This window comes from Undibacterium sp. Di27W, from assembly GCF_049340345.1.
Taxonomy (GTDB): domain Bacteria; phylum Pseudomonadota; class Gammaproteobacteria; order Burkholderiales; family Burkholderiaceae_D; genus Undibacterium.
This window is the reverse complement of record NZ_JBMPOS010000004.1, coordinates 337,738-395,408: the sequence shown is the minus strand read 5'-3', so window position 1 is coordinate 395,408 and position 57,671 is coordinate 337,738. Positions and strand designations below refer to the sequence as shown.

Below are 57,671 nucleotides of genomic sequence, written 5' to 3'. Positions count from 1 at the left end.
CAACATCAGCCTGGCAAAACTGATTTTTTGCTCATCCAGATATTTATTTCATCACCGCAGGTAAAACGCGCATGTATCAGCAAACCGGGAGAGACATCAAGCGCCATTGTGAAATTACTACTCCCCATACGCATGCAAGCTTCGAGGCCAGACAGCTGGCTTGCCTGAAAGGACGTCGTTCTCTTTTTTCAGGCATCAATATCCAGTTGCACGCAGGTCATGCGCTCCATGTACGAGGCAGCAATGGCAGCGGCAAATCCAGCCTGTTGCGCATACTCTGTGGTCTGGTCAGCCCAGAGCAAGGAGTGGTCTTGTGGTCGGGTAGACCTGTACATGCATTGCGGGAAGAGTTTCACCAGTACCTGTTTTTTCATGGACATGCGACTGGTATCAAGGATGATTTGCTGGCCTGGGAAAACCTTGCCTTCAATGCCAGGCTGGCTGGAGTGCATTGCTCGTATGCGATGGCATGCGAGGCACTGAAGGCGATGGATTTGCTACAGGCGGCACTGTTACCTGCTGGACAATTATCACAAGGCCAACGCAAGCGTCTGGCTCTGGGCAGATTATATTTACCGGATTTGCCGCAGCTATTGATACTGGATGAAGCCTTTAGTGCCCTGGACCAGAATGCGACTGCTATCCTGGCTGCAATACTGGAGGCGCATTTGCAGCAAGGCGGTATGCTGATCTATACCACGCACCAGGACATCCATCTGCAGGCGCCCGCTCATCAGGAATTATGGCTGGGTGAACGTCCGTGCTAAAGTTGTTTATGGCCGTGGCAGGGCGTGATCTGCAACTGGCCTGGCGCCGTCGTTCAGATGTGTTGAATACCATGATTTTTTTTGTGCTTATCGTCAGCCTGTTCCCCCTGGGGATAGGTGCTGATAAGCTTTTGTTGCAAGCAATCGCACCCGGCATCATCTGGGTAGCCGCATTGCTGGCATCCATGCTGGCTGCACCACGCTTGTTTGCCAGTGATTATGCCGATGGCACACTGGAGCAAATGCTCTTGTCTGCAGAGCCTTTGCTGGTCATCGTCAGTGGCAAGATCCTGGCGCATTTTCTGATCTCCGGTTTGCCACTGGTATTGATAAGCCCTTTACTGGCATTGCAATTTGACTTGCCCGCCAATGCAATCGGTGTGCTGGTATTGAGCCTTTTGCTTGGTACGCCCGTGCTGAGCCTGATTGGTGCCATGGGCGCAGCATTGACGCTGGGTGTGCGTGGTAGTGCGGTCTTGTTATCTTTGCTGGTCTTGCCTTTAACCATACCTGTGCTGGTCTTTGGCAGTGGTGCATTGGTGGCCCATGGCGCTGGTATGGATACCACCGCGTACTGGTATGTACTGGCAGGCATGCTCACTGCTCTGGCGGTTGTTTCCCCTGTTGCAAGCAGCTATGGCTTGCGCATCATGCTCGACTGAATGCAGCAGTTTAATTCTCAACATGGCAGATGTTGAACTGCTGTGTTCGCAACATGCGTCTACATATTCTTATCTGAATTAATTCGCATACTTTTTCAAGACAGCGCGGTATATTGAACTCGTCTTACATCTCTAGGGTTCATTTATGCTCGCTTCACGGCGAGCATTTTTTTCAGAATTTTCTACCGAAACTTTAGTTCATCCAGCCAATTCGCCATTAAGCCAATAAGCCATTTAGTAATAGAGCAAACGTATGAACACTCTGAGTCTGGATCAATTTTCAAGCACGACCAAAACCAGTAGCTGGTTTGCGCTGGCGTCGCCACCGGTTTTTTACCGTGTGGCAGGAAAATGCATCCCCTGGCTGTTTGCGCTTGCTGGCGTGCTGACTTTGGCTGGCCTGGCACTGGGCTTCCTGATCGCGCCTACTGATCAACAACAGGGTGATGCCTACCGCATCATCTTCATCCATGTGCCTGCAGCCTGGCTATCCATGCTGATTTATCTGGCCCTGAGTTTCTGGTCGGCGATCAGCCTGATCTTCAATACCCGCCTTGCTGCCTTACTGGCGCGTGCGCTGGCACCTACGGGCGCTTTGTTTACTTTTCTGGCCTTATGGACAGGTGCATTCTGGGGCAGGCCTACCTGGGGTGCCTGGTGGGTCTGGGATGCGCGCCTGACTTCTGAATTGATTTTGCTATTCTTGTATCTGGGTCTGATCGCCTTGCAAGCGGCGATTGACGACAGTCGCCGCGCTGACCGCGCTGGGGCAGTGCTGGCATTGATAGGTGTCGTGAACATCCCCATCATTTACTTCTCCGTCAAGTGGTGGAATACCTTGCACCAGGGCGCATCTGTCAGCCTGACTGCCGCACCCAAGATGGCCAGCATCATGCTCAGTGGCATGCTGCTCATGACGCTGGCATTGTGGGCATATGTCATCGCCATCGTCTTATGGCGTGTACGTCTGTTGATACTGGACAGGGAAAGACATAGCGCCTGGGTGCAGGCTGCGACGAGGGCAGTATCATGATCTGGCAAAGCTGGTCAGACTTTATTGCCATGGGTGGTTATGCCTGGTATGTGTGGGGAGCGGTGCTGGTATTTTTTGCTGCGCTGGTGCTGGAGTTGTTCAGTGTGAGTCTGTCCCAAAAAAATATCTTGCGCCAGCTAAGGCTGGAGCAACAGGTCCGTGATTCCGAAGCTGGCGGGGCGGTATGAAAGCGCGGCACAAGCGGCTCCTGCTGGTGGCAATCAGCCTGTCTCTGCTCGCTCTGGCGACTTTTTTTATCTTGAGCGCCTTTCAAAAAAACCTTGTGTTCTTTTTTACTCCCACACAAATCAGTGCAGGTGAAGCCCCCTTGCAGCATAGCTTTCGTGTCGGCGGCATGGTGGAAAATGGCAGCCTGAAAACGCTGGACGATGGCATTACAGTGCGCTTTCTGGTAACAGACACACGCAATAGTCTGGCGGTGCAATATCGCGGTATCTTGCCGGATCTGTTCAAGGAAGGTAAGGGGGTAGTGGCGCAAGGCAAGCTGGCGCAGGCAGGCGTATTCATTGCCGAGCAAGTGCTGGCCAAGCATGATGAAAACTATATGCCGCCCGATGCGAAATATGCGATAGACCGGGCACAAGCCAGGTCCGGAGTGCCACTACCATGATCATCGAACTTGGTCATTTCGCTCTGATACTGGCACTGGTTTTCTCCGCCTTGCAAACCATAGTCCTCAGTCTTGGCATAGTCAAACAGCAGCCCGCATGGATAGCGCTGGCGCGGCCACTGGCAAGCTCGCAGTTTTTGCTGATCTTGTTTTCATTTGCAGTGTTGATTGCTGGCTTTGTCGACGGTGATTTTTCTGTTGCCTATGTCGCTACTCATTCAAATACCCGTTTGCCGGTGTTTTATAAAATTGCCGCTAGCTGGGGCGGTCATGAAGGTTCGCTTTTGCTATGGGTATTGATACTGGCTGGCTGGGGTGTGGCAGTCGCTTTGCGTAGTCGTGCTTTGACAGCAATTTTCCTGGCCCGGGTACTGGCTTTCATGGGCGCAATCAGTACTGGCTTTATAAGTTTCATTCTGTTCACTTCCAATCCCTTTACCCGCGCTTTTCCTGCAGTGACGGAGGGGCGTGACCTTAATCCCCTGCTGCAAGACCCAGGCATGATTTTTCATCCACCTCTGCTATATATGGGTTATGTGGGGTTTTCCGTGGCATTTGCGTTTGCTTTGGCGGCGCTCATAGAGGGCAAAGTTGAGCGCGACTGGGCACGCCAGGTGCGTCCCTGGACGCTGGCTGCATGGACCTTCCTGACCCTGGGCATTTTTCTGGGCAGTTTTTGGGCTTACTATGAACTGGGCTGGGGTGGCTGGTGGTTTTGGGATGCGGTAGAAAATGCCTCGTTCTTGCCCTGGCTGGTAGGCACGGCTTTGCTGCATACACTGATCGTCAGCGAAAAACGTGATGGCTTTAAAAGCTGGACTATCCTGTTGGCGATACTGGCTTTTTCGCTTTCACTTCTGGGCACTTTCCTGGTGCGCTCTGGTGTGCTGACTTCTGTGCATGCCTTTGCATCCGACCCGAAGCGAGGAGTATTTATCCTGATCTTCCTGGCGCTGGTCAGTGGCGGTGCTTTGGCTTTGTATGCATGGCGTGCCCCGCACATCCGTTCGACTGCAGGGTTTGCACCGGTATCGAAAGAGACCGCCCTGCTATTGAATAATGTCTTGCTGCTGGTAGTGGCCGCCACCGTGCTACTCGGCACCCTGTATCCACTATTCCTGGATGCCTTGCAATTAGGAAAAATCTCGGTAGGTCCGCCTTATTTTGAAGCCACTTTTGTACCCTTGATCTTGCCCGTATTATTCCTGATGGCCCTGGCACCCTATCTCGCGTGGAAGCAGGCAAAATTAAAGAACCTGGACAGCTTCTTATTGATAGCCCTGACACTTGCTGTGTCTGCGGCTGCATTGCTGAGCTATCGCTACAGCTTCATGTTCGGCCTTGGAACGGGTTTAGGTGTATGGATATTACTGGCTACGGCGGGACAAGTCGGTAAGCGAATATACCGGCCTGCGAGTGACACAAACGGGTGGGGGAGCTGGCATGCACCCTCGCTGGGTTTCTGGGGCATGGTCATCGCCCATGCAGGCGTCGCTATCTTCACGATAGGTGTCAGTGCAGTCAAGAGTCTGGAAACCAGTGAAGACTATCACCTGCGACCAGGAGCGCATGTGCAACTAGCAGGCTATGAGGTGTTTTTCAAATCACTGGAAAAAATCGATGGCCCGAATTACGTCGCAGCCAGGGGCTACTTTGTCGTCAGCAAGGCAGATGCTACTGTACAGCTGGAACCAGAACGTCGCATCTATACCGCACAAAACATGCCCATGACCGAGGCCGCGATTGATAGGGGCTGGCTCAGGGATGTCTATATTTCCCTGGGTGAAGCCAGCAAAGACCAGGGCTGGATGCTCAGGGTGCAAATCAAACCTTTCATGAGCTGGATCTGGGCGGGTTGCCTGGCGATAGCTCTGGGTGGCTTGCTGGCTGCACTGGAACGCAGATATAAACCCGCTACTGTGATTGCCGCACAGCAGGTTCACGCTGCTACGTCCGCTGAGAACTTCCAGAATGCGGAGCCAGCATGAAACGCTTTTTGCTGCCCCTATTTGCTTTTGCGATCTTGCTGGCCTTCCTGGCGATGGGTTTGCTGATACGCACAGATGAATTGCCCTCTGCCTTGATAGGCAAACCAGCGCCCGGATTTTCATTGCCGCAAGTTGAACAGCAGGCACATTTCCAATCGTCCAAGCTCAAGGGCAAGGTGTGGCTGTTGAATGTCTGGGCATCATGGTGCGAGTCTTGCCGCCATGAACACCCGGTACTGCTGAAGTTTGCTGGCCAGCTTTCTGCACCTGTCATTGGGCTTGATTACATGGACAAGGCAGCAGATGCCAAACGCTGGCTCAGTGACTTTGGCAATCCCTATCAACTGTCTGTACAGGATGTCGATGGTCGCGCCGCAACTGACTACGGCGTGGTCGGCGTGCCTGAAACCTTTGTCATTGATATTCACGGCCTGGTGCGCTACAAGCATGTAGGCCCGCTGACTGAGCAAGTCGTATTTGGAAAATTGCAACCCTTGATTGATCAACTGCAGCGTGAGCAATGAGATGAACCCATTTTTTAAAAAATCCATACAATGGGCCTTGAGCCTCACTCTTATATTGACTACTGTCTTCAGTCAGGCAGAAACGCTGAGCATAGATCAGCGGGTACAGAAACTATCTGAGGAATTGCGCTGCCTGGTATGCCAGAACCAGACCCTGGCAGATTCACATGCAGAACTGGCGGTCAATTTGAAACAGCAAATCCGCGAAAAATTCCAGCAAGGGCAAAATGAAAAAGAAATAACTGATTTCCTTGTTGCTCGCTATGGTGACTTTGTGCATTATCGCCCGCCATTCAATTATCAAACTGCGCTGCTATGGATAGGCCCCTATCTATTGCTGCTTGCCGCACTGATCTTTTTGTTTGCCAGGGTCAAAGTCATCTCCGGGACTGATGAGGCCGTTGAAACTGCAATCAGCAGGCGACATCTTTCTGATCCCTTGCTTTAAATTTAATTACTGAATCCAGTCATGTTTTCTTTTTACTTGCTATGCTTTTTTTTACTGGCACTTGCCAGTGCTTTTCCCTTGAGGGTATTGCTGGCATACCGTACTCGCAGCGATGTTGCCAGTGCAAACCAGCCTAAAAATTGCTTGTTGCGTCACGCCTTTGGACTTTCTGTCATCCCGCTATTTGCAGGCATTCTGTATGCTTGTCTGGGTAATATCAATGCGATCAAGCAGCCACAATTTGAGAAAGAATTGAAGACCCAGCAAGCAAAGCCGGAAGTAGGCGAGAAGCAGATACTTGCCATGGTCGATGGCCTGGCTGCCCGCTTGCAAAAACAGCCTGACGATGCAGAAGGCTGGCAACGCCTGGCACGCTCCTATGAGACCTTGCGACGCTTCGATCTCGCCGTCAATGCCTACCAGCAATTGCTACGCCTGCGGCCAGATGATGCGGATGTCTTGACTGATTATGCCGTGACCCTGGCAGTCAGCAGGCAACAGAATTTATCTGGCGAACCTGAACAATTGCTGAAAAAGGCATTGACCATTAAACCTGGCCATATACAGGCACTGGCTTTACTGGGTAGTGCTGCCTATGAAAGACAGGACTACCCGGCAGCTGTCCTCTGGTGGAAAAAGATAGTAGAGCAGTTACCAGCAGGCGATGAAATGGCAGTGTCTATCAATGCCAGTATCAGCAAGGCAGAAAAGCTGGCGACACAAAAGAAATAGAAAACCCCTGATATTTGTAAAATACAATCGATTATCAGGGGCTCACTAGTTATTCTTCCTGCACTACTCTTCCTGCAATGCACGATAGCGATCAGCCTGAGCTTTACCATCGACAGCATGTGTCTTGACATCTTTGGTAATGGGTAGCATTTGCGCATTCCAGCTTTCCCAGTCTTGCTTCAGTTTTGCAAATACCTGGGGATGTTTTTGTGACAGATTGGCCCGTTCACGCGGATCACGTGCGACATCGAACAAAAATTCATTGTCAGCGATCTTCAGATATTTCCAGTCACCGGAACGCACTGCCTTTTGTTTATTGGCCTTGTAGCGCCAGTATAGGGTGCGTGGCTGCACCGCCTGTGTACCCAGGATGACCGGTAAAAGATTCTGGCCATCGCTAGGGTAGGCCGGGTCGGGCGCACCACCGGCTGCGGCCAGCAAGCTGGGTAACCAGTCCATACTGATGGCGACCTGGCTGCTAACTTGTCCCGACTTGATCTTGGCTGGCCAGCGCACGATCGCTGGTACGCGTATGCCGCCTTCCAGCAATTCTGTCTTTTGCCCGCTTAATGGCCAGGTCCTGGAGAAACGCTCACCACCATTATCACTGGTGAAAATCACGATGGTATTCTCAGCCAGACCTTGTTCATCGAGACTTTTCAATATCCGGCCTATGGCAGTGTCCAGTGAGACCACCATTTTCCCATAGGTTTCCAGGCTGCCGCCATCGAGATGAAACAGGGAGTTGATTTCGCGTGATACGGCTTCATCATCCGGCGTTTCCCAGGGCCAGTGCGGGGCCGTGAAATGCAGGGACAAGAAGAAAGGCTGAGCTGGGCTTTGCTGTTTCACATAGGCGACCGCCCGATCCGCGATCAAGTCTGTGTAATAACCTATTTTATTGACTGGCACTTCACCCTCAAACAAACCGTCTTTGGCATCTGGCCCTACGCCGGTTTTGTGGGTGAAATAATCAATGGCACCGCCATAATTACCAAAAAACACATCATAACCACTCTTCAAGGGGCTGAATTTGGGCAGGAAACCCAGATGCCATTTGCCAAACAGGGCAGTCTTATATGACTGCTTTTTCAACAGCGAAGGCAGGGTAGGATGTTCAGGCGGCAAACCTATGGTGTCTGAGGCTCCGGCAATGGGTTCTTCCAGACCACCGCGCAAGCGGTATTGATAGCGCCCGGTAATCAGGCCAAAGCGAGTGGCCGAGCAGACAGCAGAATTGGCATAGGCCTGAGTAAAGCGCAAGCCCTGTTTTGCCAGTTGATCCAGTTGCGGCGTCTGGAAATCGGTTTGTCCATAGACGCTGAGATCAGCATAACCGAGGTCATCCGCCAGGATGAAAATGATGTTTGGCTTTTTTGTGCTGGCAGTATTGTCTGCAGCATTACTGGCTTCACTGATCAGTGAACTCAGTGAAAGGGCAGAAAGGCTGCCCAGCATCTGACGACGTTTTTTATTGAAATGGCTCATGTGTATCTCAAATGAAGAATGCTGATATTGTAAATTTGATGGTGCTGACTATGACATTGAAATACAAGAATATCTTTGTATAAGCACATGCAGTTTGGGATTTGCAAATAAAAAGCCGGGAATGCATTTCAGCATTCTCGGCTCTGCAAACAGACCAAGCAGATCAAATAGACCAACAGATTAATTCACACCAATATAGCTCTGCAAATCAGCCAGCTTGACTGCTTTCTGCCCATGCAAACCGGCGATCTGATCGACATCCAGCTTCAGTTTCTTGAGGTTGTCGTACAGATTCACAGAATAAGGATTAGCCGGCACCAGCGCAGCTGCATTGGCTGCCGGTGGGTTATAGGCATCTGCCTCGACCAGGATTTTCTCGGCTGGCAGATATACCAGGGCGAAAGCATCGTTATGGGTATTTCCGGCGATAGGATAAATTTCTATCGCCCGCTTGCCGTCGGTCAGCACATGCCTGGTCTTGAAAGTATCGAAACGCGCCCTGGCTTTTGATGAGGCCAGACGATCAGGGTTCAGGGCGTGCTGGTTGGCCCAGATTTTTTGATAATAAGCGCGGTTTTCCTGGTGAGTGACGATGATGGCATCTTCATCCACATAAGTCCGCAAACCGCCGGAATGGTCAAAATGGGCATGCGTATTGATGAGGTATTTGATAGGTTTGCCAGGGATGATCTCCTTGGCTTTGGCAATCACGGCCAGTGATCTTTCTTCGCTCAATGGTGCTTCAACGATGACGATGTGATCAGCTTGTTCAATCGCCACGCTATTATGTGTGCCACCGGTCAGGTGATAGACGCCCTCGGCCAGTTTGCTTGAGGTGACCGTGATGACAGGTGCAGTTGCATTGGCCACTTCAGCCGGTGCACTGATTTCTACCGGTGCATTGACTTGCAGCTCAGCCACTTGCAGGTCCAGCACAGGATGGCCACCGAGGCTGCGGACTATATGTGCCGGATATTGTTGCCCACCAAAATCCTTGTACTGGCTAAACTTCGTCAGCAACTCGGTATCACCGAGCACAGGATTATCTATCCAGGTTTTCACCTGTTCCAGCTGATTATTCTTGTTGATGAAACCGACATAGTGATACTTGCCATCAGTATTGAAACTGACTTCCACACCACCTTTGCTGGCTTTGGATGTTGCATTGTTAGCCAGTGCAGCCCTGATAAAGCCATGGAGGCTAGACCAGATTTCGGCGCGACGTTCTTCCAGGCTGGCGCGCTGCGCAGTATTGGTGACAGTGCCGTTGGCTGCCACATTGGTGTTCCAGGCCAGGGCACCACTGACATATTGATCCGGTTTTTGCTCGGTAGCAGTGGGGCGGGCGCGTTTCGGGTCCACAGTTTGCAGGCGAGTTATCTGCACTCGCGCTGCTGCTTTATCATAATCTATCGATGCCTTGTAGCTGCTGACATCAAATTCTGGCCAGGCCAGAGTGGGTGCCGGTGCCTGGCCAAACTGGAACCACTTGCCAGTTCCAGTGAGGCTGACAGATTGCGTATTGTTGACTTTCAATGCATCTGCTGCCGCTTGCAGGCTGGCCGCCTGGGATTGCCCGGCCAGCAAGGCGAATGGTAATAGCAGATGGCCTGCCTTGAGTTTTATCGTATTCATAGTGCTTCCCTATTATTTTGTTTATTGCTTTTAGTTTTGACTGACTTTTGCCGGTTGATAAATCTGGTCGAACACACCGCCATCAGCAAAATGGGTCTTCTGGGTCTTGGTCCAGCCGCCAAAGGTATCGTCTATGCCGAACAGTTTGACTTTGGCAAAGGTGTTTGCATATTTCTTGAGGGCTTTATCTGTCGTTGGGCGGTAATAATTCTTGCCTATGATGTCCTGGGCTTCATCGGTATACAGATAATTCAGGTAAGCCTCAGCGACTTTGCGCGTACCATGTTTATCCACCACCTTGTCAACAATGGCTACAGGTGGTTCTGCCAGCACACTGATGGATGGGGTAATGATCTCGAATTTATCCGCGCCAAATTCTTTCAATGCGAGGTGAGCTTCGTTTTCCCAGGACAGCAAGACATCACCTATTCCGCGTTCAGCAAAAGTCACTGTTGAGCCGCGTGCACCGGAATCAAGTACCGGGACGTTTTTGTACACCTTTTGCACATAGTCTTTGGCTGATGCTTCAGAACCACCGGGTTGTTTCAAGGCATAACCCCAGGCTGCCAGATAAGCCCAGCGCGCGCCGCCTGAGGTTTTAGGGTTGGCCGTGATGACAGAGACGCCAGGCTTGGCCACATCTGCCCAATCCTTGATACCTTTGGGATTGCCCTTGCGTACCAGGAAGACGATGGTGGATGTGTAGGGGGATGCATTATGCGGCAAGCGTTTTTGCCAGGCTTTGTCGAGCAAGCCTGCTTCTGCAATCGCATCGGTATCATAGGCCAGAGCCAGGGTGACCACGTCAGCATCCAGGCCGTCAATCACGGTCCTGGCCTGCTTGCCTGAGCCGCCATGCGATTGCTTGAAGTTCAGGGTATCGCCATTCTTGGCTTTCCACTGTTTGGCAAAAGCCTGGTTGATATCCTGGTACAGTTCACGGGTAGGGTCATACGATACATTCAGTATATTGATGTCTGCCGAGTACGCAGCCTGTGTCAGCGTGCCAAGTATCAGGGCAGAGATTGCCAGTTTTTTTAACAGCATGGATAGTCCTTTCGAAAAATATCTAAATAAATGAATAGTGAAAATAATTAGCCGCCAGGCGAGGTCAGGACTGAAAGCTTGCTGACACCTGATTTCTGTATGGTTGCCATGACCTTGGCAACGGAGCGATAAGGCACGCCTTCATCCGCCTGCAGGCTGAGTGCCAGGTCTGGACTGCTGCTGAGCTGCGACTTCAACTCGGCTTCCAGTGCCTCTTGCGCAATTTCATGCTTGTCGATAAACACTTTATTGGCGGCATCTATGCTGACGGTGACTGACTTGCTGGTGTCAGGCGTAGACGTGGCTGCGGTCTTGGGTAAGTTGATACGCACTGCATTATTAAGCAAAGGCGCGGTGATGATGAAGGTCACCAGCAAGACCAGCATGACATCTACCAGCGGAGTGATATTGATTTCGCTGACCACATCACCACGGTCATTTCCAGTTGAGAAGGCCATTATGCGAGTGCTCCTGCGACAGGGATATCGTGAGTAGTGGTGATTTTGCCAGTGTCTGCAGATTTATTGAGAGGTTTGCTGACACGGAAGGCATTCTTTTGTGCCAGGTTCACAAAGTCGGTGGCATAGTTATCCAGCTCTGCAGCTGTGACTTTCAGGCGGCGGATATAAAAGTTATAGGCCAGCACAGCAGGCACAGCAACGGCAATACCGACACCAGTTGCGACCAGCGCCTCACCGATAGGGCCAGCCACTACGTCTATGCTTGCGGAGGCATTTTTACCTATCGCACTGAGGGCGTGGATAATGCCGAATACCGTACCAAACAAACCAACGAAGGGGGCTGTGCTGCCTATCGATGCCAGCACTGCCAGGCCGCTTTCCAGCGACTGATATTCTTTCTGGATTTGCTGGCGCAAATGACGTTCCAGCAATTCTTGCCTGTCCCAGCTATGTTCCAGGTCATGGCCTTCACCATTTTTCTCATTGACATACAGGGCACCAAAGCCTACTTTTGCCAGACGGGATTTGGGGCTGGCATCGCTGGCGATGGCAGTTGCTGCATCGAGGCTGGTGGCACTCCAGAATTTTTTGGCAAATAATTTATCTTGCTTGGACAAGCGCCAGTGTTGCACGGCCTTGGCAAAAATCAGTATCCAGGTGACGACAGAAAACAGCAGCAAAGCATACAGGGACGCCTGGACGATAAGATTGAGGTAGTAGTCATTCATGATGTGATCTCTTTACAGTTTAAAAATAAGGGGAACGTGTACCCAGCCATCGATAGCCGTCTGCCCGCGTTTGGCAGGCTGGAAAACCCAGGATGTCACAGCCTTGATGGCAGCTTCGTCGAGTATTTGATGGCTGCTGGATTTGGCGATCTGGATATTGTCAGGATGACCGCTGGCCAGTACATGTACTTTCAAGGTGACCTGGCCTTCCAGGCCGCGCCGCTGTGCGGCAGGTGGGTAATTGGGCGCGGGGTTTTGCAAATATCCTGCATAGCCCTTGGGTTCTGTCACTGGCTCTGGTGGTGCTGGTGCCGCTACCGGGGCAGGCGGTGCTGGCGGCGCTGCTACGGCCACGGCCACTGTATTTGCGCTCGGAGCGGTGTCAACTGGCGCAGTATTGACCACTGGCAGATTGTCTGGCGTGGCTGCCCTGGCTGGTGCGGCAACAGGCTTGATCTGTGGCTGTAGCCTGGGTTTGATTTCAGGCGGTGGCGGAGGAGGTGGCAACTCTTTTACTGGCGGTGGCGCAATTTCTATACTGAGTGGCACGACTTTGGCTTTCTCTACGGGGCGAACATCCAAAGGCTGATGCAGGCCATACACCAGCGCGACATGCACACCAGCTACTGCCACTATCAGGGTGTTCAGGTTCCAGTTAAGTTTGCCTTTTTTTTCTTGCGCAGGTAAAACCGTGGCCACTTTTACTGGCGGTAATTCCTGTGCAGATTTTTCCTTGGGTACTACGCGATTCGATCTTCTTACTGCGGATTTTCGCAAGAAAAAGTCACTGCTTTCAAATGTCATGCTGGTCATGTTTTTCCTTTTCTATGTACGAAAATTTTCTTGCGATATTCAAAATTTATCCATGAAAAACGCAGGAAAATTTGCTACTGGACTTGCATGGACTATTGCAGGAAACGTGCCAAGAGAATTGCAGGGAAATAGGTGCTATTTGTAAGGATCATGTCTGGAATTCAGCTATGTCGCCTCGTGATGCTGCTGCAATTTCAACAGTCTGATGAGCTTGATGCATGCCGAAATAATCTGACTATTTAAATGCATTTCTCAAATAAAAAAGCTGCCGTCAAGGCAGCTTTCTACAAGGCTGAGGCATGAAAAAATATTTACCATGCGGGCTTGTCCTGCTGCACTTCTGCTACTTTGGCCTGGGAAAAATAAGCACCACTGGCGAAGTAAATAGTGGCAGCGGCAAAAGCCAGAGACAATATCAGCGCGAGCCAGCGCGGTTTGCTTGATGCAGTGGGGGTATCGTCATCCACTTCTTTCCAGCCTGTGATCATAGGTTTGAGCAGGTTTTGTTTTTTAATTTTCAGATACCAGAATATGGCGAGCAGATGCAAGACTATCAATGCCAGCAAGGCATAAATACTGAGCTTGTGGAATGAGGTCAGTGCGGCCGCAATCTTTGCTGTGACCAGGCTGAACAAAGGGCCAGTAAAATCGATATCATTATTGCTGAACAAACCACTACCTGCCTGCGCAGCAACAGCCAGTAATAATGCAAAGACTGAAATGGCACCCAGGGGATTATGGCCAGGCGCTGACCACAATCCCTGAAAGAACAGACGTATCTTTGCTGGTGATGGAAAAAAACTGCTGAAGCGTGCATGGGTGCCGCCGACAAATCCCCAGACCAGGCGGAAGCTGAGCAGGCCCAGGATAGCCAGGCCTGCCTTGCCATGCAAAGTCATCCAGTTACCGCCGACAAAGCCAGTGACAGTTGCGATCGTAATAGCCAGCACCAGCAGCCAGTGAAACAGGCGCAGCGGCAAGTCCCACAATAAAATGCGCTTTTTATTGTTGGCTGCTGTATTGATTATAGTTTCGCTGCTGGTCGAAATAATGGAGGTAGTCATGCTGTCGTCGTTTCTTTTCTTGCCGGTTCTTTACCAGTCTTTCTTTACCTCTGCCGCAGCGGTGGTGACAGTTGCTGCCGCAGCAGTGCGTGGTGGTGGTACGGCTATTTTGGTGATGGTGCCGCCTTGGGATTCATAATCTTCAGATCCGGTTGCTCCGGCAACGGTGTAGCCATTGGCTGCCAGCAAATCGCCTGCTGCTCCCGCACGCACTGCATGATTGGAAACTGTCAGGATGACGCGCTCCTTGGGTATGTATGCCAGGCTTTTTTCCAATTCCTTGTTCTGGATATTCAGGTACACAGGGAAACTGCCTTTGGCCGTCAGCTCATCCGGACGACGCACGTCAATGACGACCAGTTTTTCAGGCCTGGCCAGCAAGGCGTCGACTTCCTTGCGTTCCAGGCGTTTGGTTTTGTATTTCCATACTTGCTCAGTGGTAGCGCCGCTGGCTGGTGTGGCCGCTGGCTGTGCCATTGCACTGGCAGCAGCAACGCTGAGAAAGAGGGCGATGAAGTTTTTGCGTTTGATCATTTTTAGCTTTCAATAATTAGGGTGTAGGAAGATGGTCTGACTTGAGCCTTAGTGCAACTACCATGCCAAGCCGCTATGCATGCTGCATCCCCCTGAATGCCAGGGTGAGGAGCTTGCGCTAGTTGCGTAGCCAACACCCGCTGATGGATAAGCAGCAATGGCTGGTTTTTGTGCTGTCCATGTATCAGCAGCACCTGGAATATGCATATGCGATGGTATGCCTGATATGCAGCAAAAACTTTGCTGTGTCAGCAGCAATTTCTGCACTTCATCCCAGCAGATGAACAAGATTCAACATGCTTGAAGCAGCCAGAGAACTTTTTATTTCATTTGCTGAGGATCAGCTTGCGTGGCACGCTCTTTGCGATAGCAGCAGGAAACACTTCCTTCAAATGCTACTGGAGCACATACGCATGAGTCATCACCACCAATCTGTACGAACGCCATCCTTCTTTTCTCTCCGTCGCGGCCTGGTTCCCTTTCGCCGTTCGCCTATCGCCAGTGTATTGGCAGGCGCTGCCTTGCTGGCATCTGGCAGCCTGCATGCCGCTGATGGCCCCAGTGTCGCTGAGCTACAAGCGGAAATAGCCCGTCTCAAGGAGATTATTGCCAGGCAAGCGATCAGCAATGCACCTGCTACATCAACTACATCAGCTACGTCGGCAACCAGTGGACAAGCGGCTTCAACCGCCAGCCCTGCAACAGCTCAGGCTGGCAAGACTGCCGCACCAGAAGAAGTCGATACTCTGGGTGCCGTGACGGTACGCAGTCGTAACCGTATAGAGCGTTTGCAAGACGTGCCATTGTCTGTTTCCGTCGTTACGGGCAAGGAACTGGACAGGTTGCAGGCCACTGATATAGGGGCGATCGCCCAGCGCGTTTCTAATGTCTCATGGAACCAGGGTAACCAGCGCACCAGCAGCCTGTCCATACGCGGCATAGGCAAGCAAGGCCAGACCGAGGCGCAAGACCCCAGCGTGGGTCTGATCGTCGATGGCGTCAACTATGCCTATAATGCTTTGTCCTCCAGCTATGACTTCACTGATGTCGAGGCAGTGGAAGTCACCCGTGGCCCGCAGGGAACTCTGCTGGGTAAGAATACCAGCGTAGGCGTCATCAATGTCACGACACGTCGTCCTTCGTTTACACCGGATGCCAGTTACTCGCTGACCTTCGGCCAGAACGATACTGTGCAGGGGCGCTTTTCTGCTGGTGGATCCATCATTGATGACTTGCTGGCCTGGCGCGGTACCCTCAGTGTCAGCAAGGGCGCTGGCGATATCACCAATCTGTACAACAAAAATATTACCTATACCAATAAAGACAGGGTTTCTGGCCGCGTACAATTCTTGCTGACACCGACCAAGGACTTCAGTGCCCGTATTGCCTTTGATGCCCAGCCCAGGGCAGGTGAAACCACCAATGGTCGTACTATCAATACGCCAACACCGACAACATTCGCGAATGGCACTGCGAATACCTTGAGCACGGATGCCAGCACGCGCCTGGCGCGCCGCTGGTTCACGCAACTGGGTAGCTATACCTACCAGAATGATTATTTGAATGGCGGCGGGCAAAATGCCGTCAATAATGATTACCAGCGCCCTTTGATCACTGGTAGCAATGGCGCATCGGCAGAATTGAACTGGAACCTGGGCACACATACCCTGACTTCAATTACGGCCTATAAAGACTATCATTTCAATGCCGTCAATGATGAAGGCACACCATTTGATATCTATCGCAATGCAGGCGGTTTCTGGAATGATTATCGCCAGGCCAGCCAGGAATTACGCCTGACTTCACAACCTGGCGGCAAGGTCGATTACCAGACTGGCTTGTTCTTCCTTGATGTCACCAATAGTGCAGATTACCGCCGCCAATGGGCCAACGATGCCGGTGCCTGGTTTGCCAGCGCCAGCCAGTACAGCACCCTGGACAAGGATGGGGCGGGCCGCTACCTGCTGCAAAACTCTCTCGATGGCTTGAACATGTCCTTTAATAGCCCGGCTGGTTTGCAAAAAATCAGGAACAAGAGCGCTGCTGCATTTGCCCAGGCTGACTGGCATTTGAATGATGACTTCACCCTGACGACAGGCTTGCGTTATACCTATGAAAACCGCACGAATACTGCCAGCACGCTATTGAAAGATTATGGCTTTGCGCCTGAACTCAATCCTGTTGCCATCAATGGTGTGCAACTCGGCGGCTTTTCATCAAATAGCGCGGGTGTGCTGAATGCAGGCAATACTGCCAGCCAACTGACGCTGGCCGATCAGACTGCCAATAAATATTTTGGCACGACCATCACCGGCGCTGCTGGCTCTGCCTACAACAGCCTCAGTACCGCCCAAAAAGCCCAGGTGGCAGCCGCCAAGGCCTTGCGCCAGTCACAAATAGGGGTATTGTTCAATCCGGTACAGGCAGAAGCTTTCAAGGGCGGTTTACCTGCTTTTGTCATCAGCCCTTCGTATAAGATCAATGACAACGTCACTGGCTATGCTTCCTGGCAATATGGGGAAAAGGCTGGCATATCCCAGGTCACCAATGGGGTATCCAATCTCGTCAAGGCAGAAAAAACCAGTGCCTTTGAATTTGGTTTGAAATCTGCCTTGCTGGACAATAAGCTGATCTTGAACGCAGCATTGTTTGTCATGGATATCAAGGATTACCAGCAGGCTGTGCGTGTGCTGGATGTCTACACTACCAATCTGAACAATGACGGTACTAATTACTACACTTCAGCGACTGGTAATGTGCCCAAGGTCAGGGCGCAGGGGCTGGAAATTGACGGTGTCTATAGCGGCTTGCCGAATACCCTGGTGCGTTTCTCGGGTGCCTATAATGATGCACGCTACAAGAGTTTCACCAACTCGGCACAGCCATCTGAAAACGGCTATACCGGTGCTGCGCCTTATCGCGATGTCTCTGGCCAGGCTTTACCGGGGGCGGCAAAATACAGTTTCAATGTGGGTATAGATTATCGTATCCCTGTGCTGGGTAACAGGGAATTCCATGCCAGCACGAATACCCTGTATAACAGCAAATATAACTCGGACAATGCCTTGTCCGATTATGGCTGGGTAGCTGCCAAAAGCATTACCGACCTGGCGATAGGCATAGGTAGCCGCAATCAATCCTACGACCTTAGCCTGGTGCTCAAGAATGCCTTCAATGACAACACGCCTTTGCTGAAGACCTGGAATAGTTTTACGCCAGCAGTACCGCGCTGGATAGGTGTCACACTGAGCGGCAAGCTGTAATCATCAGGATACGCGCAAGCGAAAAACCAACCCAGGCTTATGCCTGGGTTTTTTGTTGGTACGTTACAAAACGATACTTTCTGCTGTGCATGAAACAGGCAGTCATGTGGCTTGTTTTTAAATCAGCAGGACACTTTGCAAGTGTTTGAAAAATAAGCAGTCAAGAGAATGCCAGTGCCATTACGAATTTTATAAATTCCTATATTTATCAATGACTTATGATTTATTTTATATGAGTCTCATTGGTGGCGCGATAGTTGCTATTGATAGTGAAAAGCCTAGTTCACCCATTATTACCAGGGAGTATTTCATGATTAAAACCCAGCATCAGCAAGGAGTGCGCGATGTTTAAGCCACTTGCACTCGCCATCACCTTGGCCTTGTCAGGCACTGCCATCAGCCTCAGTGCTGCAGAAGAAACTAAAGCTGTCGCCAAGACCCAGGCCGCAGTTGCCCAGGGCTGGGCTTACCAGCCTCTGAAAAATCCTGAGCTGCCTGCAGTCAAACAAAAAAGCTGGGTACATACGCCAGTTGATAACTTCATCCTGGCACAGCTAGAAGCCAAGAATATCAAGCCCTCGCCAGATACTGACAGGGCCAGCTTCATACGCCGCGCCACGCTCGATACCTGGGGCGTGATACCGACACCAGAAGAAGTGCAGGCTTTCGTCACAGACAAGTCTCCCAAGGCCTATGAAAAGCTGGTGGACAGGCTGCTGGCTTCAAGCCGCTATGGCGAACGCTGGGGTCGTCGCTGGCTGGACCTGACCCGCTACGCTGATAGTGATGGTTTCAATGCGGATGGCACACGGCCGAATGTCTGGCGTTATCGTGACTACGTCATCAAGGCGTTCAACGATGACAAGCCCTACAACCGCTTCGTCCAGGAACAACTGGCCGGTGATGAACTCTTCCCTGGCAATCAGGAGGCATTGATCGCCACTGGTTTCTTGCGCAATTATCCTGATGAAGTCAATGCCCGTGACTTGAATCTAAAGCAGGTGGAAATCGCCACTGATCTGACTGATACGGTAGGTTCGGTCTTCCTCGCCACCACAGTAGGTTGCGCTGCCTGCCACAATCACAAGTTCGACAAGATTTCGCAAAAAGAGTATTACCAGTTGCAATCCTTCTTCGTGAATGCCAGTGCCAGCGATGACATCATCGCCGCGACCGGCAAGCAAAAAGAAGACTATGAATTGAAACAGGCAAAGTGGGAAGCCACTACCAAGGACATCCGTGACAAACAGGAAGCCTTGATACGTCCCATCATCGATAAGGCAGAGGCTGACCGTTTGCTGGGCTTTGTACCAGCCACGCGTGACTCCATCACCAAGCCAGAAAATGAGCGCACTGCCTACGACCGCTGGATTTACCACCGCAACCTGTGGACCATGCAGGGACGTACCCGCAATGCGGTTAATCAACTAAAAACCAAGGACAAGGAAGGCTACGAGAAATACCAGAAACTCGAAGCTGAGCTGAAGAAGTTTGACAACATCAAACCCAGGCATCCTGGCTATATCTCCGCCATGACCGAGCTTGGTCATGCAGAAGCGCCGCCTACCTATGTACTGGCAAATGGCATCTATGACAGGCATCTGGAAGAAGTGCAACCAGGTTTCCTGTCTTTGCTGACCAGTGAAAAACCCAATATCGTGCCGACCGCCACCTCATCTGGTCGTCGCACGGCACTGGCGAACTGGCTGACCAGCGAGAATAATCCTTTGCCTGCCCGTGTGTTTGTGAACCGCGTCTGGGCCCAGTATTTTGGTCGCGGCATTGTTGAGTCAGTCAGTGATTTTGGCAAGATGGGCAACAAGCCCAGCCATCCTGAATTGCTGGATTACCTGGCCAGCAATTTCATCAAGGAAGGCTGGAGCGTCAAGAAGTTGAATCGTCAGATCTTGCTATCGAATGTCTATCGCCAGTCATCTGCTGAACGCGAAGATACCAAAGTAACCGACCCAGGCAACAAGTTGCTGGCATCTTTCCCAAGACAGCGCCTGGATGCAGAACAGATACGTGATTCCTTACTGCTTGCCTCTGGCTTGCTGGAAGAAAAGCTAGGTGGTCCATCCGTCTTGCCACCAGTGCCGAGCAACTTCAATGCTGGCAATGCCTGGGTCACATCGACAGATCCACATGACTATCACCGTCGTAGTGTCTATGTCTTCACCCGCAGGAATATTCCTTACCCGCTACTGGAAACCTTCGATATGGCGAACCCACAACTGGTACACAGCAAACGCGATGTGACTACCACTGCACCGCAGGCTCTGGCGCTGATCAATAGTGACCTGGTATTCCAGTGGTCGCAAGCGCTGGCGGGCCGGGTATTGCGTGAGGCCGGTAATAGTGAGTCGGCACAGATAGATCGTTTGTACCAGATACTGTATGCGCGCTTGCCAGATAAAACCGAAAAGGCGACTTTGCTGGGCTTCCTCGACAACCAGGAAAAAATCACCCAAAAACAGATCGCCGACGGCAAAAAAGTAGGTGTGCCTGAAGGCTTTGGTGAGTCAGTTGAACTCAGAAATAACATCGACAAACTGTATAAGACCGCCTATGGCCGGTCGGCAGACCGTTTCGAAAAAATCGCCTTCCTGGAATTTTTGGAAAAGCAAAAACAGGCCAAACCAAAGTCTGGCCAGGGCGATGATGATGCCGATGCCGGCAATACACCAACTGCCAGGGACGATAGCCAAAAGCTCAACAAGGCCAGGGCTGCAGCCTTCCTCAGCCTGGTGCATGCAGCGGCCAATTCCAATGAATTCAGTTACCGCTTCTGATGCCAGCGCATCAGCTTGAAAATACGAAGATACAAAAATTAATAATCGAGTGAAAAGGGAAATGTCATGACCAATAAATCACGCCGCGACTTTTTGTCACATGCTGGACTGGGCCTGGGTAGCCTGGGGTTGGGGGGATTAACTGCGGGAGGACTTCTGGGCGGCGGCTTGCTGTCGAGTGCTCAGGCAGCGACATTTGATGATCCGTTGGCCTTGAAAGTCGCCCATCATGCTGCAAAAGCCAAGTCGGTCATCTGGCTGCACATGGCCGGTGCGCCAAGTACCCTGGACTTGTTTGACTACAAACCCGATCTCATCAAGCTGGCTGGCCAGCCCATGCCAGACTCATTCTCCAAAAATCTCAAGACTGCGACGGATGGCGGTGTCGGTGCCCTGTATGCGACCAAGCGTACCTGGAAACAGTATGGCGAAAGCGGCGCCTGGTTTTCTGACCTGGTGCCAAATATCGCCAAACAGGCGGACGATATCTGCTTCATCAAAGGTAGCAAGACTGAAGGCAGCACGCACGTGATTTCTTCACTGAAATTGCATACCAGCGCCCTGACACCTGGCCGCCCGGCTTTGGGTGCCTGGATCACTTATGGCCTGGGTAGCGCCAATCCTGACCTGCCCAGCTTCGTCGTCTTGCCAACCGGTTATGACAATAGCGGTGGTGGCCGTGGCCAGACGATATGGAGTTCCGGCTTCTTGCCAGCGACTTACCAGGGTACGGCTTTCCGCCAGGGTGATTCACCCATCCTGCATCTGGACAGGCCAGCCCTGGTCTCATCTGCTGAGCAAAAAAATACCCTGGACCTGATACGCAAATTGAATACCCAGCATGCCTCGCGCTACCCATCTGACAGTGAACTGGAGGCGCGTAACCGTTCTTATGATCTGGCTTACCGCATGGAATCATCTGCACCTGAAGCCGTTGACCTGAACAAGGAGAGCAAAGAGACCAAGACGGCCTATGGCCTTGATGATGAAGCAACCAAGGACTATGGCACCAATCTCTTGCGCGCCCGTCGCCTGGTTGAGCGTGGCGTGCGCTTTATTCATGTCATTTCAGGCTCAAACGACAAAACCTATGGCAGCTGGGATGCCCATAACAATATTGAGAAAAACCATGCTGTCATGGCCAAGTCGGTAGACAAGCCCATCGGAGCCTTGCTGGCTGATCTGAAAGCCCGCGGTTTGCTGGATAGCACCCTGGTGGTATGGACATCAGAATTTGGCCGCACACCTTATGGACAGACTGGTGATGGCCGCGATCACAACCCCTGGGGTTATACGACATGGATAGCGGGCGGCGGTTCCAAGGGCGGCTATACCCACGGTTCTACTGATGCCATAGGCTTGCGCGCAGAAACTGGCCTGGTCGATACTTATGATTTGCAGGCAACCGTCCTGCATCTGTTGGGCTTGAACTACCGTAACCTGACCTATACCCACCAGGGCCGTTCAGAACGCGCCACGACCGTATTTGGCGAAGTCGTCAAGGAACTGATCGCCTGATAGGGGAGTAACAGGATGCAGCAATGAAAAAGAAATTGATAAGGAAATCGATAAAGAGCACGGTACTGCTGCTGAGTTTGCTAGCCGCTATGACGAGTTTGGCGAGTTTGGCCGTAGCAGTAGCCGAAGTGGATATGGACTTGATGCAGAGAATAGAAGAATCCACCAAAAGCGTGGATTCTAATATCTCGTTAAAAGATGGCAAGGCGGCATTGGCAGACGCTCGCGAGATAGAAGAGATGTTCAGCCAGGTTGAGCTATATTACAAACACAAGGGTGATGCTACTGATGCGATTGAATATGCGCGCAAGAGCAAGAATTTTGCTACTGAACTGATACGGCAAGTCAGTGAAAAAGACTTTGACAATGCGTCGGCCACGGTCGGTGCATTGGCGAAGTCGTGCAAGACCTGTCATCAGGTTTATAAGAAAAGTTGAATAAGAGTCTGTTGCAGAAAGAAGGAAAATGAGAAAAAGCGTAATCAAATTCAGTTTATTGCTGGCATTGGCAGCGATGACTTCAGTCACTATGGCAGCCTTGAAGGAAGGTGATGCTGCGCCGGATATCAAGGCGCAAGCATCGCTGTCAGGTAAAAGTTTTACCTATTCACTGAAAGACGCGCTGAAGAAAGGACCAGTGGTGGTGTATTTCTATCCTTCAGCCTTTACTGGCGGTTGCAATATACAGGCACATGGTTTTGCCGTAAATCATGAAAAATTCCAGGAGGCGGGAGCTACGGTAGTCGGCGTGTCTCTGGATAGCATCAGCAGTCTCAATGATTTTTCTGCTGACCCCGATTATTGCGCAGGTAAATTCCCCGTTGCATCTGATATCGATGGCAAGATTGCCAAAAGCTATGACCTGGCAGTGACCGAGACGCCTGCAGGGCGCAAAGATACGCGAGGTAATGAGATTGACCACGGGCGGGCAGAGCGCAGTACTTTCATCGTCACTGCGAGTGGCAAGGTATATGCAGCAATAGGCGGACTGACACCGGAGCAAAATGTGGCTAAGGCGCTGGAAGCAGTACAGAAGCTTGCTGCCAGCAAAACTGCCAAACTATGAAACCAGTTGTCGTTGTGAAACGGTATGGATTACTGCTAGTGTTGTCTATGGTCGTCATGGGACCAACATCGGCGGCCAGCATGCTCGATTTTGATATCTGGATGCGCAAGATAGATAAAAAAATAGTCGATGTACAAAAACGCATATCGCAAAAAGAGGACGAGGCGGCCATACAAAGCGCAGAAGAAATCGAGGATCTGTATTTGAAGATGGAAAACTACTTCATTCAGATCAAGCATCCCGACGAGGCCGTGCAAATGTCCAGGGATGGTAAAGATGCCGCAGCCATCATCAGTGCATCGGTGCGTAATCAGGACTATGATAAAGGAACACTGGCGGCTGTCAGTATCGCCAAGGCCTGTAGTGCCTGCCACGACAATTACCGTCCCTTTAAATAAATTAAAGAACCAGGAGAATAAAATGACACGTCAAACCTCAGATGATTTCAAGCCAGAAGTATTGCAACTGTTTGATCAATATGTCCATGGTCAGATAGATAGACGTGGGTTTTTGCAATCAGCCAGTAAATTTGCAGTTGGTGCGGTGACGGCCGAGGTATTGCTGCAACAACTTAGCCCTAATTTCGCCCAGGCCCAGCAAGTGCCGAAAACGGATGCACGCATACAGGCGCGCTATGTTGACTATCCATCGCCACAAGGCTACGGTACTCTGCGTGGCTATCTCGTCACGCCAGCGGAAGTGAAAGCGAAATTAGCTACCGTACTGGTCGTGCATGAAAACCGCGGCTTGAACCCGCATATAGAAGACATCGCCCGTCGTCTGGCGCTGGACGGCTTTATCGCCTTTGCGCCAGATGCCCTGGCACCACTGGGCGGTTACCCCGGTGATGAAGAAAAAGCCCGCGAACTTTTCCCTAAGCTTGACCAGGCCAAGACCCGCGCTGATTTTCTGGAGGCTGCAACGATCCTGAAAAAACTGCCAGAAGGAAATGGCAAGGTTGGCGTGGTCGGGTTTTGTTATGGCGGTGGTATTTCCAATTTCCTCGCAACCAAAATCCCAGACCTGGCGGGCGCCGTGCCTTTCTATGGCGGTCAACCTGCAGAAGAGGAAGCCGCAAAAATCAAGGCGCCACTACTCATCCATTACGCTGGTGTGGATGAGCGCATTAATGCCGGTTGGCCAAAATATGAAGCTGCGCTGACGAAGGCAGGTGTCAAGTACCAGGCCTTTGTCTATGCTGGTGTTCAGCATGGTTTTAATAATGATACGACGCCACGCTACGATGCAGCGGCTGCCACACTGGCATGGCAGCGCACGATAGAGTTTTTCAAGATAAATTTGCGTGCCTGATAAAACTTGAAACTAGGCTTTTTAACCACCACAGTCCGGGAACATCCATGAAAAAAACTGCATCAAAGATTTTACTAGGCTTAAGCGCAGCCACGGTCCTGATTGCATCGACATCCGTGTTGGCGCAACAGGCACCCAAGCCAGAAACGCTGATCAAATGGCGGCAATCGGCTTACCAGGTCATAGGCTGGAATTCAGGCCGCATCAAGTCTTCGCTGGAAGGACAATACAATAAAGAAGAAGTCATCAAGGCTGCCAATACCATAGCGGTGTTGTCGAATGCCGGTCTGGGGGCTTTGTTCCCGGCTGGTACTGAGCAAGGCAAGGGTTGGCATGATACGGCAGTCAAGCCTGAGTTGTTCAAGGATGGCAAACATGTAGGCGAGCTGGCGGCAAACTTTAGCAAGGAAGCCAATGAACTGGCCAAGCTCGCGCTGGCAGGCGATCCGGTAGCTGTCAAAGATCAATATGGAAAATTGACACGCACCTGCAAGGCTTGCCATGATGATTATAAAGTGTCGAATTAAATATCAAATTAAATGCAGGATTAATTATTGAAATAAATGTGGTGTCGCCAGCACACAACAAGCAAGGGGCAGATATTTTTCATTCTGATATGCGATGCGAAAGATGTCTCGCCCTGCACGCTCATCCTCGCAAATGCACACTGGTCTTGCATTTAATTTTCTATCAGAAATATTTTCAAAAAAGTGGATAAGAAAGTTTGTAAAAATTCGTTTTACTTGAGGAACTCCCACGGTAGTCTGGTGTCGTCGAATGCAGTTATGAGGAAAGAGCGTTTTCTTTCTTAGGTTGCGTTCATTTTACTTTCAGCAGACTCAGCCAGAAAGCATGTCGTGAATAAATTACTGACCTTCCCCGATAATCAAAACATGATCTTGTCCATACGGGCCAAGGCCATGATGTTTAATGATCCACGCTCTGCCACACTATTGCAGCAAGTAGAACGCATAGCCCGCAGCGAAGCCACTGCCCTGATCATAGGTGAAACCGGGACGGGCAAAGAGTTGGTGGCACGCCATATCCATAATCATAGCGGGCGCAAAGGCCCGTTTATTGCAGTCAATTGCGGTGCCTTTAGCGAAACCCTGATTGATGCTGAATTATTTGGTCATGAAAGTGGTGCATTTACCGGTGCCACACAATCGCGTTCTGGCTGGTTCGAGGCAGCCAATGGCGGTACTTTATTTCTTGATGAGATAGGTGATCTGTCACTCGCATTGCAAGTGAAACTGCTGCGGGTATTACAAGAGCGCCAGGTGGTCAGACTGGGTTCACGCAAGCCTATACCGCTGGATGTCAGACTGGTGGCAGCAACCAATGTGGACTTGCACAAGGCCATAGAGGCTGAGCATTTTCGTTCGGATTTATATTACCGCCTCAGTGTTGCCACGATTAATTTACCTCCTTTGTTTGAACGTACTGGTGACATACTGCCACTGGCCCATCATTTTATTGCCACCTATGGCGAAAAAATGAAACTTGATAATGTAAGACTGTCACCAGAAGCAGAAACTGCGCTACTGCAATATGAGTGGCCAGGCAATATACGTGAGCTGGAAAACGTCATTCACTTTGCCTTGATAGTTTGCCGCGATAAAGTGATTTTATCTGAGGATTTGAAACTGGCTGGTGTTGCCCGGCGCAAGAGCACAGCAAACTCGGCTACAGTCACGGTGCAGGGCTTGCCAGCAGAAGTGCAGGTTCATGCCAGCAATACGCTAACAACGCCAGATCAGGAAGCCAGCTTGAAAGAGAGATTGCAGGCACTGATAGTCGAAAGCATAGAAACCGGAGATGCAGGCATATTTGAATTTTATGAACAAACCCTGATTCATACGGCTTTCAATTTTTGCGCACAAAATCAGGTGCAAACTGCCAAGCTGCTGGGTATCTCCAGAAATATTTTACGCACGCATTTGAAGCATCATGGTTTGATAGGTTTTGAAGTGGAAGCCAGGCATCTGATTGATGACAATAGACATTTCGGGTTGCCTGTGCAATGAATGCAGGCACGCTGAGTGCAGCGTAGCAGCGGTAGACACCAGGCTTTGATATCCTTGCTATACTGTTTCATCAGTATAGGAAGTCCGACTTATCCAGTCATGTCTGCCATCAGCCAAAAGATAAAATTTTTCAGGAAACGCATTCCCTCATTTGAGTGCGTGCCCGGTTGCCATGATTGTTGCGGACCAGTGACGACCTCGTCTTTTGAGATTGCTGAGCTGCCCGTAAAGTCGGATGCCCAGCACGAGGCAGCCTTGGCAGAGTTGAGTTGTCCTTATCTGGCTGAAAAAGGTTGCGAAGTCTACGATGACAGGCCCATCATCTGCCGTTTGTTTGGCACCACCCCCAGGCTCTTGTGCCCACATGGCAAACGCCCTGAAGAATTGATTGATGCCGAGCTGGATATGGAAATTCAGGAATTTTTCTTGTCTACCCGTCAGGTGCTGCTCTGATATTTTTAAGGGATTGTTGCAAAATTAAGAAAAGTAAGCGTAACTAGTTCAGACAGTACTAAAGCAAAAGATATCCACGGAAGAAGCCGAGTGACAAGGTCGCATGGCCTGGAAAATGTGTAGGGTGCACCGTGCGCACCGCCTCTTTGTCAGCAATTTCAAAAGAAGCATGTCTTCATGTGCAGAGTAGTGTATGCATGCGTTAAAAATTGGTGCGCATGGCGCACCCTACTGGACGAAAACGAGTTTCAGCTATCCATTGCTTTTATTTGAGCGCCCGTTGCAAAATGAAGATACAGTCCCTAAAAATGGATAGCATAATGCAGCCAGATTTAATACCTGGCTGCATTGCCCAATTTACTTGAACGCCTTGATCAATGCTTCCATTTTTGTGCCAAGGGATTTGTCATGTGCAGTGACTGGTGGTACTTGCTTGTTGACGCCCAATAATTGGTAGACGGCCATTTGTGCCGCGCGAACTGAGTATTCGACAGTAAAGACCACATCGTCTGCGACTTCGACAAACTGGCTAATGAAAGCAAAATTTTTCGTGCCCGGTGGAACTGGCAAAGGCCGGTCACCGATGGAGCGTGGCATGAACATGCTGGTGATATACGGCATCCTGCAAGGTATGCAATTGGCATTGTCAAATACTTCGCTATCAAAGCGTAGATGGCCCAGCAATTCCTGCAAGATCTCGGCGCCGTTGCATTCACTCATGGGCTTGGCGACATAATTGCCGATGCGGTCGGGGAAGAGCGCATAACCCCAGAACACCTGCACATCTGCTGGTTGATTGATAAAGTGTGGCTGATGCGCCAGCACGATAGACATCAGCCAGTTGGAATCCTTGAAAGTGACCAGGCCGCCGGTACCAGCTTCATTGCCACTGAATTTCTGCATCAGGTTAAAGAAACGCGGATCTTTCAAGGTGACCGTGAAAGATGCCCAGTACGACCGCGCGATGCAACTATTGAACGCCGCTGGATTGCCCATGCCTGGGTGTTCGGCTGCCAGCTGTTCCCATAACTGCCAGCCTCCACTATCAAGCTTGTTGCGCTTTTCTGGCGCGCTGCTCATGGAACCCAGGCTGGATGCATCGGTCATCGAGCCATTTTGCAGGAAGACCAGGTCACCTTCATCGACAGTAATGATTTCTTCCACGCCGCCGCGCAGGCAATGCAGGCCAGTGACCATGAATTGCTCATTGCTCAGGGTATGTGTGATTTTTTGTACCTGGCAATCCATGATGAAACGCACGCCATTCTGCTTCAACCAGGTTTGCAGGGGCAAGACCAGTGAGTCGTATTGATTGTAGATGGTACGCTTGACGCCAGCCAGGGTTTCTATGCGCGAGAACTCCATCATGAATCTATGCAGATAACGCTTGAACTCGACGGCACTATGCCAGGGCTGGAAGGCAAAGGTCGTGGCCCACATATACCAGAATTCAGTTTCAAAGAAAGAAGGCGACAGCCATTCAGTAATATTACTATTACCCATCTCTGCTTCATCGGCCTGGCTCAGTTTCAGTAATTCCATGCGATCCTGCATGGAAAAACCCATGGATGATACGGGCACCTTGGCACGGCGCTGGTCAACCAGCCTGGCCTTGGAGTTGGATTGGTGGTGCTCATTGAATTCCACGGTTTCTTCAAATACTGATCTGCCAGGATTATGCAATGAGGGTATGGATTTGAATAAATCCCATGTGCATTCATAATTGTCCGTGGTCAGCATGCGGCCACCGCGTAATGAATAGCCTTGTTCAGGGTTGCCTGCGCCATCCAGGCTGCCGCCTATCAGTGAGCCAGCCTCAAGTATGGAGATATTGTCACCCTTGATTTTCCCGTCGCGTATCATAAAAGCTGCTGCGGCCAGCGAGCCTATGCCAGCGCCTATCAAATAGGCTTTTGTCGTGTTAGTCATGTTTTCCTTAAGTTTAAGATGAATGTAAGCGCTTGTCCCGGCTCATGGCACTAGCCTGGCACATAGGCCATGCCTGTGTTTTGCGCCAGAACAAGGATTTGATGATTTGTGTGATGTTGTAAAGCGAAAAAGATGAGCAAGCCTGGTTGGCGTAAGCAATGTCTGCTGTTCTTGCCTGCAACCAGGCCAGGATTTCTTTACATGGCAGCACAAGTGTCAGCACAAGTACGGCAGGCTTGTGCGCAAGCGCGCATCATGCCATCCGGGTCAGTATGGGCTTCACAGAGGGTGGCGCAAGCTGCGCAGATTTCGGCACATTCTTTGGCCAGATGAGTATGATGTGGTGAACGGCGGCTCATGAAGTCTGCATGTACCAGGCAAATCTGGGCACAGTCGAGCAGGCTGACAAGATGTAATACTTCACTGTGATTGCTGTCACCATGCATAACATGGGCAGCAGTTGCGGTACAAATGCGATGGCATTCCAGGCAATTGGCAAGGCATTGTTCCATGCTCTCATTAAGAGGTTTTAATTTCATTACAGTTCTCCTTGGGTGATGAGTTGGCTATCGTATTGGGCAATACTCCAGTGCACCAAATAAGCTAATACAGAAAGTGCATGAGTAAGAGTCTCTATATATACGGCGTTTTCTGTAAAAGGAATGTGCGCTGACGTACATGAGGAATGAGTTTTTAATAAAATTTCTTGTTGCGGTCGACTTGCCGGTTTTGTTTTTTTTGCCTGTTAGTCCGTGGTATGCACATCCAGGAAATTTGATTCAGATTTTTCGCTCAGTCAAAAAAATTCTAGGTTTTTTCATTTATTTTTTCCACATGTGTCTTAGCGTACAGAAGCCAAATCTTTCCCGGCTTATTCTGTCTGTGCCTGTCCACGGGCTTTTATCAAGGAGAAATGAATGAAACGAATAGCAAATACGATAGGGATCGCTTCATTGCTGTGTTTCGCCGTATTGCCAGTCGCCGGGTTTGCAGCTGACAAGTCAGCACCGCCTGTTGTGACTGAAGGCAAGACAGCATCGAATGTCGATAATTCCAGCATGAATGGCCGTGACAAAAATGCCGCGAATGCCACTGCAGAAGATCAATCCAATTCACCAGCAGATCGTAAGCTTCTGGCTGCTGTGCGACGCTCAGTCGTTCAGGACAAGTCACTTTCTGTGACTGCACATAACATCAAGATACTGGTAGAAGCAGGCACTGTGACTTTACGCGGTCCTGTAAAAACTGCAGATGAAAAAACCAGGATAGAAAAACTCGCTCAAGCTGTTCCAGGCGTGGCTTCTGTCAATAATTCTCTGGATGTGAAATCCAATTGAAGCAGGTGAACAAGAAATTAATGCAAAACTGATTCAAATCATGTAATTCGACTTACTTCAACTTATTTCAACTTATTTCAACTTAATCAAGGAATACATATGAAAAACGCTGTCTATTGCATCGCAAAAAATCGTATCCAGGCCGAAACCATCGTTGAAAACCTGAAAATTGCAGGCCTGCCAAGTCAGGATATTTCTGTCTTGTTCCCGGATCAGACTGGTAGCCGCGATTTCGCGCATGAACAAAATACCAAATTGCCTGAAGGCGCAGCTGCAGGTGGCGTTGCCGGCATGAGTGTCGGTGCTATCCTGGGCTGGTTGACAGGCATCGGTTCCCTGGCGATTCCTGGTGTAGGCCCTTTCATTGCTGCTGGCCCTATCATGGCCGCCTTGGGCGGTGCTGCGCTGGGTACTGCTGCTGGTGGCATCATCGGTGCACTGGTGGGCATGGGCATCCCGGAATATGAAGCGAAATTGTATGACGGGAAAATCCGCGATGGCAATATCCTGATCTCCGTCCATACTGATAATTCTGATCAGGTCCATAAAACAAAAGACATCTACAAAAATGCTGGTGCAGAAGATATCAATTCCACTTCTGAAGCCAGTGTACCGTCTTAAATTTTAACGGACTTTACTGTCTGTTTAATATAGGAATGGCAGCGAATTCTGCCATTATTAAAGCGGATTGCTGTTGCAGTCCGTTTTTTTATTGCCATGTTTAGCACAGCCTCTCCAGTTAACACGATAGAAAAGTATGATGTTGTACGCGTTTGTTGGGGTGCGCCATGCGCACCATTTCCTGTGCTTGCATACGCTACTATGCATATGTCCATTTATAGATTGAGATTTTGACTAGCATGGCAGTGCGCGGGGCGCATCCTGCACGGGTATCCGGCAGTTTAGCTGCACATGTGCCTCAAATATGCTACAGTCTCGCCCATGAGTAAGTCATTTATCCAGCGCCTGGCAGTCATATTGCTCGTCATTTTCATGACGAACCTTGGTGCATGGAACTTGAATTCTTCGCGGATCACGCATGCGCTTGAGCATGATGGCCGCCCTGAAGTGAGTACATCTGCTCCGCAGCATGATGCCAGGAATACCGACAGGGATAATGGGCATAGTGCTATTGAACACCAGATGCTGCATGCGGTGGATCATTTGCAATTATTCCCTGACACTACAGCATTGCTGACTTTTCACGCTCCTCTTGCACCTGATAGCAGTTGGCATTTTACTGCGCAGCTCCTGCCCTTCTCCACCTACGATGCGCCATATCGCCCCCCTTGCGGCGAACCTATACTGGCGTAAATCCATGCTAGGTTTTATTGGATGAATTTGTATTAATTGTCAGCGGAAATCATTCCGCTTGTATGGCAATTTTTACAGTTTTTAATTCTGCTTAATATCCTCTGCAATGAGCCTTGCAAGCACTTGCTTGCCTGCGCACGCCTTCCATATCTATCAATTCTTGCCAACTTTGCCTGTCTTGCTCATGCCATTGTGCACGTGCTTTGCATAGGCATACGCGTTGGTAATTGATCTATCTGATGTGCTTGTCGCAAGCGCATCCCCCTATGCGTCATTTGGGAACTCAATATGAAAAACAGAAATTTCTCCAGACAGCTGTACTGCGCTTTGTTGCTGTCAGCGCTAAGTCAAATGCCATTGCAGGCAGCAGAAAAGCAAGCCAGGTTTGCCGTCACGGCACAGCAAATGCAGGCAATGAATATCCAGGTCAGTGCTTTACAAAAGGATGCCAGGCCGCTGACATTGAGCTTGCCTGCCCAGGTCAGCGTGCCAGCGCATAAAGAACAAATCATCAGCTCGCCGGTGGCTGGACTGGCGGTGCAACTTTATGTACAAGCGAATCAAGAGGTCAGACAGGGCACTCCACTGTTACGTATCAGTAGCCAGGAACTGGGGCCTCTGCAATTGCAATTGTTGCAGGCTGTCAGCCGCCATACCCTGGCACGCCAGGCAGCACAGCGCGAAAAAGCCCTGTTCGACGAGGGTATCATTGCCCAGCGCCGTGTGCAGGAATCACAGGCAGCGCTGGCAGAAAGCGAGGCGGTATTGCGCCAGTCCAGGGCGGCTTTGCGTCTGACTGGTTTGTCGGCCACCAATATCGATCGCATTGTCAGCTCAGGCAAGCTGGAAGACGGCCTGACCCTGCATGCGACGCAGGCAGGCGTTATCACGCAAATGGAAGTCAAACCGGGTCAGCGTCTTGATCCGTCCACAGTCTTGTTGCATGTAGCGCAGACTGGACAGTTGCAACTGGAGATACAGGCAGCGCTGGCGGATGCCGCGGCCTGGCGCATAGGCAGTAAATTGCAGGTACAGGGGCGCAGTGCGACAGGCCGCATCGTCAGCATCAGTCCTCTGGTCGTGGCTGGAAGCCAGACCCTCAGTCTGCGTGCCGAGGTCGATGGCAGCGCAAGTGATTTGCGACCTGGTGAACTGGTAACCGCGCAACTGGCCCTGGCGCCGAATGCAGACAGTTTTGATATACCACTGGCAGCGCTGGCGCATGATGCGGGCCAGGCCGTGGTGTTCGTGCGCACGGTAGATGGTTTTGAGGCGCGCACTGTCAAGGTTGTAAGCAGTGCTGGCCAGCGGGTGAGGGTGCAGGGTGCATTAAAGGCAGATGAAAAAATCGCTGTCAGCGGTGTGATTGCCCTCAAGGGTTCCTGGCTGGGTGAAAAGGGAGCAGGTTGATGCTGGCGCGACTCATACAATTTTCTTTGGCGCAGCGGCTGTTCATGCTGTTGCTGAGTATCTTGCTGCCGGGTGCAGGCTGGCTGGCTTTCAGGCAATTGCCTATAGATGCTTTTCCTGATGTTTCTGGCACCCAGGTCAAGCTCATCATGAAAGCCCCAGGCATGACGCCGGAAGAAGTCGAAACCCGGATTGCCGTCCCCATAGAAGTGGAAATGCTGGGCATACCCAGGACGCGTATCTTGCGTTCTGTAACCAAGTATGGCCTGGTCGATGTCACCATCGATTTTGAGGATGGTGTCGACATTTACTGGGCACGTCAGCAAGTCAGTGAACGCCTCAGCGGCATCACAGAGAATTTGCCTGCCGGGATCAGTGGCGGCATGGCACCTATCACTACTCCACTGGGTGAGATGTTCATGTTCACTGTAGAAGCAGATCAAATGCCCCTGGCAGAGCGGCGGCAATTACTCGATACCGTCATTCGTCCGGCATTGCGCACAGTGACGGGTGTGGCAGATGTCAATTCCCTGGGAGGCGTGGTAAGGGCTTTTGAGGTGATACCCGATCCGGCTGCCATGGCAGCTGCGGGTATCAGTATCGCGCAGTTGAAAGAAGCCATACGCGCCAATAACCGCAACGATGGCGCAGGCAGACTGGGCGAGGGCGATGAAGTCTTGCTGGTGCGCAGCGAGGGGAGTATCAATACCCTCGATGATTTGCGTGCCGTGGTAGTCACGCTCAAGGATACTCATCCTGTAAGGCTGGGCAATCTGGCGGAAGTCAGGATGGGCGAGATGACACGTTATGGCGCCGTCACCAAAAGCGGCAAGGCAGAAGCAGTGGAAGGACTGGTACTCGGCCTGGCCGGTGCCAATGCCCAGCAAGTAGTCACAGGCGTGCGCAAAAAAATCGCTGAACTGGCACCCACCTTGCCCAAGGGCGCGCGTATCGAGGTGTTTTACGACAGGGCATCCCTGGTAGACAAAGCAGTGGGCGCGGTGTCGTCAGCTCTGCTGGAAGCTACCGTGATTGTTGTAATTTTGCTGGTGCTCTTTTTGGGTAATCTGCGTGCTGCGCTGACCGTTGCCACGGTATTGCCACTATCTGCCCTGATTACCTTCATCCTCATGCGCCTGTTTGGAATGTCCGCCAATCTCATGAGTCTGGGCGGTTTGGCGATTGCCATAGGCATGCTGGTGGATGCTGCGGTGGTGGTGGTCGAGAACATCGTACAAAGGCTGGCGCATGATACGACTGCCGGTAAATTGCCGCGCCTGCATATGATTTATCGTGCAGTGCGTGAAGTCAGTCTGCCGGTGACTTCTGGCATGCTCATCATTATCACTGTGTTCCTGCCTTTGCTGACCCTGGAAGGGCTGGAAGGTAAATTCTTTGTGCCGGTGGCATTGACTATCGTCTTTGCACTGGCAGGTTCCTTGCTGTTGTCTTTCACGATAATACCTGTGCTGGCGTCATATCTCTTGCGCGCAGTCAGGCATGAAGAACCCTGGTTGCCGCGCAAGCTGCTGGCCTTGTATGCACCCATGCTGGCCTGGGCCATGCGCCAACAAAAATGGGTGGCGGCGGTTGCCGTTGCTTTACTACTGGTGGCGGCAGGTGTTTACACCCAGGTCGGCAAAACCTTCATGCCTGTCATGGATGAAGGTGACCTGATAGTAGGCATAGAAAAGCTGCCTTCCATCAGCCTGGAACAAAGCGTGGCCCTGGACTTGAAAATCCAGCAAGCCATCATGCAAGCCATACCAGAAGTGACAGGCATCGTGGCAAGGGCAGGTTCCGATGAAATTGGCCTTGACCCCATGGGCTTGAACCAGACAGATAGTTATCTCCTGCTAAAGCCACGCAAGGACTGGAAACTCACAAGCAAGGAAGCACTGGTCGATGAAGTGCGCAAGGTGCTCGATACCCTGCCTGGCATCAAATACAGTTTCACCCAGCCCATAGAATTGCGGGTATCGGAAATGATACTGGGTGTGCGGGGTGATATTGCCGTCAAGATTTTTGGACCTGAACTGGATAAGCTGAATCACTATGCCAGCCAGCTTGAGGCCATCTTGAAAACAGTAGCGGGCAATCAGGATGTGTACACCGTGCAAAACGATGGCGTGCAATATCTGCGCGTAGTGATAGACCGCTTGCAGGCAGGGCGACTGGGTTTGTCAGTAGAAGAAATCCAGGATGCCCTGCGCATGCAGATAGAGGGCCAGCAGGCCGGTACCGTGATAGAGGGGAATCGGCGCAGCCCGATTATCCTGCGGGCTGGTAAATCGGTAGGTTTGTCGCCTGCTGAATTTGCCGCCACCCGCATCACCAGCAAGGATGGCGTCAGTGTGCCCTTATCCAGCGTTGCCAGGCTGGAAAGGGCAGAAGGGCCAGTCAAGATAGACCGTGAAATGGGCAGTCGTTACGCTGTCGTGATTGCCAATGTCAGTGGCCGCGATATGGTCGGTTTTGTGCAAGAGGCGAAGTCAGAAGTCGCCAAAAAACTAGCCTTGCCTAGTGGTTACCACATCAGTTGGGGCGGGCAATTTGAAAATCAGCAAAGGGCAGCCAGCCGTTTGATGGTGGTGGTGCCAGTGGCGCTGGGCCTGATCTTTGTCTTGCTGTTTTCCACTTTTCGCTCGATTCGCCAGGCCTTGCTGATTTTGTCCATCATCCCGTTTGCCCTGGTTGGTGGTGTGCTGGCTTTGTGGCTCACTGGTGAATATCTGTCTGTGCCAGCCTCTGTGGGCTTCATCGCCCTGCTGGGTATTACGGTGTTGAACGGTGTGGTGCTGGTCAGCTATTTCAACCAGTTGCTGGCAACAGGGATGGCTCTGGCGGAAGTGGTCATACAGGGCGCGCACCGGCGCTTGCGCCCCATATTGATGACTGCATCAATTACCGCATTTGGTTTGATACCGCTGCTATTCGCCAGCGGCCCGGGCTCTGAAATCCAGCGTCCTTTGGCCATCGTCGTGATCGGTGGCTTGATCACAGCCACAGCGTTGACCTTGCTGTTATTACCTATTTTGTATGCGCGCTTTGCTTTTGCCAAAGACCAGCGCATGAAGGAAAATTCCCATGTCTGAATTATGTTTTAGTTTGTTATGTCCAGCCAGGCTGGAAGAAAAACTGCTCGACAGTTTGCTGGTGCTGCCGGGTATTCAACTGCTCATCAGTACTCCCGCTGCTGCCTATGGCATGCTGAGCGTCACTCTGAATGCCCGTGAACAAGTCATAGGGCATGCGCTCATGACACTGGTGCAAGTGCTATTGCCGTTACACGGCAAGCAAGCCATGCTGACTCTGTTGCAGCAAGAATTTGCGGGGGCTGGCCTGCATTACTGGATCAGCCCTGTCCTTGAAGCCGGAGAAATTTTATGAAAACATTCCCCTTGATTAGCAGTGTCATGAGCTTGATGTTATTCAATACCTTTGCTCATGCCCAGGTGATGGCGATAGAAACCCCGGGCTTGTTACCTACCCCAGTGGTGCGCCATTTACTGGCGCAAGACCCGCTCGTTAATGCCGCCCAGGCGGGGCTTGACGCAGCCAGGCAGGAAGCAGGTTTGTTGCAGGCATCTCCCTATGAATGGACAGCAAAAATAACTGCCCAGCGCCGGACAACACAGAATGAAGCTACTTCGCGCGAATGGAATGCTGGCATAGAACGCGGCATACGCATGCCCGCCAAGGCCGCAGCCGACCGCCAGATGAGTAGCGCTGTGCTGGCCGAAGCCGAGGCACAGTATGGCGCAGCTTTACATGTGACGGCCCGTGATTTGCTCAAGCTATGGCTGGACTGGCTGGCAAGTGAGCAGGCCTTGCAACTGGCCAGCCAGCACCGTCTGTCAGTGCAAGAGAATCTCCTCATCGTGGAAAAACGCGTCAAGGCTGGCGATGTTGCTAAACTCGATATTAACCTGGCACAGGCTGAACTGGCAGAGCAAAAACGCAGTGAAACCGAGGCCAGGGTACAGGTGCAGATAGCCTGGGGGCGTTTGCATGCTCGCTTCCCCGGTTTTGACAGGCAACACAATAATTTGCCAGCCGCAGGCCAGCTCAGGTATGAAGCCAGTTTATGGCGTGCGCGCATATTGAGCCAGAGTGATGATCTGAAAATTGCTCTTGCGCAATTTGACAAGTCACAGGCGCAGGCAGGGCAGGCACGTGCAGAGCAAACGCCCGATCCTGTGATCGGCGTTTTCACTGCATCAGAAGCGGGCGGGCGCGAGCGACTCAGCGGCATTTCCATCAGCCTGCCGTTTTCACTGGGCATGCGCAGCCAGCGTGCTGCGAAGTCCAGCCACCTGGCAAATATGAGCCGATATGAGCTGGAGTTGAAAAAGCGCCAGCTGGAAGCCGACATCCATGCCAGCATAGCCTATGCCGAGGGGCAATATGAGGGCCTGCAATTGGCAGAAAACAGTCTGGTGGCAACACAAAACAATGCCAGACTGCTGCAGCGCGCCTATACTTTGGGAGAGATAGAGTTACAAGCCTTGCTGGCGGCAAGGCGTCAGGCTACGTCTGCAGCGCAAAATACCCTGGTTGCCAGAGTCTCTGCCAGCATGGCTTATTACTCCTTGTTGGCAGATGCACATCTTATATGGGACTTGCAGCATGAGTAGATGTTGCATCTTATCTTGATGATGTTGTTCCCAGGCATGTTGCGCTGATATGAAATATCAATGTGTGTCAGCGCACAGACCGGTTTTGTGAAAACGGTGATGCTATCCCTCATGGTGTCCTGGTATGGATATATCGTTCATGCTGGCTCTCTTGCTAAGTCTGCATGGCGGGATAGCAATCACCCGCCATGGCTTTTTTCAGATTTCAACCTTGGAGAAACAAATGAAACAACAATTAAAATTCATAGTCGGCGTGTCCAGTTTGCTGCTGGTTGCCCATGCCAGTGCACAAATCGTATTTTATGAGGGCGAAGGCTTTCGCGGGCGCACTTTCAGTACCAATGTTCAGCAAAGCAACTTCCGTAATAGTGGTTTTAATGACCTGGCTTCATCCGTAGTCGTCTCTGGTGGCCGTTGGGAAGTCTGTGACGATGCTGGTTTCAATGGCCGCTGCGTGATCTTGAGTCGCGGTAGTTATGATAGTTTGTCGGGCCTGGGCATGAACAACCGTATTTCTTCTGTCAGGCCAGTCAATGGCCGGGGCCGCTATGATAATGAAGTAGTGCCTCCAATGAGCATGCCAAATTATGAATACCGTCGTCGTCCTAATGAAGGTGTGTTTGAAGCGCCAGTTACGTCAGTACGTGCCGTTGTCGGCCCCCCGAATGAGCGTTGCTGGGTAGAACGTCAGCAGGTCAGTCAGCCAGAACGTAGTGAACCCAACGTCGGTGGTGCCATTGCCGGTGCTTTGATCGGCGGTATCCTGGGTCACCAGGTCGGTGGTGGTACAGGGCGTGATCTGGCTACTGCTGGCGGTGCTGTTGCCGGTGGTGCGCTGGGTTCCAACGTAGGCCGCAATAACAATAATACTTATGAACGTGATGTACGTCGCTGCCAGACCACGGCCAATACCACACCAGAATATTGGGATGTCACTTACAATTATCGTGGCGTTGAGCACCGTGTTCAGATGAGTTCGCCACCGGGTTCAACGGTCGCTGTCAACAGGAATGGCGATCCCAGGCAGTAAGTAAAAGTAAGTAGATCGATTAAAAAAAACCAGATGCTGCAAAGCATCTGGTTTTTTTTATGCTTGTCATGCCAGGATAAATGGCTGGTGCAGAACAGCATTAAAAAACCGTCCTGTTATCAGGACGGTTTTTACTTTGCTCATGCAGAGACAGGGGACAGGGTAGATATTTTCAAGAATTGGCCTGCTTACTCCCGGGCTGCTGGTACATAATTGAGTTCCACGATATGTTCACGCTGGTCATCCATCAGTGGTATCAATAGGGTGCCCATGGCGATGTCATCTATGAACAACAGGCTATTGCCATAAGCCACGTCCCTGAGCTTGACGGTGATCTGGTAAGTACTGCTCAAGTGTTGATAACGCAGGCTGTAGCTGGTCCATCCTGCTGGTACGCATGGTGAGATGCTCAGATGCTTGCCTTCGCGTTTCAAGCCCAGTAAAGATTCCATCATGAAGGTATACATCCAGCCTGCCGAGCCTGTGTACCAGCTCCAGCCACCGCGCCCGGTATGTGGTGCTACTGCATAGACGTCGGCGCAAATGACATAGGGCTCCACCTTGTAGCGGGCTACGGTATCTGGCGAATTGCCATGATGAATGGGATTGATCATGTCAAATGCTTCCCAGGCACGCTCAGCATCTCCCATTTTTGCAAAGGCCATGCCCGTCCAGATTGCGGCATGGGTATATTGCCCGCCATTTTCACGCACGCCTGGTACATAGCCACGTATATAGCCGGGATTTTGGCCTGAGCAATCGAAGGCCGGGTCCAGTAATTGTATGATTTGCTTGTCGCGCCGCATCAGGCGTTTATCCAGGGATTGCATGGCCTGGATCGCTCTTTTCGGATCTGTCGCACCCGACAGAATGGCCCAGCTTTGTGAGATGGAATCTATCTGGCATTCTGCATTTTGTGCCGAGCCCAGTGCAGCACCATCATCAAAATAAGCCCGCCTGTACCAGGCGCCGTCCCAGGCATTCTCATCAATATTTTTCGATAACTGACGCGCTTGCTCCAGGCAACGACTGGAGAATTCAGTGTCATTGCGTGCCAGCGCAATCGCAGAGAATTTCGTCAACACCTGATGCAGGAAGAAAGCCAGCCAGACGCTTTCCCCTTTACCCAGATGACCTACTTTGTCCATGCCATCGTTCCAGTCACAGGAACCTATCAAAGGCAGACCGTGGCTACCGAAGCGCAAGCCATTTTCTATGGCCTTGACACAATGCTGATACAGGCTGCCAGTGTGCGGTGACCTGCCGGGCAAGTCATAGTAAGAATCTTCTTCCTGATTGACGAGACGCCCTTCCAGATAGTGCAGTTCTTCATCCAGAATACCGGTGTCACCACTACTGTTGACATAGCGTGCCACTGCCAGAGGCAGCCACAGATAATCATCAGAACAGTGGGTACGCACGCCGCGACCTATAGGTGGATGCCACCAGTGCTGTACATCGCCCTCGATGAATTGATGAGCAGCAGACAAGAGCAATTGCTCGCGTGCCAATGTTTGCCTGGTGTGCACCAGCGCCATACTATCCTGCAACTGATCGCGGAAGCCAAAAGCACCGCCAGATTGATAATAGCCGCTACGGGCCCACAGACGGCAGGCGATGGTTTGATACAGCAGCCAGCCATTCGCAAGCAGGTTCAACTCCTGGTCAGGCGTATTGACCTGCACCACGCCCAGGGTATCACGCCAGTATGCATGCACTTTATTGAGTGCCTGTTCTGCCGCTGCGATGCCACGGTGCTGCTGTATGAATTGCGTGACATTGCTATGATCGGTGATGACCGTGCCCAGCACAAATACCAGGCGCTTTTCCTGCCCCGGACTTAATTCAAACTCTTGCTGTATTGCTGCACAAGGGTCCAGGCCAGCGCCGATCTTGCCAGACAATCTTTGTCTTTCGAGTGCTGCAGGCTTTTGCAGGCTGCCATTGCGTCCTATGAACTCATTACGGTCGCCAGTGACACTGCGGTTGCCACCATCCAGATCAAAAAACGCCCTGCGTCCTGGAAACTCCGTATTGTAAGGATTGCGAGCCAGCACGCAACCACTGACAGTATCAATTTCTGTGGCGATATGCATCAGGGATTTGGGACGCAAATCGCCCAGCACCCATTCGACATAACCGGTGGCTGACAATTTTCTTTGTTCGTCAGAGACATTGGTGACGCGCAATATCGAATATTTGACTGCCGTGTCTATGCTTACAAAGACTGTCAGTTCAGATCGTATCCCTTGCTCCACATGAGTGAATATGCTGTAACCAAAACCATGGCGCGTGACATAGTCACCGCTACCGCGACAAGGCAGGGCAGTGGGTGACCAGTAGGCACCGGTATCTTCATCGCGGATATAGAAAGCCTCACCGCTACTGTCGCAGACGGGGTCATTATTCCACGGCGTCAGACGGAATTCATGGGCATTTTCACCCCAGGTATAAGCTTGCCCGCTTTCAGAAACCACAGTGCCAAATTGCGGGTTGGCCAGGACGTTGACCCATGGTGCAGGTGTGACCTGCCCTTCGCGGGTGGTAATGACATATTCACGGCCATCTTCAGAGAAACCGCCTGTGCCATTGAAGCTGAGCAATTTTTCTGTTTGAATGTCGACGGTCTTGCCGGTAAATGATTGGTAGCCTGGCTGCTGATACATCTGCCGGGATGGCAATAATTTGGGGACACGTAAATCCAGTACATCGCGCCGGTTCAGTTGTTCGACCAAACTGCCGCGATGATCATTCAGGATAACCCTGGCAACTGCCTGGAACAGGATTTTATCTTCGACTGAAATCTGTTCAGCCATACGCACAAAGATACCGCCCGGCCTTTCTATGGCATGGGTGCCGATGACGGAAGAAATCATGCCCATGATCTGTTCCTGCAAGGCTTGCCGGTAAGTGGCATGATCTTCATTCCAGATCACCAGATCCACAGCCAGGCCTTTCGAGCGCCAATAGGCATGCGCCTGCACCAGTTGCCGTACCAGTTCTATGTGTTCCTGCTGATTGATCTGCAAGAGCACGATAGGTAAATCACCGGAAATCGCATAGCCCCATAAGCCCGACTGGCCTCGGTGGTTGCGGCTCAATACACTGGCATCGGCACGCAATAGCGGATTCATATAGATGACAGAATTCGCCATGCGGCCATACAATTGCGCATCTGCTTCACTGATGTTCAACTGACGCAAAACGATCTGACTATGCGTCCAGGACAAGCCTATGACACGGTCGGCCAGATGCTGATCCTGGTATTTATCAATCAGGGCCAGGCACAGGTCGCGGTTTTCGGCGACACCGGTGACCACATCAAAGGTGGCTATCTGTTCTGGTTCCAGCGTAATTTGATAACGTATGGCGACTACCGGGTCAAGCACTGAACCCTGGCTGTCTGACAAGCGCTCTACCCGCATGGCAGTGGGCGCTTCCAGTGTATTGCCGCGGCCTATGAATTGTGATCTGTCAGTTTCATAAGAGACATCATCTGCCGTGGCACCATGCAGGGATATCAGGTGGAACATGCTCGGTATCTTCTCATCGACCGAGCGCGGACGACGTGTGCACACGATGGCATGCTGGTCATGCAGGATTTCAGTCTGTACAAATAATTTGCTGAATGCAGGGTGCATGGCATCCGCTGCTGCCGGTGCCAGCACGACCTCGGCATAACTGGTGAAATCTATGGTGCGACGATGGCGTGAGCGGTTAGTGATGCGGGTGCGACGCAGTTCAATATCATCTTCCGGCGAAACCACGATCTCGGTATGCATATCGAGATGATTATCACTGCGGCGGAATTCTGCCCTGCCTTCGGAAAAAATCACTTCATAGCTGGCTGAAGGCACCAGGCAAGGCTGGAATGCAGTAGACCAGTATTTGCCATTACTGGTGTCGCGGACATAGCAGAAAGTACCCCAGTGATCGCGGGTGCTATCTTCATTCCAGCGGGTGATGGCGAGATCATTCCAGCGGCTATAACTGCCACCCACACTGCTGATCATGACATGGTAGCGGCCATTCGACAGCAACTGTACTTCAGGCGTACGGGTATTGACATGATGCAGTACACGCAACGGTGTTTCTTGTCCGGCACTGGCGCTGCGTATATCTGCCAGCTCAGTCGTGTTGGAATATACGGCAGTAGCCTTGGGTACGCGCTCATGTAAGAGCGACATGGTGGCCTGGAACAAGGGGTCGGATTCAAAGCGTTTTTGCAAAGGCTGGTCGAGCAACAGATAGGCCAGTGATAAAAAGCCCATGCCCTGGTGATGCACCATGAATGAACGTATCAGGGCATGTGTCTGCCCGCGTGGCAGGCGTGAAGGTGTATAATCTATCGCTTCAAAGAAACCGTAGACGCCTTCAAAACCCAATGCCGCCAGCTGCTCCAGATTGCTGCAGGCTTTCTCTGGTTCGACCATCAGCGCCATCATCGAGGCATAGGGCGCAATCACCAGATCGTCGCCCAGCCCGCGTTTAAAGCCCAGGCCAGGTACACCAAAGGCGCGGTATTGATAATTCAATTGCGCATCAAAAGTATTGTAGCCTGATTCAGAGATACCCCAGGGCACATTGCGTTGCTCCCCATATTCTATCTGGCGCTGCACGACTGAGCGGTAAGTCTGTTCCAGCAAGGTGTTCTGGAAGTTGGGCATGACCAGCAAGGGCATCAGGTATTCAAACATCGAGCCGCTCCAGGACAACAGGATGGGCTCGCCGCCTGCAATGGTCAGTTGGCGACCCAGCGCAAACCAGCTCTCTTGCGGAATTTGACCCTGGGCGATAGCGACAAAGGTGGCCAGCCTTGCTTCTGATGCCAGCAAATCATAGCAGGCAGTATCACGTCTACGCTCATTGACGTTATAGCCTATGGTCAGCAGATGGGTGTTGGCATCGTACAGGAAATCATATTCCATCCTGGCAAATTCGCCAGTCTGTTGCACCAGTTGGCCAATTTGCTTGATACGGTCCGTGGCACGCGTACTGGCAGTCATCAGCATTGCAGCCAGATTGGCATTGTGGCCCACTACTTTGCCCGACTGATCCTCCGACAGCTTATCTTCCCCGATAGCGCTATGCGTGTGGGCCAGTTTTGCCAATTCTTTCAAAGTTGGAATACTGTCAAGCTGAGGATAAGCTTGCAGCCAAATGCCTGGCTCTGGCAAGCTCAACCAGGGTGCCAGATAGATGAGTTCATCCAGTTGTGCATGGGTTTGCTTGCTCAGGGCACTTGCCCAGACATGTGACTGATTGTCTGCAGTCACGGTCTGGCTGGACAAATAGCTGTCCGCGTGATGCGTCAGGCGCTTCAGACAGTCATAAATCACCATCAATGAAGTTGGCGTGCTCAGACAGAGTACATCAAGATCAGCTTTAAATTCTGCCAGCCTGCCTGCAACATGGTCGGCAACTGCGCTGCGCAAGATCAGATAAGTGTCATGCAAGCCGCAAAATAGACGTGGCTGGCAAATTGGTGCATCTATCAAGCCTGCCAGGCCCGGGCGCAAGGTCAGTAAATGGCCAGCCAGGTTACCGCTGTCCACCGTAGAAATATATAAGGGCTGTAAAGGCTGCAGCGTCTTGGTATCGTACCAGTTATAAAAATGATCCTGATAACGTTCCATTTTCGTGAGGCTGGCAAATGTGTCCTGAGTGCGTTGCAATAACTGCCCGACAGGGATATAACCAAAATCATAGGCTACCAGATTGGCCAGCAAGGACAAGCCTATATTGGTAGGCGAAGTCCGATGCGCCGTTACACTGACAGGCTGGAATTGTACATTGTCAGGTGGCAGCCAGTTATCTTCGGGGCCAACATAAGTTTCAAAAAACAGCCAGGTCTTGCGGGCGCTTGCCTGTAGAAATTCTGTTTGCGTCTCGCTCAGTTGCGATACACGTTGTTGTTTTTCCCGGCTCATTTTGTAAGCAATCACAGGGGAAATAAACCACAGTAACAAGATAGGGAGAGCCGCCTGCAAGGCGAGCGGATTGATAAAATCCAGGAAGAAAAATACGGCAGCAGAAAACACTGGTGCTATCCACATGCTGCGGAAATTATTCCACAAAGTATTCCTGGATTGATGATTGCTGATCGTTGAGGGATTCCATTCCAGCAGACGTCTGTGGGAAATCAATACACGCCATTGCGTGCGCAAGATGGCATCCAGGTTGATCCAGGCTTCATACGGTAAAAACACCAGGCTCAGCGAGGCATGGATGAAATGCTGGGTACTTGAACGCAGTAGTGACAACAGATGCTGGCGGAAGAAAACATCGTCTGGCTTCTGAGTCAGATTGAAGATAAATGCACTGGCAGCAGGTATCAGCAAAAATCCTATGGCTGCCGCTGACCATAACCAGGCATGTGGCAAGGCGCTCCAGGCAATGACCAGGAAGGCGACCAGGGCCAGTGGCACCATGCTGCGGCGCAGATTATCGAACAATTTCCAGCGTGATAGCAAAGACAGCGAGTTGGGCAGTTTGCCGGTTTTACCACTAGTCTCATCTTTAGGGCCGGGTACTTTCGGCAATAACCAGGAAGCAATCTGCCAGTCACCCCGTATCCAGCGATGGCGACGACGTATATCAGCCAGGTAACTGGATGGATATTCTTCATACAACTGTACATCACTCAACAGACCGGCCCGGGCATAGCAGCCTTCCAGCAAGTCATGGCTGAGGATGCGGTTTTCTGGCATGCGATTTTTCAGGGCATGTTCAAATACATCGATATCGTAGATGCCTTTGCCTATGAATGAACCTTCATCAAAGACATCCTGGTAGACATCAGAGACGCTGCGTGTGTAAGGATCTATACCTGCTTCTCCACCACAAAGCAATTCATAATAAGAAGCATCGCTGGCGGGCAGGCTGACTGCAACGCGTGGTTGCAAGATGCCATAACCATCTGTCACCCTGTGCAGCTTGTCATCATAGTGTGCCCGGTTCAACGGATGCGCCATGGTCGCCACGAACTTACGTGCGGCATCACGTGGCAGCTCAGTATCGGTATCCAGGGTAATCACATACTTCATATTCTCCAGGCCTGCCGTATTGCCGATGATACGCATGAAGGCATCAGCGCCAGTGCCACGCAGGTAACTGTTCAAGGCGGCCAGCTTGCCGCGCTTGCGCTCATAAGCCATCCAGGTTTTTTCCTGTAAATTCCACACTCGTGGCCTATGCAAGACCAGGAAATGGTCGCCATCGGGGCGGGGATATTTCTGGTTGAGTGCTGTTGTGACCTTGTCGATATGGTCCAGCAATTTTTCATCCGTTTCCAGGGTCTCGGTAGCTGCATCGGAAAAATCGGTCAGCAGGCAAAAGCGCAGATTGGCATCGTTGTTGGCCAGGAAGCGCACTTCCATGGCTTCGCACAGGGCATCAATATTCTGTAGGTTGAATAACATTGTTGGCACCACCACCAGAGTGCTTGATTCCAGCGGTATGCCGCGTGAATAATCCATGCGCGGCAATGGTCGTGGCAGGGCGACAAAGGTGGCCAGCCAGTTGACCATGGACAGGGCAAACTGGCTGCTGGCAATCAGGCTGGCTACAATGAAGCCAGCCAGCAAATAAGGATTGGTTGTGGCATAGCTGACCTGCTTTAATAACAAACCTGTGGTCGCCAGACTGATGATGACGATACTGCCCAGATAAATACTCAAGGCTGAGTCGTGTATGGAATGTTTGATAGATTCAGGCAAGGCATGCTGCATGGCGGTTGAACGTTCAAGCTCGATACGACCCTTGCCGACCAGGAAATAACCTATATGTGCATTGCGTGCTGCCTGACCATGCTTATTGGCTGCTTCACGCGCAAAGCGCAGCGCATTGTGGGCAACATCTGCTTCTGAAAAGCCGCTGCCTTTGGCAATTTTCTCAACTGCATGGCGATACAGATCGCGCGTGGAAAAATCCATGTCCGTATAGATGCCAGCCGGATCTTCGCGCAGGCAACGATCGACCACACTCATGCTTTCCACAAACTCGCGCCAGTCCATTGATGTCAGCAGGCGTAGGCTGCCTATGCTGTTACTGATGGAAATCTGGTCAGCAGCTTGATATTGCGAATCCAGGTGCACCAGATGCTCTATGGTATCGCCCGTCTCTGCCAGGCGTTGCGAGAGCCAGTTCAAAGGCAGGGCAAGCGCTGGTCCCTGGCCTTGCAACCTGCGCATCATCTCTGCAACGAAGGAACTGTCCAGAGGTGGCTTTGAGCGCGACATGTCTGCCACCAGCAAGATCAGATTGCTGGGGTCTTTTTCCGCAGTCTCAGTCATTTCTTCTGCCCATTTGGCAGCGAGATTGCGATTATTGTGGGTGGTTGTCAGATTGGTGGCAACCCTGCGCAAATTTTCTATCAGCGCCAGGCGCAACATGATGGGAATTGCCCACAACTCACCGAGCTTTAATACCGATACCAGTTGATAAGCGCTGATAAAGCGACTCAGATTTTCTGGGTCGACCCTGCCATCGCCATGAGATATGGTTTCCAGTGCGATGTCATACACGCGTGGGCGACCTGCTGAATTGCCGCGCAATAAACGTGGCAATTCCTTGCTGTAGTTTTTTGGCAAATGGCGTTTTGCCGTGCGTATCTGTTCTTCTATCAGATAATAATTATCCAGTAGCCAGGCAGCGGCGGGTGTCACCGGCCGGCCTTCCTTGATGGCTTCTGTCAGCAAGGTGCAGGCATTCAGGATGACGTCCTGGTTGTCTGCCAGGCGTGACAACAATTGGTCTTGTCCGAAAATTGAACTCAGCTTATGGCTATTCGCCAGTATGCGACCATGCTGCTCCATCTGCAGGGCGCTGTACAAGTCGGCGCGCAATGGCAATTCTGCACCAGCTGGCGTCACGTAGGCGCGCAAACGCACCTGACCATGTTTCAAGACATTTTTAATTTGATGCAAGCTGGACGACAGCATATCTTTGGCGGATTTCAAATCGCACACTTCTTTCTTTTATTTGGGATTTGCCAGTGACCTTAGCAACAGATGTTGCTGCCATGCCCCAAGTCCATTTTTCGTATCAGACAATCAGAATACGAAAGATGACAAAAAGATACTGCGATAATTTTGGAGGATGGCTGTATTTTGATAGTAAAACTTCAGCACCCATATGTAAGTTCGTTAGCACACATAGGCTGCACGCAAGAATCCCTTCTTTATGAAATGCTGCCGTGAAGTGTGCGGCAACGAACAGACTCTCTTTTCCGTGTAGCGGTATAAAGTCAGCGAAGACCACAATGAATGTGGCTTGCTTGGCTATAGCGTTTAATTTACCGGAGAAAAAAAATGAATAAAAATTTGAAGAGTGGCATTTTTGCCGTATGCGGCGCGACAATGGTCCTGATGATGGGTTGCAGCAGCATGAAAACGCCTGCGACGGCGGAAGTAGCAGTTTCCAAAGAAGCCGTGAACAATGCCGCAGTAGCAGGCGGTGCAGAGTTCGCACCGGTAGAAATGAATTCTGCCCGCGAAAAAATGGCACTGGCTAACAAGGCCATGCAGGCCAAGGATTATAAGCTCGCCAACGACCTGGCGACGCAGGCACAGGCAGATGCCAAGCTGGCGCAAGCCAAGGCAAATTCTGCAAAGGCAGAAAAGGCAGCCAATGCCCTGCAAGACGACATACGCATCTTGCGTGAAGAATTGGATCGTGCCAACAACAATACCGCCAAATAAAACCGCTACCGATAATTTTTGTCATTACTCTTAAGGACACATCATGAACAAGAAAATATTTGCCCCCGTCATCTTGTTGACAGCAATGTTGCTCGCTGCCTGCAGCACTGCACCAAAAACCACCAGTCTGCTGGAACAGGCACGCATGGACTACAGGGCGGCCCAAAGTAATCCCAATGTGCAGACTTTAGCCCCGCTGGAATTACGCCAGGCCGAGGTGGCGATGAATGATGCCAACAATGCAGCCAAAGATAATGAAAGCTCTGAAAAAATTGATCGCCTTGCCTATCTTGCCAAACAAAAAACCGGCGTGGCACAAGAATTGACCAAGCAAAAACTGGCAGAAGCCAGTGTTGCCGACGCTGCCAAGGCCCGCGATCAGATACGTCTGGAGCAACGTACCAATGAAGCAGATCAGGCAAAAATGCAGGCTGACCAGGCCAAGGCACAGGCAGAACAAGCCAGGCTGGCCGCCCAAATAGCACAAGGTGAAGCCAGCGATGCGCAAAGAAAAGCGCAGGAAGAACAGGCAAAAGCCCTGGAAATGCAAAATCGTAACGCGACACTGGAAGCACAATTGGCTGACCTGCAAGCCAAAACCACAGTACGTGGCATAGTGGTCACCCTCGGCGATGTCTTGTTTGGTGTCGATCAGTCCAAATTAAACCCGGACGGTATGCGCAACGTGCAGAAACTGGCCCTGGTTTTGCAAAATAATCCGCAAAGAACCGTGCTGATTGAAGGCTATACCGACAATACAGGGTCACAGTCACATAACCAGGATTTATCAGAACGACGCGCAGCCGCTGTGCGTAGCGCCCTGGTATTGATGGGTGTGTCGCGTGACCGCGTTATTACCAAGGGCTATGGCGAAAGCTATCCTGTAGTGGAAAATGACACTGCACAAAACCGCCAGTTGAATCGCCGCGTAGAAATTATCTTGTCAGATGCCAACGGCAAGATATCGCAACGTTAATGCTGCAGCCTGAATGAAGGAAAGGAAAAATCATGCGCAACTTACTAACTCAACATTACGTATTGCCCCTGGTGACCGTTTCACTCCTGGCTTTGACTGCCTGTAACAAGGCGGTAGACAGTGGCAACCCCAATGCTGCAACTACCATAGGCGTGGAAATTGATGACTCTGTCATCACCACCAAGGTCAGGTCAGCACTCATGGCAGATGAATTGGTCAAGAGCATGGACGTCAAAGTGGGCACTCGCAAGGGCGAGGTTTTGCTTAGTGGCTTTGCCGACAATCAAATGCAGATAGACCGCAGCGCCTTTGTGGCGATGGCGGTAGAAGGTGTCAAGAAAGTCGACAACAAGCTGACTCTGAAAGAAGGCAAGCAGACAGTAGGCAACAAGGTCGATGACAGTGTCATTACCGCAGGGATCAAGACTGCCATGCTGGCCGATGCACAAATGAAAAGCATGGATGTTGCGGTAGTCACCCGCAAGGGAGAAGTGCAGCTCAGTGGTTTTGTTGATAGTGATATGCAGGCAAACCACGCCCAGGAAATTGCCAAGAGTGTTTCTGGCGTAGAAAGTGTTATCAATAACCTCAAAGTGAAAAAATAAAGCTTTCTTTTTACTCTTGCCCCAGGAGTCTCCCTTCCTCTTCGCAGGGGAGGGGATTTTTTATCATCTTATTCCAGAGCCAGACCAAGATCATGAGCAATGAATTAAACGATCAGCCAGTTCCCGTTAAACCTGAACCGGAAGAAAAGCAGAAAGTCATCAAAAAGAAAGAAGATGATCTCGATGAAGCGCTGGAAGAAAGTTTTCCTGCCAGTGACCCGGTCGCCATCTCGATTACGCCGCAAAAACTGGGAAGCAAACCGTCGGAAAAGAGTGGCAAGAAATAATTTTCACTGACGTTTTACATAGAGCGCAGAGAATTGCAGGTCTCAATGAGACTATTGCAGAATGAAGATAGTCAGGGGCGTGTGTAGGGTGCGCAGGGTGCGCCATGCGCACCGTCCTTCTCGTTGAAAAGAGCGTTAGGGTTTCATACTCAGAAACGTATGCGTAGGCCAAAAAATGCTACGCATGGCGCATCCTACCAGATACCAATTTCATCCGGCAACAGCTGCTCAAGCAAAGCTTAAGAATTTTCTTGCCTAGACCTCATTGCGCTTAAAAGCTTGAATATGCCTGTCACAGCCAGTACTCAAATCTTCTGGCTAGCCATTCTTTCAGCTTGTTCATTTTTGGGCGCTGCTTCCAGGTTTCCAGAGTGACTTCGGTAGATAAGCGGAGATCTTCTTTAAAGGCATTTTCCATTGCTACCGCAAATTCTGTATCGATGATTACGACATTCACTTCTTTATTGTGCAAGAAGCTGCGGGTATCAATATTGGTGGAACCTACTGTAGACCAGACCTGATCTATAACGGCAGTCTTTGCGTGCAGCACGGCGACATTCAACTGATATACTTTTATGCCACCCTCAAGCATCGCATCGTAAAAAGACTGGCCGGCATGGAATACCAGGCCGCTGTCAGTCACGCCAGGCATGATGATCTTGACGTCGACGCCACGCTGGGCTGCAGCAAGCAAGGCCTTTAAAATCTGGGCATCAGGAACAAAATAGGCGGAGGTGATGTGTATGCTCTCCTTGGCTTCCTGTATCGCCAACAAATATGCCTTGTAAATCGCGGGATTGCTTTCGGGTTCACTGGCGAGTACACGCACCAATTTATTTCCCTGGTTTTTCAAGGCAGGGAAATACAATTTATCAGCGGGTGGCTTATCACTTGAATTAAGCCAGGTATCCAGAAATACCCATTGCAAGGCTGCCACGGCTGGGCCAGTGATCTGGATATGGGTATCGCGCCAGCCTACCTTCTCAGGGTTTCTTGATTTCGAGCGGAACAAGGAACTATTGGCATAAGTGGCGCTGATGTTGACGCCACCAGTGAAGGCAATTTCACCATCGACGATAAGTATCTTTCTGTGATCGCGCCGGTTTGGTTCCCAGGGGCCCTGCAACTTGGTCGGGTTGACCGGATTAAAAGCCAGCAATTGTATGCCTGCTGCTTTCATGCGATCGAAAAAAATTTGCGGTGTGCCTATGGTACCCACGCTGTCATAGATAATATTGACTTGTACACCTGCTTGTTGTTTTTCTATGAGCAGTCTGGCAAATTCCAGGCCAAGTTCATCCTGGTCAAAAATATAGGTTTCCAGGTGGATGTGATTTTTCGCCTGTTTGATAGCAGCCATCATGGCCGCCATGGTTTGCGGACCATCAAACAGCAAGCTGACCTGGTTGCCAGCTATTAGCGGGCTGCCAGTCACTTCTTCTTCCATCGCTGCCAGAGCCTGCATGTTTGCCAGGCCGATACTGGAATTTTTCCAGCGCTGGCGCATCAGCGCCTGGGCCTTGGATGTACTCAGCTCACCCTTGGCATTGTTGATAGTAGGCGTGGCCGCAGTGGTTTTCTGGGCTTGCTCCACTGCAGGTTCAAGATAATTGACTTCTGGCAGTGAGCTGCAAGCATTGAACATAAGTACGCTAGCGATGCTTGCAGTACCTGTCACGATGGCCCGGGTGGTTTTGCGCTTGGCTTTCATATATAGTCCTTGAGGCGGAGGCAAGGCAAAAAACCAATGTAGACTTACTGGTATTTTCCTGATTTGACGAAGATGGCCAGGCCCTCTCCCTGGTCGCCATCTGCCTGCACGGTGAGCCAGATTCTCAACGTGCTCTTATGCCGGATTTTCTATAGGCGTCCGCTATATCTTGCTGCATTGTCGCTTTGGCGTCGCGCAAGCAAGAACTTTGCTGGCTGCGTTCCATTCTTTTGCAATCAATCGCAGACAATTGATAGACCGCTTCGGCTTCTTTTTTCAAGGTCTTGAAATAAGCCATGGGCGTCATTTCTTCTTGAAACCAGCGGTCAGGGTCGCCGCGTTGAGAAATGACTGTTGGTTCCACATCGGCGGCCTGTGCAGAACCTAGCATGGCGCCACTCATTAATACGAAAAGTATGCCTGCAACAAACCCTGGTTTTGGCGTATTCATGATAACTCCTTAAAGTATAAAATGTTTTTTTACAAGCGCCCGGTCAATAATAATATGATGAGGATAACCACGACCAGACCAGTAACACCGCTAGGACCATATCCCCAGGAACGGCTATGCGGCCAGGCTGGAAATATACCGACTAAAACCAGGATAAGTATGACGAGTAGTATGGTGCTCATGATGTAGCCTATATTGTTGGATAAAGCGAAGACCGGAGTCTCAAGTCGCTGAAATGTATTTGCTCTGACTCAAACTAAGAGCAGCCAAATGCTGTTCTTAGATATTGGCACATTCACCGTGCTGTTCTTTCCATGTCTGCACTCTTTGCGTTTCTTCTATTTCCTGAACGGGAAGATGGCTGACATTGGTATCAAGCTCAGTTTCCACTTGATCCGTGTTTTGGCTGGATACTCCCCATGCCAGTAAAGACCCGATGACAGAGCCAAGGATGACGCCGAAAGCAGCGCCAACCAAGGCAGCTTCCAAAGGGCTGGACACCATAAAATCAAAACCAGGGATGAAAAACGGGGAAATAATGACTGCCAGGCTTGCATTGACCATACCCAGCACACCGCCAACTACCACACCTATCGTGGCACCAGTCGTGATACCTATATTGACATCCCAGTATTCCCCAGTCGAGACATTGCCCTTGGACTGTCGTTTGAAATCACTACGTCGTGTCAAAGGATGATGGGGGGGAATAAATACGTCATGCACTTCTGAGGCCATACCGCTTGATGATGCAGGGTCATTGCTGATGATCATGATATCTGGCTCCCTGGTTAACAACAGGCCCACTTTACGTGAGCCTTGAAAATTATGGGTTGGTCACTTTTTTGACGGTTTTTTCTATGGCTTCACGAGCATCGCCGATATTTTTTTCCAGCTTGCCTTCCACCTGCTTTTGCAGACCCTTGATTTCCTGTTCTTCACTACCTATGATTTTCCCGGCACTTTCTTGTACTTTGCCTGCGATATCTTTTGCAGTGCCTTTGATTTGGTCTTTGTTCATGATTTTTCCTTGATTAAAAATGACAGCCTTAATCCGTCTGGAATTAAATAGCGGTCTGTCGATTGGATAAAAATGCATATATCTGGTGTTGCATGACAAATGTAAGCTTATCCAGGCTACCTTTCTGTGCGCTGGCACACGCTGTATAAAAAATCTGTTGAGGGAAAAAATTTTTACCTCGTCAAAGAAAAAATATTCAACAATGTTCGATACCGTACAGATATATCGTTGTACAAACAGCACACTGAGGCATCGGAATTTTCCGACACTGCAATTGTTAATCGCGGATCAACCGCTCAACTCTCATACCCAAGGGGAAAAAAATGAATAAGAAATTTGCCATGATGCTGGTTTGTACTGCTACGCTGAGCAGCGCCTTCTGTTTTGCTGCTGACGAAAAATCTGCTACCTACAAGGCAGCAAAGGAATCAGCTAATACAGAATATAAGCTGGCTAAAAGCAAGTGCGATGCGATTACCGGTAATCCAAAAGATGTGTGCATAGCTGAAGCAAAAGCAGCGCGCGTTCATACTGAAGCAAATGCCAAGGCAGACTATAAGGACACCTTGTCAGCTCGCACCAGCGCAAGAAAAGATATTGCCGATGCCGACTATGATGTAGAGAAAGCCAAATGCGGTAGTTTGACAGGCAATGATAAAGACGTTTGCGTCAAACAGGCAAATGCCAATAAAGTTGCTGCCGTCTCTAATGCCAAGGCTGATAAAAAAGTAGTCGAAGCCCGTGTCGATGCCAATGATGACAAAATCAATGCGCAATACAAGGTTGCAGTAGAAAAATGCGATGCCTTGTCTGGCCAGGGTAAAGACAACTGCGTCGCAGCTGCAAAATCAAAATTTGGTAAATAAGTTTTATTGCTGGCACAAGCCGCTGCTATTGCTCCATGCTGCGAGCGGCTCTGTGCTTATTTGTTGTACCTATTTGTTGTAAACAATCTCTAGAAAGAAAAAAATGAAAATCGTTCAACGCATGATGGTGATGATATTTGCCGCCTCACTGATGATAATTACGGGCTGTGCTTCTACTTCCACAAAAGAAGGTACAGGAGAATATGTCGATGACACGGTTATCACTACCAAAGTCAAAGCAGAAATCTTTAATGAACCAAGTTTGAAATCCATGGAAATCAACGTGGAAACATTTAAAGGCGTAGTGCAACTGAGTGGCTTCGTCACCTCTAACGCCAATATCGATAAAGCGGTGTCAATTGCCCGTAATGTTAAAGGTGTGCATTCTGTAAAAAATGATATGCGCCTGAAATAACATTTGCTTTAAACGAAAAACGCTGTCTGTTGACAGCGTTTTTTTTCGCCTGAAAAAATAAGAGACATGCGGGATTTGAGTGAAATTTCCCCAGCTAGGCATTGCTGGAGAACATAGTCTTGCAAGGGTAGTTCGTTGTTTCGGTGAACAACATATTGTCCGAAACGCTGATTGCATCCGCATCGTTGCGATGAAGACTGCTCCCAGAGAGGGAGCTAACAACGCGGTTGCAACGGTTTTACGCAAGCCCTGACAAATAGAAAACGGGAGCCTTGGCTCCCGCTTTATATTCCTATTTCAGGTAATACCGATTTATTTTACGCGCTGTTCAACCGTGAATTGCTCAATCTCTACGCGACGATTGGGTTCCAAACAGGTAATCAGATCAGCACGTTTTTTATTGTTGCAGACGACTACCGGATTGCTTTCGCCTTTGCCTATGGCATTGAGCCTTTGGGCATCCACACCTTTATTGTTCAGATAGGATTTGACTGAATTGGCACGTCTTTCAGACAGGTTCAAATTGTATTTTGCTGAACCTATGCGGTCTGCATAACCAGTGATGACGACTTGATTGATTTGCGTATTGGCATTCAGGGCCATTGCAATATCATCGAGTTTAGGTTGTGGCGTACTCAATACGGCACTATTAAAGGCAAACAATTCAGTCGCAGACAAGGTGATTTTTTGATATACCGGTGGTGGTGGGGCCACAGGTGCAGGAGGCGGCGGCGCTTGCACTACCACTGGCTCTGGAGGTGGCGGAGGCGTATAGCTGGCAGCTCTGGCCGCGACCTTGGGTTTGTCAAAGCTGTAATTCAAGCCTACTGACAGATGGGAATTGCTGGCCTGGCTGAAACCAAAATCATTGCCATGCAAATAGCCATGCACCTTGCGCCACTCAGCTTGCGCCGACCATTGATCATTCAGGGCAAACTGCACACCTACGCCTGCGCTGGCGGCGGGTGCAGTGCTATCACCGCTTTTAAAGCCGGCATTACTTCTATCTCGATTCGCTGCTATACCCATTACCAGGTAAGGGCGCACTGTGCTGCGGGAAAAAAGATAGAGCAAGTCTACGCCCAGGGCGTTTTGCTGATAGCGTCTGCCATTGTCGGTGGCGCGTGTGTAATTGGTGTTGATTTGCGCATCCCAGTTTTCTGACAAGGGTTTGCCCAACCGCAAATCGACGCCGTAACCGCGATTACCTGCGCCAAAGCTTTCGTCAGTTTCGGCGGCATGGATGCTGCCACCGATGTACCAGGATGGGTTGTAGTCTTGGGCCATGCTGTTGCTTGCGCAAAAAAGACAGGCCAGCGCTGCAGGTATGATTCTTAAATTCGTCATGTATATTCTTTCTCAGTGTGGGTATGAAGTGGCGTTATAAATCCGGATGTTACGAAACCCGTTTTCTCCCATGGGAAAAATAAGTTTTACGTAAATGAATCCTGGGTGCCAGACTAAATTGCAGACGGTTTTTGATCGGTGCGTTGGCGCACAAATATGTGGTTTTTTTAGTGTTGAGTGAGCTTTTCTACGCAAACAGTGTGGTATGCCACTGTCTGGAAGGCATTCTCGGCGCTAATTGATGAGGCGAGGGGAGTAGAGTGGAGGGGGCAAGGATGGTACTTGCCTGGCAAGGCTTGTTTGGCGGAAGGTGAATCTGATAGCTGTATCTGGTGGGCAGCCAGCTATCAGTTTTGATGCTACAAGCTAGTTGTTCAAGTGCAGGTCTTCAATGTTTATTTCTTGAGCCCTTCATTTTTCATTGCTTCCAGCTTGTCGTAGCCTACCGCTGCAGATGCCGTCTTGATGCTTGCCATGTCCACATTGTCACCACGGGTTTCTACAATGAAGCGGCCAGCGATCAAGAGGCTGTATTCACCTGAGGGGCCATCTTTCTGGAATCTTTCATGGGTAGGGCGGCCATTGACCTTGCCCATCTTTTCATAGCCATGGTCGGTTTCTTTTTCTTGTTCAATCGCACCCCAGGCAAACATGGCACCAAACATTTTGCTGCCAGCAGTATCTGTAATGGTGATCCTGATCTGGTGATTATTTTCATCAGCATAATGCGCTTCCGCCTTGGCAATCTTGAACTCGCCCATGGCTGATTTTTCCCCTTCCAGGCTATTGCGTTTCAAGTTGCCTATGGCCTCGGGGAGCAAGGCCTTGAGTTTGTCTTTATCAACGACTTCAGCCTCGCTACCTGCACCCAGGGCTGCGCCCAGTGCATCGGTTGCTGCTTTCATTTCAGCCTGAGGGTCGCCGGATTTTTTTGCAGCCTCCATTTTTTTATTGGCAGCTTCCATTTTCTTGCTCATTTTTTCCAACTCGCCCAAAGCACCGTTGACTTCTGGCGTGCTGCTATGGATGCTGGGGGTGAAGGCATCACCAGTGATGGCATGCACTACACGGGAAAACACAATTGCGAGCAAGATCACGCAGATGATGGAAACCGCAGTATAAGCTGGTGCTTTATCCACCGGCGTTTTCATGAGTACAGGCAAGCCCAGATACAGAAGGTAGACGCTATAGCATCCTGCCAGCAAACTGAGCATGCCTGCTTCAGGAAAAATGAAAAGTATGGCAGCCAGGAATAAGGGAGTGAAGGAATAGACGGCGACTTTCAGCGCCTGTGCCGGATTTTTTTCCGTGCCAAATTGTGGTGCCAGTGCATTAATGATCAAGGATGCCAGGAAAACGCTGATCAGGGCCGAAGCAAAAGTCATGACCAGATTGACGAGACCTGAAATGATCGATACACGTATCGTCCCCAGCAGCGGGACGCTGATGCCAATAATGCACATGCCTATGAACATGGCAACGGCAGGGATGGCAGCCAGTGGCGCCACATAGTTCTTGAACAAATCTATCGTCGCAGTATTTTCTTCGGCGATGACCGGCCATTCAGTCTTGGGAGTAAGCGTGATATTTTTTGCACGTTGAACGAGATCCATGGTGTTTCCTTGTCGTAAGGGGTAAGACTGGAATTGGCTT

Annotated in this window: 51 protein-coding genes; 33 read left to right on the top strand and 18 right to left on the bottom strand. The window is 50.7% G+C overall.

Going from position 1 to position 57,671, the window contains the following annotated elements; translation table 11 throughout:
* The first annotated feature begins 71 nt into the window (after positions 1-71).
* The 9 genes from ccmA (at position 72) to ACO0LF_RS11340 (ending at position 6,785) form a co-directional block, all read left to right on the top strand.
* On the top strand, positions 72-767 hold the full coding sequence (gene ccmA / locus ACO0LF_RS11380; RefSeq protein ID WP_423014201.1) for a cytochrome c biogenesis heme-transporting ATPase CcmA: 696 nt from the start codon (positions 72-74) through the stop codon (positions 765-767).
* Positions 761-1,429 carry a heme exporter protein CcmB gene (gene ccmB / locus ACO0LF_RS11375; RefSeq protein WP_423014200.1) on the top strand — a complete coding sequence of 223 codons (669 nt, stop codon included), beginning with the start codon at positions 761-763 and terminating at the stop codon, positions 1,427-1,429. The genes ccmA and ccmB overlap by 7 nt, the downstream gene beginning before the upstream one ends.
* Before the next feature lie 253 nt (positions 1,430-1,682).
* A complete protein-coding gene (gene ccmC / locus ACO0LF_RS11370; protein ID WP_423014199.1) occupies positions 1,683-2,462 on the top strand; it encodes a heme ABC transporter permease CcmC in 780 nt (259 codons plus the stop codon).
* Complete coding sequence (gene ccmD / locus ACO0LF_RS11365; RefSeq protein ID WP_423014198.1) at positions 2,459-2,650, top strand: heme exporter protein CcmD; 192 nt, start codon at positions 2,459-2,461, stop codon at positions 2,648-2,650. The genes ccmC and ccmD overlap by 4 nt, the downstream gene beginning before the upstream one ends.
* The gene (gene ccmE, locus ACO0LF_RS11360) at positions 2,647-3,093 is read left to right on the top strand and encodes a cytochrome c maturation protein CcmE (RefSeq protein ID WP_423014197.1); all 447 of its coding nucleotides are present in this window, start codon (positions 2,647-2,649) and stop codon (positions 3,091-3,093) included. The genes ccmD and ccmE overlap by 4 nt, the downstream gene beginning before the upstream one ends.
* A complete protein-coding gene (locus ACO0LF_RS11355; protein ID WP_423014196.1) occupies positions 3,090-5,081 on the top strand; it encodes a heme lyase CcmF/NrfE family subunit in 1,992 nt (663 codons plus the stop codon). Before ccmE ends, ACO0LF_RS11355 begins: the two co-directional genes overlap by 4 nt.
* The gene (locus ACO0LF_RS11350) at positions 5,078-5,605 is read left to right on the top strand and encodes a DsbE family thiol:disulfide interchange protein (RefSeq protein ID WP_423014195.1); all 528 of its coding nucleotides are present in this window, start codon (positions 5,078-5,080) and stop codon (positions 5,603-5,605) included. The genes ACO0LF_RS11355 and ACO0LF_RS11350 overlap by 4 nt, the downstream gene beginning before the upstream one ends.
* 1 nt (position 5,606) lies before the next feature.
* Positions 5,607-6,053 carry a cytochrome c-type biogenesis protein gene (locus ACO0LF_RS11345; RefSeq protein ID WP_423014194.1) on the top strand — a complete coding sequence of 149 codons (447 nt, stop codon included), beginning with the start codon at positions 5,607-5,609 and terminating at the stop codon, positions 6,051-6,053.
* A gap of 21 nt (positions 6,054-6,074) precedes the next feature.
* Positions 6,075-6,785: a tetratricopeptide repeat protein gene (locus ACO0LF_RS11340; protein WP_423014193.1), complete on the top strand. Its 711-nt coding sequence runs from the start codon at positions 6,075-6,077 to the stop codon at positions 6,783-6,785.
* Positions 6,786-6,848: 63 nt separating this feature from the next.
* Here ACO0LF_RS11340 and ACO0LF_RS11335 read toward each other — a convergent pair whose 3' ends face one another.
* The 8 genes from ACO0LF_RS11335 to ACO0LF_RS11300 form a co-directional block, all read right to left on the bottom strand.
* A complete protein-coding gene (locus ACO0LF_RS11335) occupies positions 6,849-8,273 on the bottom strand; it encodes a sulfatase family protein (protein ID WP_423014192.1) in 1,425 nt (474 codons plus the stop codon).
* A gap of 180 nt (positions 8,274-8,453) precedes the next feature.
* On the bottom strand, positions 8,454-9,908 hold the full coding sequence (locus tag ACO0LF_RS11330) for an MBL fold metallo-hydrolase (protein WP_423014191.1): 1,455 nt from the start codon (positions 9,906-9,908) through the stop codon (positions 8,454-8,456).
* Between the two features lie 30 nt (positions 9,909-9,938).
* Positions 9,939-10,955: a sulfate ABC transporter substrate-binding protein gene (locus ACO0LF_RS11325; protein ID WP_423014190.1), complete on the bottom strand. Its 1,017-nt coding sequence runs from the start codon at positions 10,953-10,955 to the stop codon at positions 9,939-9,941.
* Between the two features lie 47 nt (positions 10,956-11,002).
* Entirely contained in the window at positions 11,003-11,413 is a 411-nt protein-coding gene (locus tag ACO0LF_RS11320) for an ExbD/TolR family protein (protein ID WP_423014189.1), read from the bottom strand.
* Positions 11,413-12,144: a MotA/TolQ/ExbB proton channel family protein gene (locus ACO0LF_RS11315; protein ID WP_423014188.1), complete on the bottom strand. Its 732-nt coding sequence runs from the start codon at positions 12,142-12,144 to the stop codon at positions 11,413-11,415. Before ACO0LF_RS11315 ends, ACO0LF_RS11320 begins: the two co-directional genes overlap by 1 nt.
* Before the next feature lie 12 nt (positions 12,145-12,156).
* Positions 12,157-12,957, bottom strand: coding sequence for an energy transducer TonB (locus ACO0LF_RS11310; RefSeq protein ID WP_423014187.1), 801 nt, complete (start codon positions 12,955-12,957; stop codon positions 12,157-12,159).
* A gap of 311 nt (positions 12,958-13,268) precedes the next feature.
* Positions 13,269-14,021 carry a cytochrome b/b6 domain-containing protein gene (locus ACO0LF_RS11305; RefSeq protein ID WP_423014186.1) on the bottom strand — a complete coding sequence of 251 codons (753 nt, stop codon included), beginning with the start codon at positions 14,019-14,021 and terminating at the stop codon, positions 13,269-13,271.
* A 30-nt stretch (positions 14,022-14,051) separates the two neighbouring features.
* Entirely contained in the window at positions 14,052-14,555 is a 504-nt protein-coding gene (locus tag ACO0LF_RS11300; protein ID WP_423014185.1) for a rhodanese-like domain-containing protein, read from the bottom strand.
* 413 nt (positions 14,556-14,968) lie between these two features.
* Between ACO0LF_RS11300 and ACO0LF_RS11295 the strand changes: the two genes are divergently transcribed.
* The 10 genes from ACO0LF_RS11295 to ACO0LF_RS11250 all read left to right on the top strand — a co-directional run bounded on the left by ACO0LF_RS11295 (position 14,969) and on the right by ACO0LF_RS11250 (position 26,984).
* A complete protein-coding gene (locus ACO0LF_RS11295; protein ID WP_423014184.1) occupies positions 14,969-17,818 on the top strand; it encodes a TonB-dependent receptor in 2,850 nt (949 codons plus the stop codon).
* Between the two features lie 344 nt (positions 17,819-18,162).
* Positions 18,163-20,610, top strand: a complete 2,448-nt coding sequence (locus ACO0LF_RS11290) for a DUF1549 and DUF1553 domain-containing protein (RefSeq protein ID WP_423014183.1) — start codon at positions 18,163-18,165, stop codon at positions 20,608-20,610.
* Between the two features lie 66 nt (positions 20,611-20,676).
* Complete coding sequence (locus ACO0LF_RS11285; protein WP_423014182.1) at positions 20,677-22,128, top strand: DUF1501 domain-containing protein; 1,452 nt, start codon at positions 20,677-20,679, stop codon at positions 22,126-22,128.
* A gap of 23 nt (positions 22,129-22,151) precedes the next feature.
* Positions 22,152-22,565, top strand: coding sequence for a hypothetical protein (locus tag ACO0LF_RS11280; RefSeq protein WP_423014181.1), 414 nt, complete (start codon positions 22,152-22,154; stop codon positions 22,563-22,565).
* A gap of 28 nt (positions 22,566-22,593) precedes the next feature.
* Positions 22,594-23,193 carry a peroxiredoxin gene (locus tag ACO0LF_RS11275; RefSeq protein ID WP_423014180.1) on the top strand — a complete coding sequence of 200 codons (600 nt, stop codon included), beginning with the start codon at positions 22,594-22,596 and terminating at the stop codon, positions 23,191-23,193.
* A gap of 38 nt (positions 23,194-23,231) precedes the next feature.
* Positions 23,232-23,591, top strand: a complete 360-nt coding sequence (locus ACO0LF_RS11270) for a hypothetical protein (protein ID WP_423014179.1) — start codon at positions 23,232-23,234, stop codon at positions 23,589-23,591.
* Between the two features lie 22 nt (positions 23,592-23,613).
* Positions 23,614-24,504, top strand: a complete 891-nt coding sequence (locus tag ACO0LF_RS11265; protein WP_423014178.1) for a dienelactone hydrolase family protein — start codon at positions 23,614-23,616, stop codon at positions 24,502-24,504.
* A gap of 47 nt (positions 24,505-24,551) precedes the next feature.
* On the top strand, positions 24,552-25,031 hold the full coding sequence (locus ACO0LF_RS11260; RefSeq protein ID WP_423014177.1) for a c-type cytochrome: 480 nt from the start codon (positions 24,552-24,554) through the stop codon (positions 25,029-25,031).
* Positions 25,032-25,361: 330 nt separating this feature from the next.
* Entirely contained in the window at positions 25,362-26,531 is a 1,170-nt protein-coding gene (locus ACO0LF_RS11255) for a sigma-54 interaction domain-containing protein (RefSeq protein WP_423014176.1), read from the top strand.
* A 99-nt stretch (positions 26,532-26,630) separates the two neighbouring features.
* A complete protein-coding gene (locus ACO0LF_RS11250; protein WP_423014175.1) occupies positions 26,631-26,984 on the top strand; it encodes a YkgJ family cysteine cluster protein in 354 nt (117 codons plus the stop codon).
* A gap of 357 nt (positions 26,985-27,341) precedes the next feature.
* Here ACO0LF_RS11250 and ACO0LF_RS11245 read toward each other — a convergent pair whose 3' ends face one another.
* Complete coding sequence (locus tag ACO0LF_RS11245; RefSeq protein ID WP_423014174.1) at positions 27,342-28,913, bottom strand: oleate hydratase; 1,572 nt, start codon at positions 28,911-28,913, stop codon at positions 27,342-27,344.
* A 197-nt stretch (positions 28,914-29,110) separates the two neighbouring features.
* A complete protein-coding gene (locus ACO0LF_RS11240; RefSeq protein ID WP_423014173.1) occupies positions 29,111-29,452 on the bottom strand; it encodes a four-helix bundle copper-binding protein in 342 nt (113 codons plus the stop codon).
* A gap of 378 nt (positions 29,453-29,830) precedes the next feature.
* Here ACO0LF_RS11240 and ACO0LF_RS11235 point away from each other — a divergent pair, with 378 nt between their 5' ends.
* From ACO0LF_RS11235 to ACO0LF_RS11200, 8 genes are all read left to right on the top strand, one after another.
* The gene (locus ACO0LF_RS11235) at positions 29,831-30,250 is read left to right on the top strand and encodes a BON domain-containing protein (protein ID WP_423014172.1); all 420 of its coding nucleotides are present in this window, start codon (positions 29,831-29,833) and stop codon (positions 30,248-30,250) included.
* A gap of 99 nt (positions 30,251-30,349) precedes the next feature.
* The gene (locus ACO0LF_RS11230; RefSeq protein ID WP_423014171.1) at positions 30,350-30,871 is read left to right on the top strand and encodes a quinol:electron acceptor oxidoreductase subunit ActD; all 522 of its coding nucleotides are present in this window, start codon (positions 30,350-30,352) and stop codon (positions 30,869-30,871) included.
* Between the two features lie 321 nt (positions 30,872-31,192).
* The gene (locus ACO0LF_RS11225) at positions 31,193-31,564 is read left to right on the top strand and encodes a hypothetical protein (RefSeq protein WP_423014170.1); all 372 of its coding nucleotides are present in this window, start codon (positions 31,193-31,195) and stop codon (positions 31,562-31,564) included.
* A 288-nt stretch (positions 31,565-31,852) separates the two neighbouring features.
* The gene (locus ACO0LF_RS11220; RefSeq protein ID WP_423014169.1) at positions 31,853-32,974 is read left to right on the top strand and encodes an efflux RND transporter periplasmic adaptor subunit; all 1,122 of its coding nucleotides are present in this window, start codon (positions 31,853-31,855) and stop codon (positions 32,972-32,974) included.
* Positions 32,974-36,069: an efflux RND transporter permease subunit gene (locus ACO0LF_RS11215; RefSeq protein ID WP_423014168.1), complete on the top strand. Its 3,096-nt coding sequence runs from the start codon at positions 32,974-32,976 to the stop codon at positions 36,067-36,069. The genes ACO0LF_RS11220 and ACO0LF_RS11215 overlap by 1 nt, the downstream gene beginning before the upstream one ends.
* The gene (locus ACO0LF_RS11210) at positions 36,062-36,364 is read left to right on the top strand and encodes a DUF3240 family protein (protein WP_423014167.1); all 303 of its coding nucleotides are present in this window, start codon (positions 36,062-36,064) and stop codon (positions 36,362-36,364) included. The genes ACO0LF_RS11215 and ACO0LF_RS11210 overlap by 8 nt, the downstream gene beginning before the upstream one ends.
* Positions 36,361-37,611 carry a TolC family protein gene (locus ACO0LF_RS11205; RefSeq protein WP_423014166.1) on the top strand — a complete coding sequence of 417 codons (1,251 nt, stop codon included), beginning with the start codon at positions 36,361-36,363 and terminating at the stop codon, positions 37,609-37,611. The genes ACO0LF_RS11210 and ACO0LF_RS11205 overlap by 4 nt, the downstream gene beginning before the upstream one ends.
* 223 nt (positions 37,612-37,834) lie before the next feature.
* A complete protein-coding gene (locus ACO0LF_RS11200) occupies positions 37,835-38,641 on the top strand; it encodes a beta/gamma crystallin-related protein (protein WP_423014165.1) in 807 nt (268 codons plus the stop codon).
* A 188-nt stretch (positions 38,642-38,829) separates the two neighbouring features.
* Here the strand turns inward: ACO0LF_RS11200 and ACO0LF_RS11195 are convergent, their stop codons facing one another.
* Positions 38,830-47,601 carry a GH36-type glycosyl hydrolase domain-containing protein gene (locus ACO0LF_RS11195; RefSeq protein ID WP_423014164.1) on the bottom strand — a complete coding sequence of 2,924 codons (8,772 nt, stop codon included), beginning with the start codon at positions 47,599-47,601 and terminating at the stop codon, positions 38,830-38,832.
* Positions 47,602-47,952: 351 nt separating this feature from the next.
* Here ACO0LF_RS11195 and ACO0LF_RS11190 point away from each other — a divergent pair, with 351 nt between their 5' ends.
* The 4 genes from ACO0LF_RS11190 (at position 47,953) to ACO0LF_RS11175 (ending at position 50,210) form a co-directional block, all read left to right on the top strand.
* Positions 47,953-48,342, top strand: coding sequence for a DUF4398 domain-containing protein (locus tag ACO0LF_RS11190; RefSeq protein ID WP_423014163.1), 390 nt, complete (start codon positions 47,953-47,955; stop codon positions 48,340-48,342).
* Positions 48,343-48,385: 43 nt separating this feature from the next.
* Complete coding sequence (locus tag ACO0LF_RS11185; RefSeq protein WP_423014162.1) at positions 48,386-49,318, top strand: OmpA family protein; 933 nt, start codon at positions 48,386-48,388, stop codon at positions 49,316-49,318.
* Positions 49,319-49,350: 32 nt separating this feature from the next.
* The gene (locus tag ACO0LF_RS11180; protein ID WP_423014161.1) at positions 49,351-49,923 is read left to right on the top strand and encodes a BON domain-containing protein; all 573 of its coding nucleotides are present in this window, start codon (positions 49,351-49,353) and stop codon (positions 49,921-49,923) included.
* 92 nt (positions 49,924-50,015) lie between these two features.
* Positions 50,016-50,210 carry a hypothetical protein gene (locus tag ACO0LF_RS11175; RefSeq protein ID WP_423014160.1) on the top strand — a complete coding sequence of 65 codons (195 nt, stop codon included), beginning with the start codon at positions 50,016-50,018 and terminating at the stop codon, positions 50,208-50,210.
* A gap of 292 nt (positions 50,211-50,502) precedes the next feature.
* Here the strand turns inward: ACO0LF_RS11175 and cls are convergent, their stop codons facing one another.
* The 5 genes from cls to ACO0LF_RS11150 form a co-directional block, all read right to left on the bottom strand.
* On the bottom strand, positions 50,503-51,921 hold the full coding sequence (gene cls, locus ACO0LF_RS11170; RefSeq protein ID WP_423014159.1) for a cardiolipin synthase: 1,419 nt from the start codon (positions 51,919-51,921) through the stop codon (positions 50,503-50,505).
* Positions 51,922-52,045: 124 nt separating this feature from the next.
* Complete coding sequence (locus tag ACO0LF_RS11165) at positions 52,046-52,372, bottom strand: hypothetical protein (protein ID WP_423014158.1); 327 nt, start codon at positions 52,370-52,372, stop codon at positions 52,046-52,048.
* A 29-nt stretch (positions 52,373-52,401) separates the two neighbouring features.
* Entirely contained in the window at positions 52,402-52,554 is a 153-nt protein-coding gene (locus ACO0LF_RS11160) for a DUF3309 family protein (RefSeq protein ID WP_423014157.1), read from the bottom strand.
* Positions 52,555-52,651: 97 nt separating this feature from the next.
* Positions 52,652-53,143 (bottom strand): hypothetical protein, encoded by a 492-nt coding sequence (locus ACO0LF_RS11155; protein ID WP_423014156.1) that lies wholly within the window; start codon positions 53,141-53,143, stop codon positions 52,652-52,654.
* Between the two features lie 52 nt (positions 53,144-53,195).
* Positions 53,196-53,390, bottom strand: a complete 195-nt coding sequence (locus ACO0LF_RS11150; RefSeq protein WP_423014155.1) for a CsbD family protein — start codon at positions 53,388-53,390, stop codon at positions 53,196-53,198.
* A 323-nt stretch (positions 53,391-53,713) separates the two neighbouring features.
* On the opposite strand from ACO0LF_RS11150, the gene ACO0LF_RS11145 reads away from it, so the two are divergent.
* Both ACO0LF_RS11145 and ACO0LF_RS11140 read left to right on the top strand, forming a co-directional pair.
* Complete coding sequence (locus ACO0LF_RS11145; protein ID WP_423014154.1) at positions 53,714-54,256, top strand: hypothetical protein; 543 nt, start codon at positions 53,714-53,716, stop codon at positions 54,254-54,256.
* A gap of 103 nt (positions 54,257-54,359) precedes the next feature.
* Positions 54,360-54,671, top strand: coding sequence for a BON domain-containing protein (locus ACO0LF_RS11140; RefSeq protein WP_423014153.1), 312 nt, complete (start codon positions 54,360-54,362; stop codon positions 54,669-54,671).
* 312 nt (positions 54,672-54,983) lie between these two features.
* Here the strand turns inward: ACO0LF_RS11140 and ACO0LF_RS11135 are convergent, their stop codons facing one another.
* On the bottom strand, positions 54,984-56,018 hold the full coding sequence (locus tag ACO0LF_RS11135) for an OmpA family protein (RefSeq protein WP_423014152.1): 1,035 nt from the start codon (positions 56,016-56,018) through the stop codon (positions 54,984-54,986).
* Positions 56,019-56,413: 395 nt separating this feature from the next.
* Positions 56,414-57,631, bottom strand: a complete 1,218-nt coding sequence (locus tag ACO0LF_RS11130; protein ID WP_423014151.1) for a Yip1 family protein — start codon at positions 57,629-57,631, stop codon at positions 56,414-56,416.
* Between the last annotated feature and the right edge of the window lie 40 nt (positions 57,632-57,671).

Bases quoted from the DNA above. Each gene is read 5' to 3' on its own strand.
- ccmA (WP_423014201.1), top strand. From the start codon at position 72: ATGTATCAGCAAACCGGGAGAGACATCAAGCGCCATTGTGAAATTACT.
- ccmC (WP_423014199.1), top strand. From the start codon at position 1,683: ATGAACACTCTGAGTCTGGATCAATTTTCAAGCACGACCAAAACCAGT.
- ccmD (WP_423014198.1), top strand. From the start codon at position 2,459: ATGATCTGGCAAAGCTGGTCAGACTTTATTGCCATGGGTGGTTATGCC.
- ccmE (WP_423014197.1), top strand. From the start codon at position 2,647: ATGAAAGCGCGGCACAAGCGGCTCCTGCTGGTGGCAATCAGCCTGTCT.
- ACO0LF_RS11355 (WP_423014196.1), top strand. From the start codon at position 3,090: ATGATCATCGAACTTGGTCATTTCGCTCTGATACTGGCACTGGTTTTC.
- ACO0LF_RS11350 (WP_423014195.1), top strand. From the start codon at position 5,078: ATGAAACGCTTTTTGCTGCCCCTATTTGCTTTTGCGATCTTGCTGGCC.
- ACO0LF_RS11345 (WP_423014194.1), top strand. From the start codon at position 5,607: ATGAACCCATTTTTTAAAAAATCCATACAATGGGCCTTGAGCCTCACT.
- ACO0LF_RS11340 (WP_423014193.1), top strand. From the start codon at position 6,075: ATGTTTTCTTTTTACTTGCTATGCTTTTTTTTACTGGCACTTGCCAGT.
- ACO0LF_RS11335 (WP_423014192.1), bottom strand. From the start codon at position 8,273: ATGAGCCATTTCAATAAAAAACGTCGTCAGATGCTGGGCAGCCTTTCT.
- ACO0LF_RS11330 (WP_423014191.1), bottom strand. From the start codon at position 9,908: ATGAATACGATAAAACTCAAGGCAGGCCATCTGCTATTACCATTCGCC.
- ACO0LF_RS11325 (WP_423014190.1), bottom strand. From the start codon at position 10,955: ATGCTGTTAAAAAAACTGGCAATCTCTGCCCTGATACTTGGCACGCTG.
- ACO0LF_RS11320 (WP_423014189.1), bottom strand. From the start codon at position 11,413: ATGGCCTTCTCAACTGGAAATGACCGTGGTGATGTGGTCAGCGAAATC.
- ACO0LF_RS11315 (WP_423014188.1), bottom strand. From the start codon at position 12,144: ATGAATGACTACTACCTCAATCTTATCGTCCAGGCGTCCCTGTATGCT.
- ACO0LF_RS11310 (WP_423014187.1), bottom strand. From the start codon at position 12,957: ATGACCAGCATGACATTTGAAAGCAGTGACTTTTTCTTGCGAAAATCC.
- ACO0LF_RS11305 (WP_423014186.1), bottom strand. From the start codon at position 14,021: ATGACTACCTCCATTATTTCGACCAGCAGCGAAACTATAATCAATACA.
- ACO0LF_RS11300 (WP_423014185.1), bottom strand. From the start codon at position 14,555: ATGATCAAACGCAAAAACTTCATCGCCCTCTTTCTCAGCGTTGCTGCT.
- ACO0LF_RS11295 (WP_423014184.1), top strand. From the start codon at position 14,969: ATGAGTCATCACCACCAATCTGTACGAACGCCATCCTTCTTTTCTCTC.
- ACO0LF_RS11290 (WP_423014183.1), top strand. From the start codon at position 18,163: ATGTTTAAGCCACTTGCACTCGCCATCACCTTGGCCTTGTCAGGCACT.
- ACO0LF_RS11285 (WP_423014182.1), top strand. From the start codon at position 20,677: ATGACCAATAAATCACGCCGCGACTTTTTGTCACATGCTGGACTGGGC.
- ACO0LF_RS11280 (WP_423014181.1), top strand. From the start codon at position 22,152: ATGAAAAAGAAATTGATAAGGAAATCGATAAAGAGCACGGTACTGCTG.
- ACO0LF_RS11275 (WP_423014180.1), top strand. From the start codon at position 22,594: ATGAGAAAAAGCGTAATCAAATTCAGTTTATTGCTGGCATTGGCAGCG.
- ACO0LF_RS11265 (WP_423014178.1), top strand. From the start codon at position 23,614: ATGACACGTCAAACCTCAGATGATTTCAAGCCAGAAGTATTGCAACTG.
- ACO0LF_RS11260 (WP_423014177.1), top strand. From the start codon at position 24,552: ATGAAAAAAACTGCATCAAAGATTTTACTAGGCTTAAGCGCAGCCACG.
- ACO0LF_RS11250 (WP_423014175.1), top strand. From the start codon at position 26,631: ATGTCTGCCATCAGCCAAAAGATAAAATTTTTCAGGAAACGCATTCCC.
- ACO0LF_RS11245 (WP_423014174.1), bottom strand. From the start codon at position 28,913: ATGACTAACACGACAAAAGCCTATTTGATAGGCGCTGGCATAGGCTCG.
- ACO0LF_RS11240 (WP_423014173.1), bottom strand. From the start codon at position 29,452: ATGAAATTAAAACCTCTTAATGAGAGCATGGAACAATGCCTTGCCAAT.
- ACO0LF_RS11235 (WP_423014172.1), top strand. From the start codon at position 29,831: ATGAAACGAATAGCAAATACGATAGGGATCGCTTCATTGCTGTGTTTC.
- ACO0LF_RS11230 (WP_423014171.1), top strand. From the start codon at position 30,350: ATGAAAAACGCTGTCTATTGCATCGCAAAAAATCGTATCCAGGCCGAA.
- ACO0LF_RS11225 (WP_423014170.1), top strand. From the start codon at position 31,193: ATGAGTAAGTCATTTATCCAGCGCCTGGCAGTCATATTGCTCGTCATT.
- ACO0LF_RS11220 (WP_423014169.1), top strand. From the start codon at position 31,853: ATGAAAAACAGAAATTTCTCCAGACAGCTGTACTGCGCTTTGTTGCTG.
- ACO0LF_RS11215 (WP_423014168.1), top strand. From the start codon at position 32,974: ATGCTGGCGCGACTCATACAATTTTCTTTGGCGCAGCGGCTGTTCATG.
- ACO0LF_RS11210 (WP_423014167.1), top strand. From the start codon at position 36,062: ATGTCTGAATTATGTTTTAGTTTGTTATGTCCAGCCAGGCTGGAAGAA.
- ACO0LF_RS11205 (WP_423014166.1), top strand. From the start codon at position 36,361: ATGAAAACATTCCCCTTGATTAGCAGTGTCATGAGCTTGATGTTATTC.
- ACO0LF_RS11200 (WP_423014165.1), top strand. From the start codon at position 37,835: ATGAAACAACAATTAAAATTCATAGTCGGCGTGTCCAGTTTGCTGCTG.
- ACO0LF_RS11190 (WP_423014163.1), top strand. From the start codon at position 47,953: ATGAATAAAAATTTGAAGAGTGGCATTTTTGCCGTATGCGGCGCGACA.
- ACO0LF_RS11185 (WP_423014162.1), top strand. From the start codon at position 48,386: ATGAACAAGAAAATATTTGCCCCCGTCATCTTGTTGACAGCAATGTTG.
- ACO0LF_RS11180 (WP_423014161.1), top strand. From the start codon at position 49,351: ATGCGCAACTTACTAACTCAACATTACGTATTGCCCCTGGTGACCGTT.
- ACO0LF_RS11175 (WP_423014160.1), top strand. From the start codon at position 50,016: ATGAGCAATGAATTAAACGATCAGCCAGTTCCCGTTAAACCTGAACCG.
- cls (WP_423014159.1), bottom strand. From the start codon at position 51,921: ATGAAAGCCAAGCGCAAAACCACCCGGGCCATCGTGACAGGTACTGCA.
- ACO0LF_RS11165 (WP_423014158.1), bottom strand. From the start codon at position 52,372: ATGAATACGCCAAAACCAGGGTTTGTTGCAGGCATACTTTTCGTATTA.
- ACO0LF_RS11160 (WP_423014157.1), bottom strand. From the start codon at position 52,554: ATGAGCACCATACTACTCGTCATACTTATCCTGGTTTTAGTCGGTATA.
- ACO0LF_RS11155 (WP_423014156.1), bottom strand. From the start codon at position 53,143: ATGATCATCAGCAATGACCCTGCATCATCAAGCGGTATGGCCTCAGAA.
- ACO0LF_RS11150 (WP_423014155.1), bottom strand. From the start codon at position 53,390: ATGAACAAAGACCAAATCAAAGGCACTGCAAAAGATATCGCAGGCAAA.
- ACO0LF_RS11145 (WP_423014154.1), top strand. From the start codon at position 53,714: ATGAATAAGAAATTTGCCATGATGCTGGTTTGTACTGCTACGCTGAGC.
- ACO0LF_RS11140 (WP_423014153.1), top strand. From the start codon at position 54,360: ATGAAAATCGTTCAACGCATGATGGTGATGATATTTGCCGCCTCACTG.
- ACO0LF_RS11135 (WP_423014152.1), bottom strand. From the start codon at position 56,018: ATGACGAATTTAAGAATCATACCTGCAGCGCTGGCCTGTCTTTTTTGC.
- ACO0LF_RS11130 (WP_423014151.1), bottom strand. From the start codon at position 57,631: ATGGATCTCGTTCAACGTGCAAAAAATATCACGCTTACTCCCAAGACT.